Genomic DNA, 56,037 nt, shown 5'->3' on the forward strand with positions numbered 1-56,037 from the left:
GAATGTATCTTCTGGTAATAGAAAAATAGATGCTAACCGATTAGCTTCATCTTCCATGATTTTATACTCCTCTTTATCCAATTCCTGCGGGTTTATATTTTGATGCAAAACCCAATGTGCCATTTCATGCGCAATGCTGAATTGCTGCCTGTAAAACGAACTTGATTCCCCTGTCCCCGTGACAATTACGAAATAAGGGGTAACCTCTCCGAGACTATTTTCTATAGTATTCATACTACTAAAAGCATCCACTTTACTTTCGTTATAATCCATACTAATTACGGTAAAACCCATTAGTTCGGCTACCTCAATAATATCTGGTATTGGTCTGCTATCTAGTCCGACAAAATTGCGCATTCTTTTTGCAATTGCATTATAATCCTCAAGATGTTCATAGCTTTCTCTTTCTTCTAGTTGGGGAAAATCAATATACTGTTCTAAAAAATCCCGGACAATTACCGAGTATTTTAAAGCGATTGAAGCAGGATTTTTTGCTTTTTGGGTAGCTGTAAGTCTTGAACGGAAAAAGGTCCCTTCATTTTGGATATTAAATTTGTCGTTTGTATAAAAAAATTCTCTAGGGTAGCCCAAAATTGTTGCTATTTGTAGTGACTTTTCAAAACTAGGTTCTATATTTTGATTTTCGTACTTTGAAATCATTTGCTTCGTGACATTTAATTCGGCGCCTAATTCGGTAATCGTTAACTTATTATAAAGTCTCGCTTCCTTTAGCCGTTGTCCATTAAATATCTTATTCATAATAAAATCTCCAAACTATTTAATCTTTTTTAATTGAACGATCTGTTTCTTTTTATTTACAGTAGTAGTGCTTTCTTTCTTTTCCGTTTTAATCTCATCTGATTTTAAGGCGAATGTATAATTTCTTTCGATTAGGGCCGTGAAATCTTGATGCCAAATTGCTTCATGTTTACTGTTAAAAATGTATGCATTAACTGTACTAGTAAAAGATTTATCGAACGCAAACACTACAACGCCTGAAGGGTCTTGTTCTAACATTTTTATGATGTCACGGGCTTGGCTTTCTAAGGCATCATCTGAAAATAGTTCCTCCACTTCTTCTATATCCAATTTTAGTTGTTCATTAATTGGTTTATGATCATCCAAATGTCTATTAAAGAAATTAAGTAATTTTAAATAGTGATTACTTTTCCCTTGTTTTATTATGCTTTTTAAGTTTTTATGGCTAAAGAAAACGTATATAGAATTATCTTTTCCAACAATAAAAATGGCCTTCCATAGGTTTCCTCGTTTTATAATACCGAATCTCAAATCATACTTTTTTGCTACTTTTACTAAAGAGTTATAGCGATGATCCCATTGGGCGGTTGCAGAACTGTTTTCTACTCCATCACCGTCAACATTGTTAATAGCTTCTCTTAATAAAGGCTTTAATTCAGGGTCATCATGTATGAGAGTATTGACAAAATCCTTCAAAATGTCATCATCTAGATTGATCAATAGAAAATGCACCTCTTTATATGTATTTTGTTAGAAAAAAACTTATATTTGTCTACTTGTATTGATTATACATCCAAATAAGTATAATAGCAATTAAAATAATAGTTAAAGAGGTTATTGCAAATTGGTCGCCTACACTACCCCTTCATCAAAAGCAAACTCCCCTGTTGTTAAGGAATACGTGTTGCTTTGGTATTAAACGCTTTGATAATTACTAAAGCAGGTAGTGCCGGTACAGGTGAAATAGCTTCTTTAGCGTCTGCCTATCTACTGAATGCAGGATTTATCTGCAGCAACGATTATTCAATTGAAGAAGTGATTCAAGAAGTACCGTTACATATTTTCGCAGATGGAGATGATTCGTAAGAACCGGTATTAATTATGCATCACAAACTATTGGATTTCTGTAAGCTAGTTGTAAATGGTAGAGTATTGCCACGCAAAGCTGTCAGGAAGTTTTTTCAAATTGCGCATAGCGAATTGAAAACAAAAAATAGGAAACTGTTCGATGAGCGGATGGAAGAATTTGATCAATTGATACCGGTGACATAGCATTTAAATATTCAATCAAGGATTTTGAATATAGATTTGTCAGAGAATCTTATTAAGATTAAAACGCATTACACCATCCCGAATAGGGATGGTGTCTGACACTCGCACAAACGCAGAAAAAATCCTTACAAAACAACTCCCACAGTCAACACAAGAACACAACAAAAGAAAAAACGCACGGAAAGCCTCTGCTTCCGCGCGCATTACATATTTGAGTAAACTTAAAACCTCACAAGCTTCAATACCCCTGCGGAAGCATCCACCAGCACCTCTCCGCCAATCGGGAAGGTGAACATGGGCTGGGTATGTCCGAAATCCACGTCATATAAAACAGGAATTTCCTTTAATATCGGATGTTTATCAAGAATGAACAGCAGTTGCTCCTCGGACATGTTCGATGCTCGTTGAAATCTCCCGATTACAAGGGCTTTGAGGGATTTTACAGTTTGCAATAAAGATGTTAAATCCCTTGCAAAGGTCTCGGGGATGGTCATCTCATCGTCCTCGACAAAGAGAACGGCATTCTCAAGCTTTGGCATGTAGGCCGTTCCTTGCAGCAAATTCAGTGTACATAGATTGCCGCCCCACAGTGTGCCGGCAGCCGTCCCTGCCTGATATGTTTTCCAAGCAGTTTCTTCGAAGTTCCGTTTTTCCTGATCCAAATACCAAGCATCGTCACTCCACTGACTGGACGGTTTCAGTTCAAAAGGGGCGTCCTGCATAAGGCATTGCTTAAAGAAATTGGTTTGGTATTCCTGTCCTTTCACCATTTGAAAACTGGAGAAATGAGGTCCCGAGTACGTAACCATTCCCGTTTTAGCCGTAATTGCATTTGCGATGGCCGTAATATCGCTGAAACCACAAAATATTTTCGGGTTCTTTTTGATTAATTCATAATCAATATAAAGCAGGAGTTCATTGGAATTAAAGCCGCCGATGACGGATAGAATCCCTTTTACCTCCTTGTCGCTAAACGCTTCATGCAAGTCTTCCACTCTATGTGCAATGCTCGTGGAATTTTGAAGGTCCTTTTCAAAGACGTGGCGCCCGAAAGAGACGGTAAACCCTAGCTGCTCGAGCCTTTCCTTCGCCATTTGTATGCCTTCCTCGGATAAAATGCACGCACTGCGGCTCGGCGCGACAATCCGTATTTCATCACCGCTTTTTAATTTCCCCGGTATTTGCACCATGTTTCTCTCTCCCTTTTGATCCTAATTCAATCTCAAAAAAAATTAAGAATCCAGCAGCTTTCCAGAGATGATATGCCAATGAAGATGTTTGGAATCTTGATAATTTCCGAGGTTAGTAATCACCCGGCAGGCTCCATGTTCTTCTGTCACCGTTGCTGCCACTGTTTTCACTACATGCATTAGCTCAAGCAAAAGTTCGTTATCGCCTTCCTCCAATGTTAGGAGTGAAGGGATATGTTTTTTGGGAATCGCCACAATGTGGACAGGATAAGATGGTTTTGTATGATAAAACGCCAGGGCGTTTTCGGTTTCTAACACCCTAGTTACTTCTGTTTTGCCACTCAACACTTCATCACAATAAAAATCAGAGCTCATAAAAATCCTCCTCACTATCTACTTTTTAGCTGATATGCAAGTCTGGATGTATAAAAATCAAGCATTACTCGCCTTCAATCGCTTCTTCCCCGCAACGGCCGTCTGATAGCTATGAAGCGCCATTCCAATTATAATGACCCCAATCCCGGCAAGCGAGAGAGCGCCAGGCAAGGCGATATGTAAAATAATGATTTCACCGATCATCGCAAAGATCAATTCCGTCGATTGGGTCGCTTCAACGGCTGCTAGTTTTCCCTGGTCGCCTTGCACCAAGTCCGTCGCCATGAAGAACAGGGAAGTGGCGATGACACCCGAGCTGACGGCGACAATCAATGACTGAACGACTTGACTCATCGATGGAAGTCCAACGGTCATGATCGCATAGACGGCAAACAATGCCCAGACGGGTAGTGTCATAAGTGTCATGGCGAGAACCCGTTGAAATGTATCCAACCGGCCTTGCAATAAATCCATCATCTTCCGATTACCGAGCGGGTAGGCGAAAGCCGCGATGATGACCGGTAAAATGCCGAGCAGCAGGGTTTGTAGCTCTACACTTTTCGCATTCGGAATCTGAATCAAGACGACTCCTGCAAAGATAATCAGCGAGATCCCGAGTGAAATCAAAGGAATTTGCTGTCTCACCTTTTTATCGCCAGCCGACGTTTTCACGACAATGACAAAGAATGGAGCGAGCAGTACGCCTGCGACAATCGTCAATTGCCATGTGCCGGCCAGCAGCCAGCCTGGACTGTACGCTGCAGAGAAAGTAAGCGGGGCATAAAACAGGACGAATGCCACAACGCTCCATATAAAAAAAGGCGCAGGACGCGCTGTCATGGCGTCTTTCATATCACGAAGCCCGCCGCGCCAAGCGACGATCGCAATCAAAAAAGGCACCATGAAAAAATAACGGAGGGAAGCGCTCCAAAGCCAACTTCCCCCTGACATTTCCATTGATCGATTCAAAACGAACGTCACCGCAAAAAAGAGGGATGAGAGGATTCCAAGCCAAATCGCTTTCATCGAAACCCCTCCTTATGCCCGTTGTTCGTAAAGTTTCACTGCCGCGATGATGACTTCCGTTGCTTTCACCATGTTATCGACAGAGATGTATTCATACTTGCCATGGTAGTTTTCGCCGCCTGTGAAAATGTTTGGAGTCGGCATCCCCATGTAAGATAACTGCGAGCCGTCCGTTCCACCACGTACTGGAACGATATTAGGCTCAATATTCAGTACCTTAAATGCATCTCCGATAATATCGACGATTTCCATGACCGGTTCGATCTTTTCACGCATGTTGTAGTATTGATCTTCCAGATCCAACATGACCGCTTCTTCGCCATGCTTCTCTCTCAACTTCGCAGCCGTATCGACCATCAATTGCTTCCGCGCTTCGAATTTCTCGCGGTCGAAATACCGGATGATATAGCTTAACGTCGTCTTTTCGACGGATCCTTCGACATCCATCAGGTGAATAAACCCTTCGTAGCCGTCCGTTTTTTGAGGAATTTCATCTGCTGGCATCGCTGCTTGGAATTCATTCGCAATCAAAATGGAGTTGATCATTTTATCCTTTGCGGAACCTGGATGGACGTTTGTTCCATGGAACGTCACTTTTGCTCCCGCTGCGTTGAAGCTTTCATATTGAAGTTCACCGATTGGGCCGCCGTCCATCGTATAGGCATATTTTGCGCCAAATGCTTCCACGTCAAATTTATGTGGGCCGCGGCCGATTTCCTCGTCCGGTGTGAACGCGACGCGGAGCTTGCCGTGTTTAATCTCCGGATTGGCAATCAAATATTCCATAGCCGTCATGATTTCCGCAATCCCGGCTTTATTGTCAGCCCCGAGCAACGTCGTTCCGTCTGTTGTCATGAGCGTGTGCCCTACGTAATTTTTCAATTCAGGGAACGTCTCAACCCGCATTACAGTATTGCTGTTCAGTTGAATGTCGTTGCCGTCATAATCATGGACAAGCTGTGGATTGACATTTTTTCCTGTGTAATCAGTCGCTGTGTCGACGTGCGCCAAAAATCCGATGACCGGAATGTCTTTATCGGTATTGGCAGGAAGTGTGGCGAATAAATAGCCATTGTCGTCCAGTGTAATGTCTTCCATCCCGATGGCAGCCAACTCTTTTTCAAGCTCATGAAGCAAGTCCCATTGCCCTGGCGTAGAAGGCGTCGTTGCGCTATTTGAATCCGATTGTGTATCTATTTTCGCATAACGGGTTAACCGTTCGATCAATTTATCTTTCATTCCAAAAACCTCCTCAAAATAGTGGTACGATTCTTTCATCTTATCAGATTGTTTGGATTTACGGAATACTTCACGAAGCGGTTTCCGATGCTCGAGACGATGAGGACCTGTGCGGCATAATAGGTGACCATGACCAACGCATCACGATACGGGAGCGTTGTTACGAAACGGTCGATCGCCAAAAAGGAATCCGAACAGATGAAGAGGAGCGCCCCAAAAATGGCGTAGGGCAAACGTGTTCGTATGGCCATCCAGCCCATGACTAATATGACGGCGATATAAGCGATGATTGCTGTGCCTAAGATTGTTTGACCTGCGGAATATTGAGAACCCGCAATCCAAGCAGCCATAAACAGTCCGTAAGCTACAAGGGGGATGGCTGCCCAAAGAGGCACCGGCTTCCGGCTTGCTTGGCGGAATGCCGCGATGTAAAAAAGATGTCCGAAGAAAAAGGTCACAAGCCCAGCCATAAACCAATAAATCACTCCATCCGCGACCATGCAGACAAATAAACCTGCCAAGATAGTCCGCTTGTATGAAGTGGATACGAGCGAAGGTGTGGCAAATCCGTAAAGGAGGATGAGAGCCATGGGCAGAAGTTTCATAGCAATCTTCACATCCACGATTTCGTCAGGGCCAAAAAAGAGATAGATAAGTCCGGTTAAAATGATAGAGGCAAGCAAAAATTTCCGCATTGATGTCCAGCTCCTTCCATTCCCATACCCTTCAATAGAAAGGGAGGGAATTCCTTCTCTTTTTAATATTCAATGGACAAATTTTCTTGAGTCTTACGAAATATTGTGAAATATATGGAACTCCGGCATAATGTATTCGTCTTGATTAGAACGTAAAGATGGAAGGGGAAGGGTGTATGGGTAACGAGAAGCAAGTAAAGGATTGGGGAGAGCTGAAATTGGTCGGCTACAGAATTTTATGCGAAGGGGATCAATACATAACCGAAATACCGAAAGCATCCCTTCGTTTGCAGGGTAAGCAGGAAGATATCCCGCATGTCGTCAATCCGTCACAGCAGATCGGGGCATTTGTAGTGGAGGGCGTGCCGGAAAATGACGGCTACTGGATTTGTATGGAAGTGAGGGAATTCGGGGATTTGCCAGATGATCTCGTCCAGCTGACGATTCCTCCGCAATCATACGCCGTCGTGAGATACAACGGTCCAAACGACAAGATCAGGGAAGCCTATTCCGATTTGCATGCCTGGATGGAAGAAAACCAGTATTCGAGACGTCTGGATGCTTGGCATTTGGAGAAGTTTCATAGCTGGGCAGATCGTGAAAACGTTGATGTAGAGCTGTTTGATACGATTGCTGGCAGATAGGGAGGAAGCAAGATGATATGATGTCCTTCTCAATTTTATTCATGCTCGTTATGCTAATCCTCTTCCTTCTTACTGTTGGCTTGGGCATGACGTTATTTTTCCGGCATCGTGAGGCCCAAAGAAAGCCTTCAATAACAGCGTGGATCGCTTTTTTGCTTCAAGTCGGCATGTTCATTGCATTTGTCATGGGCAGTTTCGCCAATAGTTCGGATCTCCTCCTGGATATTCTTTGGTGGAGCATTGTGACCTTGGGTTTGATTTCTGGAATCAGGGAGTTTCGAAACAATGTGCTTGCAGCCATGCTACTTATTTTAATCAGTATGTTTATGGCAGCATTTATGCTTCTTGTATTATTCATTACTTCTATGTAACTAGCTGCAAACCATGTGGAATGACGAATTCACAGTAAGTGGAGGCGGTTTGTAATGAAAAAATGGCAATGGATGGTTGTGCTCGGTGTGCTCATGACGGGTGTGTGGATTACTATCGTTTTTAGCAAATCAAAAATTCACCCGGAAGCAAGGCAAGAGAGTGAGTCTAATTTCGGAGCGGCCGAGCAGATAGAGAAGCTTTTTTCGATTAAGTACGGCATGGAAGATGGGCAAATCGGGAAGCCCCAGCGGAAACTAGAGGGAACTGACCTTGCGACCATGAGTTTCTTCGTGAAAGAAAATGTCTTTTATATTTTGGATAATGCCGCTAAGAAAGTGGTTGTTACTGATGGAACTGAAACGATTCTAGATTTAAAGCTGGATCACGATGCCTGGTTAAAAGATATTTTTGTCGATGCCGCAGGAACAATCTATGTATTGGATGAAAGACAAGGCGTCTTAACGTATGACAACGAAGGCGTATTAATAAATAAGTTTCCGTTGCAGCATGACAACTTCATTCCCACAAGCCTTACGGTGAATTCGAAGGGAGACATCTTCGTTCACCAAGGGGGAAGTCGAACTCTTTCTCTAGCTGAGAATCAAATTGAGCCATTCCTCATGACCTTTGGTGATTTGACAATAGCACCAAGGCGAGTGGACGAAAAGAACGGGCAACTCATTGTAACTGAATCAGGGCAAGAATCGGTTATCGACATACCATTTGAAGAAACGTATGGGGCCCTCAACATTCACGATTTACAGGCAAACCAAATCATCTATGAAAAGTTGGAAGTAAAGGATGAAAGCCCAATCTCCACCGTTTCACGCATCTATGTAATAGATACGAAGGGGAAGGAAATAGGCAGCGTCCAGGTTCCTTACGAACAATCCATTTATTTCGCAGAACATCCCATCCGGGTGGACAATCAAAGAATTTATTTCATGTCACCGCAGGAAGATGGCGTTTCTTTTTATGAATTGAAGCCTGGAATAGGGCGGTAAAGGTTTGCAAAATAATAAAGGGGTTGGATACCGTGTCGATCCAACCCCATGTACAATAAACCTTTAGATTTTAAATTGTTGTACCAATCCATTCAATTCTTCCGAAAGTGTTGCAAGCTGTTCGGAGCTTGCTGCAACTTCATCCATTGAGCTGGAGGCTTGCTGGACAGAGGCAGAAGTCTGCTCCACTCCGGCTGCCGCTTCTTCAGAAACGGAGGCAATATCATCAATCGTATTATTAATGCGTTTTGTACTTTCCACAATATCAAGTAGATTATTGGCCACGTGTTTAATGTTCTGATCCATTTGAGATACCGTTGTAGTGATTTTTTCGAAAGTTTCTCCAGTGGTACGGATCTGATTCGTACCGAGCTCCACTTCCTTATAACCGGCAACTAAGGATTGACTGACTACTTTTGTTTCATCTTGGATTCCTTCTACGATGCTTGAAATATCAGAGACAGAGTTGGTTACTTGTTCTGCGAGTTTCCTCACTTCATCCGCTACAACCGCAAAACCTCTACCTTGCTCTCCTGCTCTTGCCGCTTCGATTGCTGCATTTAAGGCGAGCAAATTCGTTTGAGCCGCGATGTCATTGATGACGGTAACAAGTTTAGAGATTTCTTGGGATTGGATGGCAAGTCCTTCTACTTTTTGCACGGAATCTTGAACAAGTGAATGGATTCTAGCCATCTGTTCTGTTGAAGAAGCCATTAATTGTCGGCCATCCGCGGTCATTTCCAATACTGCATTGGAATCTCTTTGAACAATTTCCCCATTTTCATTTGATTCGTCTACCTTTAATGCAAAGTCACCCATTATGGAAGCAAGATCGCTCGCGCTGTTCGCTTGTGTCTCGGAACCAACAGCTAATTCTTGCATTGTCATTGCGACTTGGGATGTTCCTGCTTTCACTTCTGAAGCAGACTGTGTCAATTCTTCACTATGCGCGGCTACAGTACCGGCCACTGTATTAATCTGCTTAAGCAATTCATTCAGACGAGCAGACATATGATTTGTCGCTTTTGTCAATTGACCTACTTCATCTTCTGTCGTGATAGGGAGGGGGTCCTGACTGACATCCCCGTCAGCAATGTCATCCATTCGGCCGACTAAGCATTTGATTGGTTTGGAAATGGATTGAGCTGTCAATAACGCAATCGTAATGGAAAGCAAGCTAATGCTAATGGAAAGTATGACGCTGATCACCATGTTTTTTCGGGTCATGGCAATCATATTGGCTCCAATTTCTTCGATTTCAGTCCGACTGTCCTTCGCGAACTGTTCATATGCAAGTCGAATATCGGTCGATTCTTGGTTCATCGTAGTCATATTAGCAATCGCCTGATCTTTATCACCTTTCGCGTATACATCAAATACATTTTCGGAAATATAAGTGCGCCATGCGACAGTCCGTTGAATCAAAGCATCGAATTCCTCACTATCTTGCAGTTCGCGGATAATCTTCTCGTTTTCTATACCGAAGTCGATGTATTCCTGGAACGCATCCAGCAGCCTTTGTTCGCCTGAAAGGAGATACCCACGAGCCGCAGAGACTCGAACGGACATAGAAGTAGACATATTTTGATAAGCATCAAGAAGTGCAACTTGTTTAGTCACAATTTGTTCAGTTCGTTGAATAGACTCCTTGTTTACAAAATAAATATACCCGCTATACATGCTGGTGAGCAAAAAGACAACCGCAAATCCGGATAATATCCGCATTCGCAGTGTTTTGAAACGAATTATTTTTTTCACAGTAGACACCTCGAATAAAATAGTAAAATAGTAATAACTTCTAGTTAGTTTAGCCCTTAAATACATGAATGTAAATTATACTATTAACTTTAATGTGTCAAATAGGTGAAGGAGAATTTATGAAAAAAAGTACGTTATTTCAATATAATGTGTTTAATGAGATGAAGGAAAAAGTAATATTCTTTGCAAGATAGAGTTTGAAGTGAGATAAAAGTTGGGATTTGAATAGTAAACTGAACAGCTAGCTGAGGAAGAAGTAAATAAAATACAAAGCTGAAAAGAATGGAATAGACATCATTGTATGATAGGTAAATTAACTATTGAAATAAAATATTATACAGCTTTTGCGTTCATTTAAGAGAAGTGTTTGGGGAAAGGAAGGAGCCAAATGAGCAATAAAAAATTTGATGAGTTTATTAGCATTGCAAGAAAACTAAATGATTTTGCTATAGTTCCCTTATTAATGGGCTCAGTCGGCATGGAAATTGTCACGGGGACGAGTTGGGATGCGCAAGATATAGATATTCACGTTCCTGGAGATAAACGAGGTTGGGAAGTCCCTCCCGAATTATCTATTTATAACTGGGACAAAATAATGAAAATCATGGAATCAATGGGATATGACTTAATTAATTTGCATGAACATGAGTTTTCTAAAGATGGCTTATCCGTTGCATTTGGTATTATAGATACCCTTCCAGACTTTGCAGGAATACAAATGGATGATTTAGAGTTGCATCAATCGGGAGAGGTAGCCTATTATTTGCTAAATCCTGAGCAATATCTTGCTGTTTACGAGGCTTCATCGAAAGATAGCTATCGGGCAGATAAAAATAATAATAAAGATAGTAGCAAAATTGATTTTTTAAAAAGTATGGTATACGATGACTAATTCATTGCATTAAATAGAGTCTACCTATACGAAGAAGCCAAGAAAGAAGAGGAGCTAAGTTACTTCTTCTTTCTTGGCTTCGGTTGTCTTTTAATTATGCGAACAGTCCTTCTTGGGGTCTACTTGCTCAAATTCATGTTGCTCCCCACCAAACGGAGCTAACAGCTTACTCTCCCGCAACAAATCGATAAATACTTCAAGCGCTTTTGTCTGAAAGGGGGTGCCGGTTACAGCAGAGAAAGTTCTAACGTACGGCAGTCCTTTCACATTGAGTACGCATAATTCCCCATGCTTTAATTCCTTCTGAATGGACCAATAGGAGAGCAGGCTGATACCGAGCCCGGCCTCGACAGATTCTTTGATCGGCTGGGTGCTGCTGAAGTGCATGACGGAAGCGGGGCTTAATCCATGCTTCCCAAATACGGTATCCATGGCTTCGCGCGTCCCAGAGCCAGCTTCCCGGATGATCCACGTTTCATTCTCCAAGCATTTCAAGTCGATCGGTTCTGTTTCCTTCCGTAACTCGGCAAGTGGGCTCGAAGGGGAACAGACAACGACCATCGTATCTTCTGCCAACTCTTCTGCAATCAATTTGGATTCCTGAAACTGACCTTCCACGATGCCGACGTCGAGTTTATGTCTTGCGACAAGCTGGGCGATGGTGGATGTATTGCCGATTGTCACGGTGGGTATGATAGCAGGATAGCGCGTCTTCAAATCCGCAAGAATATGGGGCAGGACATACTCGCCGAATGTATAGCTCGCACCGATTGACAACGCACCGCTCGCTTTATTCGTAAGATCGTCGACTAGATGCTGCATCTTTCCGTAGAGTGCCATGATTTCCTTTGCATGATGATAGACGATGTCTCCCGCTGTATTGAGACGTACATATTTATTTGTTCGTTCGAGCAACCGGACGCCGATTTCTTCTTCTAATGAGCGGATATATTGGCTCACGGCAGGCTGCGTCATATGGTGGATTTCTGCGGCACGGGAGAAGCTTTGTTTCTCGGCCACCGTAATGAAAATCTGTAATTGCGTATCCATTTCAATCCCTCCGATGTACTATCATAACCTTTTACTTATCATAATAATTATTATAATTTATTTTACTTATATAAATACGGGTATTATCCTAAGACTAGGAGGTGTACCAATGAACGGACAATCAAAAAACAAGGCGGGTCTTTGGATTGCAGGGATCGCTTTTACATTCTTTATTGCATTTTTAGGATTTTTATTAGCAAAGGTACCGGGGTTCGATCATATTGGCCAATTAGCGAGCGCCATTATTATCGCTGTCGCCTACAGGCAGTTTTTCGGTTATCCGGATATTTTGCGGCCGGGCATTACTTTTTCTTCAAAAAAGCTGTTGCGGCTCGCGATCATTTTGTATGGACTGAAATTAAACATTGATGTCGTTTTTCGTGACGGGCTTGGCTTGCTCGTGCGTGACGCGTTTATCATTGCATTTGCCATTGGAATGACGGTGCTTCTGGCCAAATGGTTGAAGGCAGATCAAAATATTTCCCTCCTATTAGGGGTAGGTACCGGGGTATGCGGAGCAGCTGCCATTGCTGCAGTGGCGCCCATTTTGAAGACGAAAGATGAGGATACGGCTATTGGCGTAGGAATCATCGCCATGATGGGAACCGTATTTGCGATTGGCTATACAATTTTACGGCCGGTTTTGCCGCTCATTCCAACAGACTATGGAATTTGGTCTGGCATGAGCCTGCACGAGCTTGCCCATGTTGCCATCGCAGCTGCGCCAGCTGGAGAAGATGCGCTTGCCATTGCATTGCTGGCGAAACTCGGCAGGGTATTCCTGCTCGTTCCTCTCTGCTTCATCTTCATCTACTTCATGAAGCGTAAAAGCAAAGGGAATCCCGAGGAAGAACAAAGTAAGATCGAATTCCCGTGGTTTCTCGTTGGTTTCATTTTGCTCAGCTTGTTCGGAAGCTATGTACTCGGCCATTCCATTCCGGTATCGGACAGCGTGATGGCTGGAATCAGTACAATTACCACTTGGTTATTGACGGCTGCCATGGTCGGCCTCGGACTTAATGTCAGCTTGCGGGATCTTCGAGAACGTGCAATGAAACCGCTGCTCGCCATGACCATTACATCCATCGCTTTATCGATATTAGCTTATCTGATCATTTAATAAAAAGAAGGACTGCCTCCGTTGCCATTTCGGCTAACGGGACAGTCCTTTTCAATCGCCTGCCTTAGCAGACAGAGTAGTTCTTATGTGAAACAACCGTAAGATCGGAGGCAGCGCCAATCCGTTCTGCATCCTCTTCGGAAATCTTCACGATGACAGAGTTCTCGAGAATCTTGTGAATCGTTCCGTTCACCTCGTAATCATTACGGACAAATGAAATCTCTTCGTCAATATGACGAGCTGCGACAAAATCTGAAATGTCTTTTTCCTTGCGTGGAAATGCCAATCGAAACCCTCCCATTGTGATTTTCATCTTTCTAGCAGGCTGAGTAGTCTTTGGCAGACTGTCATACAGCAGTAGAAGATGGAAAAACAACTAGTCGAAGTCGATCTATTTCGAGTTGTCTAGTACTAGTATACCATAATTTGTCGAAGTTTGCAGAAGCGGAGATTTTATTAAAATTGATGTGTTGACAAAATACCTTACGGGGTATAATATAAGCGTAGAGCTGAACAGAAAGGAGGTTACGACGTGGAGTATGATGATAAAATCAAAAACAGATTACGACGGATTGAAGGCCAGATTAAAGGCATTCTGCGGATGATGGAAGAAGAGAAGAACTGTAAAGATGTCATTACCCAGTTGTCGGCTTCCCGGACGGCTATTGATCGGACAATCGGTGTCATTGTCAGTTCCAATCTCATCGAATGTATACAAAACAAAGATGAAAACGATCACCGGACACAAGAAGAGATTGTGAAAGAAGCAGTCGATCTGCTAGTGAAGAGTCGGTAAGATGGACTCTTTTCTTTTAACAACATATAATACCCCATAGGGTAGGGGTAATTAAAAAGAGGAAGGAAGATGAATTTGTCAGAAACAAAAAAGACGACCATTGTGTTATTCAGTGGCGATTACGATAAAGCGATGGCCGCCTATATTATCGCGAATGGAGCGGCCGCTTATGACCACGAAGTGACGATATTCCATACGTTTTGGGGCTTGAACGCACTTCGGAAAGAGGAGCAGGTACCTGTCAAAAAAGGTTTTCTTGAGGGCATGTTCTCCAAAATGATGCCGCGCGGCGCGGATAAAATGGGCCTTTCCAAAATGAACTTTGCCGGCATGGGACCGAAGATGATTAAACAAGTAATGTCAAAGCATAATGCGATGACATTGCCCCAATTAATTGAATTGGCTCAAGAACAGGATATTAAACTTGTCGCCTGTACAATGACGATGGATTTGCTTGGACTGAGCCAGCAAGAACTGCTGGATGGTATCGAATATGCGGGCGTTGCGGCGTACTTGGCAGATGCCCAAGAAGGAAACGTCAATCTATTTATTTAAGAGAAGGAGAGAGTGGAATGAAGGAAATCACGGCGGCAGAAGTAAAAGAAACATTGTCGGCAAAACATATTATTGACGTACGGGAAGTAGATGAAGTGGCAGAAGGCAAAATTCCAGGAGCGATTCATATTCCGCTCGGCTTGTTGGAATTCCGGATGCATGAGTTAGATAAGAACGAAGTATACACAATGGTTTGCCGTTCTGGCGGGCGCAGCGGGAGAGCGGCGCAACTATTGGAGAGCCACGGATACAAAGTGGTGAATATGGCCGGAGGTATGCTTGCGTGGGATGGTCCACTTGAATAAAAATTTTTATTGAAAAGTATACCCCCATAGGCATAAAGGAGAGATGAAATGATACAAACAGATATGAGATTGGATGCGAAAGGACTCGCTTGCCCGATGCCTGTCGTGAAGACCAAAAAGATCATGCAGGAGCTGGCTCCGGGGAAAGTGCTGGAAGTGGAAGCGACGGATAAAGGATCGATAGCAGATATTAAGGCTTGGGCAGAGAGTGTAGGGCATCAATATATTGGGGTTCACGAAGAAGATGGTGTCATTACGCACTATTTGCGAAAAACAACTGGTGAAGAAGCGGAGGAGAAGCGTTTCCCGCATGTCGTATCAAACGAGGAACTGCAGGAAGTTTTGGCGGCAGACGAAGATGTTCAAATCATTGACGTCCGTGAAAGTGCAGAATACGCATTTGGCCATATCCCCGGCGCGATATCGGCTCCGTTTGGTGAGTTGGAAGCTGTCCTGAACAGCTTAGATAAAGCAGCTAGCCTCTATGTCATTTGCCGTACAGGAAACCGCAGTGACATGGCCGCGCAAAAACTAGCCGATGCGGGTTTCCCCAATGTAAAAAATGTTGTTCCAGGTATGAGCGGATGGAATGGATCTATTCAAAAATCTATGAATTAAATTAGGAGGTAGAAAAGAAATGGCAGTAACTCCATTGACAGCTGGCGATATCGCTAAAAAAGTGATTAGAAAAGAACAGCTCTTCATTCTGGATGTCAGGAATGAAGATGCGTTTAAAGATTGGAAGATTGAAGGAGTATCAGTGCAGCATTTGAATATTCCTTACTTTGATCTGTTAGATGGTGTGGAACATATTCTCGAGAAATTGCCGACAGACCGTCCAGTTGTCGTCGTTTGTGCAAAGGAAGGTTCTTCAATACTAGTAGCGGATATGCTTTCAGAAGAAGGACGCGATGTACATTATTTGAAAGGCGGCATGAAGGCTTGGAGTGAACATCTTGAGCCTGTTAAGGTCGGTGATTTGAAAGAAGGCGGCGCTATTTATCAATTCGTGCGGATCGGCAAAGGATGCTTGTCCTATATGATCGTCTCGGAAGGTGAAGCTGCCATTGTCGATGCAACGCGCATGACCGATGTGTTTACTTCATTCGCAGACGAACTGGGTGTCAAGATTACGAACGTGTTGGATACGCATCTGCACGCGGACCATATTTCCGGTGGACGCCAAATTGCCGAGCAGGTGGGAGGCACGTATTGGTTGCCGCCAAAGGATGCAGCGGAAGTGACGTTTGCATACGAGCCGCTTGAGGAAGGACGCGTCATCACAGTCGGTAAATCGAAAATTGATATCCAGCCGATCTACTCGCCTGGACATACGATCGGATCGACTTCATTCATCGTGGACGGTGCTTATCTGTTATCTGGAGATATCCTTTTTATCGACTCCATCGGAAGACCGGATTTAGCGGGACTTGCAGAGGACTGGGTCGGTGACCTGCGGGTGACGCTTTATGAAAGATACCGGGCATTCGCTGAAGAATTGATCGTTCTGCCAGCTCACTTCATGATTATTGAGGAATTAAATGAGGATGGCAGCGTGTCTGAAAAACTAGGCACATTGTTTGCGAAAAACCATGGATTGAACATTGCAGATGAGAAGGAATTCAGGAAATTGGTGACGGATAATCTTCCGCCACAACCGAATGCCTACCAAGAGATCCGTCAAACGAACATGGGGAAAATCACCCCGGATATCGATGCGCAACGTGAAATGGAAATTGGACCGAACCGCTGTGCGGTACGTTAATCAAAATAAAAAATAGATAGGAGATAGACAAATGAACATTGCAAAAGTATTGGACGCGAAAGGGTTTGCCTGCCCGATGCCAGTTGTACGGGCAAGAAAAACGATTAAAGAATTGGAAACAGGTGAAATCCTGGAAATCCAAACGACTGATAAAGGATCCGTGGCTGATTTGTCCGCATGGGCAAAGTCTGGCGGCCACGAAATGATTGATCAGAAAGAAGAGGCAGGCGTCTTTACATTTTGGATTAAAAAAGGCTAATCAAACCGAAAGGGTATCTTTATAAAAGATGCCCTTTCTTTAGATAAAAGGAGGAATTATCGTGGATATTGGATTTATTATCACTCTTTTCCTAATCGGGTTCGTCGGGTCATTCCTATCGGGCATGGTTGGGATTGGAGGTTCCATTATCAAGTACCCAATGTTGCTATATATACCACCCCTTCTCGGTTTTGCCGCATTAACTGCACATGAGGTATCGGGAATAAGTGCAGTCCAAGTATTTTTTGCGACTATATCGGGCGTATGGGCATACCGGAAGAGCGGATTGTTGAACAAAACGCTAATTATCTACATGGGCACCGCCATTTTGATCGGTAGCTTTATCGGCGGTTATGGGTCGAATTTAATATCAGAGGGCGCTATTAATGTTGTATACGGAGTACTGGCATCAATCGCTGCCATTATGATGTTTGTCCCGAAAAAAGGCTTGGATGATATACCAGCAGACCAAGTAACTTTCAATAAATGGCTGGCCGCCGTTTTGGCTTTCATTGTTGGGGTTGCAGCCGGCATAGTAGGGGCAGCGGGTGCCTTTATTCTCGTGCCGATCATGCTCGTGGTCTTGAAAATTCCTACACGCATGACCATCGCAACGTCACTTGCCATCACGTTTATCTCTTCCATCGGATCCACAATAGGAAAAGTGATGACGGACCAAGTACTATACGGACCTGCCGCTATTATGATTGTGGCAAGTATTATCGCAGCGCCTATAGGAGCAAAAGCTGGGCAAAAAATGAACACAAAAGCGCTACAAGCCATTCTTGCGGTATTAATACTGGCAACTGCGATTAAAGTTTGGTTAGAATTTTAAATAGATCGGCCACTTGAACCCATTCTCTTTTTTAAAAGGATGGGTTTTTTCTGACCCTCTACCTTGTAAATCATTCCAAATACTCTACTCTATACCAAGATTTTGCGGTATAGTGAAGGAAATATAAGGAATAGTTCTTACTACATTCTGACGAGGTGAGAGGTGGTCGACTTGTTGAAAAAGGTGTTCGCCGAAGAGGAAAAAACGACGCCTGAAGTAGAGAAAATTATTTTCGAAAAGTATTATGACCGTGTTTATCATACAGCTTATTTTATTGTAAAAGATCCTGAATTGGCCCAGGACATTCTACAGGAGAGCTATTTGAAGGCTTTCCGCAATATCCATCTCATCCATGAAATCGAGAAAATCGGTGCCTGGCTGACAACCATTACAACCCGGACGGCCATCGATTATTTGCGGAAAATGAAAAGATGGAATGATTTTGCTGCAGACGACGTCTTTATTAACAAAGAGCTCCTGCAAGTAGAGCAGAATCCGATCTCGTCTGTTGAGACGGCGGCGGAGCGAAAACTAATTCGTTCCCTTTTGCAGGAAGAGATCGATAAATTGAAAGCGAATCACCGAATTGTCCTTTTTCTTTATTACTTCGATGACTTGACATATGAAGAGATTTCGGAAGCTTTGGATGTCAACATTGCAACTGTTAAGACAAGGGTGCACCGTGCGAAACTGAAACTGAGAGCGGCGATCGAAAAGAAAGAAGAATTGATGGAGGCGATTCTGGATGTCGGAAAATGAAGATCGGGATTTCGATGACCTCATTCGGGAAGCACTGCAAGAGCAAATCCATCGACAGCCCCTTTCCGAGGTAACCATCGAGGAGGCTTGGAAGCGGCTTGAAGCTGGAAGAAATACGAGCCCTCCTCGCCGGAAAATGAAAGGCTGGGGCATGCTTCTGTCCTTAGCGGCCGCTTGTATGTTGCTTTTCTTCATTTGGTCGCCTGGAAACGGAATTGCTTATGGAAACTTAGTTGTATGGTTTCAGCAGATTCAAGGTTCGGTCATTCAACTGATGGGCGGAAATCCGGAGGGAGCGGAAACTGTGGTTACGGACATGCCGGATGCAACTGCTTTTCAAGTCATTGAGACCTCGGAATATGAAACAGATCAGCTGAGTGTAGAGGAAGCCCAGTCTGTAACGGACTTCCCAATCATCCTCCCTGTGGTTCCTGTTGACTTCGAATTATCACATGTGGATGTGATAAGAAAACAGAATGAGAAAAGCAAAGAAATCTATCTGAATTATACCGGTGGGGACAGGGAGTTCACCATCGCACAATTTAGCAGCACAGAATCTTTCAGCTTTGGCATTGTGGCGGACCGAGATGATGCCAAAGTTGAAGAATGGATCATCGGGACACATAAAGGGAGTTTAATCACATATAAAAACAATCTCCGCCAATTAATCTGGATGACAGAAAGCCATTATTTCAGCATTGAGGGCAACTTAACGGAGGAAGAAATCGTCAAGATTGCAAGATCTATGTAAATTAGTTGAAAGGCGGTTGCTGATTTGGAGGCAAGTAATATCTTTGGAAACATCTATTACTATATATTTGTTCTTATTGTAATCAACTCAGTCGTCATCTTTTTCCTGAAGGAGAGAATGAAAACGGTGCTGTATCTATTGTTCATCTCCTTATTTCTGCTGTTCATTTTCTCGCAAATGCTATTACAAGAAGGAATTTTGGTTGACCGATATAATGCCTCGGGTGATCCGACGTCCGTGACATTATTCATCGTGATTTCGATTGTTTTCATGGCAAGCGCGATTTTTTATTTTGTTCGATTTTCGAGAAAGAAAATAACTAAGGATCAGTAAGGGGATAGGAGAAATGGCAGTAGCAAGCAAAGGGGTTATCAATGAAGTCACCATCCAAGCGCCTGTGGAGTTGGTGTGGTTGGCTTGGACTATTTCGGATCGTGTATCGCAGTGGTTCGCACCGGAGGCGGTAGTAGAAGCGGAAGTTGGCGGGTCATATGAATTGTATTTCATTCCTGGCAACCGTGAAGGCATGAATACGATGGGATGTAAAATTGTATCTCTTGTGCCACAAAAAGAATTGGCCTTCACTTGGAAAGGCCCGGATCAATTCCAAGAGATTATGAACAAGGAAGATGAACTAACAACAGTTTGCGTGCGTTTTGAACCGATGGACGAAGAAACAAAAGTAACAGTGGAACATACTGGCTTCCAGGATGAAAGTGAATGGAAGGAAGCGGTTGATTGGCATCAAATGGCGTGGAGCGGTGTTCTTTCCAGTTTGAAGGCGGCACTCCAAAAAGGAGAAGGGAATTTATGCTGCCAGCCGGCGAATGATTGAGTGAAAAGGAGTTTTTTGATTAGAAGGGAAACGAGGTGCCAATTCCTATATGAACTGACATTCCTGTTTTCTGAGACTGGGGGGCAGTTCATGGAGGATCAGGACCATCTGAACAAACAGGACTACTTGAACAGAAAAAAAGAGGCCGATTCGCTGCGATCTATATTGGGCGAGATTGGCTTTGTCGCCATAGTCATCGGATTTTTTGTTGTGTACTTCCGGATACTTGCATACGTCTTTAAGTGATCTGATATGAGAAAAGGGTGTAAGAAAATGGACTACGAGTCAATAAGAGAAAGAATAGCTACCATCTCTGCTAGAATTCAACAAATAGGTGGAGATGTTCAGGAAGTTGTAATAGATGACCCGGTCTCACCAGAACAAATACTTCAGACGGAAGAACATCTTGGGGTTGAGTTGCCTAAAAGTTTTAAAAAGGTGCTCCAAGAGTTTTCTGGGAATTTCAGTTTACGTTGGTTTTTACCTGATAACAGCGAGCAGCCTGATGAATTTAGAGAAATTTTTTGCGGTACACCACATTGGAGTTTGAAACTCCTTCCTCAATTCGAGGAAGCCCGAATAGGTTGGATTGACAATGTGTTCCCGAACCCAGAAAATGAGTATGATGTTGTCTGGCATAACAAATTAGTGTTTTGTGAAGTTGGAAATGGTGACTACTTAGCTTTTGATATGAAAGACGATACAGACGCTGCAATCGTTTACCTTAGCCACGATGATGGAAAAGGTCATGGATATAAGCTCGCAAATAACTTCAATGAATTCATTGAGAATTGGTCCAGAATAGGTTTTGTAGGGTGTGAGGATTGGCAGTGGCTTCCTTTTACGACAAGTTCTATCAGTGGAATAAATCCCGATGGCGGGACGGCAAAAAGATTTAGAACATGGTTGGGATTAGAAATATAATAATTATAAGAGTATCAATTATCATCTAACATGTTCGGTTGATGAGGGAAAAACATACAGCATTTGAGGGCACAATTCGCATATGAATAGGTGTCCCTGTTTTGTTTTAATACAGTTAAAATGATTTATATAAATGATCTGGAATCGCAGCATAGGCATAAAATAATGAGATTTTACTAATTCACTTGTTAGAACCCATGCTAATTGGATATTGGAAAGAAAATATAAAAAAGAGTAGTATTCGACGTAATGTCTCGTAATTTTAAATGGAATTTCGATTTATTAAGGTTTATTTGCATTTGCTGATTCCGCTTTTCAAAAGTTGAATTATACATATTAAAAAGTCATAACTATATTTGGAAGGTGAGATTGCTTTGCTAGAATTAAGAAAAATTAATAGTGACAATTATGAAGAATGTTTAAACTTGCGTACAACTGATACAAGTATGGAATTTGTAGATTCTGTGGCGTATTCATTAGCCGAAGCGTGGGTATTTTATGAGGAGTCACGCCCTTTTGCAATCTGTGCTGATAATGTGATGGTAGGCTTTGTTTCAATGTCTATTGCTGATAATAACCCACAAATCATAAATTTTATGATAGATAGCCGTTTTCAAAAAAGAGGCTATGGAACATTAGCCGCTAGGCTTTGTATTGAATATCTGTGTAAAGAATTCAATGCACGTAGGATTTCCTTACCAGTTAATTTAGAAAATAAAACCGCACTAAAATTTTGGAGTAGCTTAGGCTTTGAGCAATCCGACAATATAGAAAATGGTTATCTTTATATGCGGTTGTACATAGCAGAAAAATCTGTCTGAGCATATGTTATGTTGAAAAAATGTTGTAACTAAACTGTCTCGATTGTTCTTTAAAAAGTGCTTTAGTTCAATTGGAGTTATAGAATATTATGCTAAAAAAGCGCCCACTTCTGAGCGCTTTTACTTGTTTTATATAGCTATTTCACTGTTGAAATACATGCTGATTAACCTGTTATTTTCGTTTTTAAGTTGTTAATTGCACTTCTCTCGCCATCCCCTAAACTGGTTAGATCAAGAGGACTTCTCCTTTTTCTTACTGAATGATGCACGGATGCGTGTTTCAGTTCCCGCACGAATTCGTTTTATATTTTCAGTATGCTTCCAAACAGCCATGATGAAAAGCAAGGCGGCAATCAGGATCGGCCAGTAGCCATCCAGCCAAATGGCCATTGCCATCAAGGTGACGTACAACATGAAGACACCAATGACGAGAATGTCCGTCAATAGTGCGACCGCAATGAAAAGGACAAGGCCTGCCAAACCGAATCGCCAATCGATGGCAAATAAAACCCCGATGACCGTTGCCGTCCCTTTTCCGCCGTTAAATTTCATGTAAAACGGAAAGTTATGCCCGAAAATGACAGCAGCTCCCACAGTGAAAAGAAGCAATGTGCTATATTCTGGATCTAGATTAAACTGGTTGGAAAGAAGGCGGACTGCTATGACAGCCAGAATTCCTTTTCCGATATCAATTATGGCAACGAGCGCCCCATATCGTTTTCCGAGAACGATGAGCGCGTTCGAAGCACCCGCATTTTTCACGCCGGTCTCTTTCAAGTTCACTCCAGAAATCCATTGCGCTACGACTGAACCATGCAAACAGCCGATGGCATATCCGATTATGGCAATACCGATGATCCAAAAGATCATAAAATTCCCCCATATTCAATATGGTTTTATCATACGATGTCTGAATGGACCGTTCAATGAATTTCTCAAAGATAGCCGAATGGTAGGGGAAAGAGTCGTTTCTTCAAATTTAATGTAAAAATAATTTATTGATGAAATAAAGAAAAGTCCCCGATGATACGAAACGTTCAGAACAATTTTTAATTTACCCCTTGACTTTGAAAATAGGAGTCTCTATACTGTTCAACAAGATGAAAAACTGAATCACCCATACTCTTATCAAGAGCGGCGGAGGGACTAGGCCCTGCGATGCCCGGCAACCGGCAAGTGACGAACTTGCAAAGGTGCTACTTCCTACAGAACGTGCGAACGGTCTGAAAGATAAGGGGAGGAATAAGCGAAAGCGTAACCCTCTTCTTAGCGAAAGGGGTTATTTTTTTATTCCTAAAAACCCCCAACGCCTCCGCACTGCATCACTCTGTTGCATTTTCGTCTTACACTACAACCACTGGAGGTAATTCTAATGACAAACAACCAACTTCAACCTGAAACTCTACTTTTGCATGGTGGCCAAAAGCCCGATCCTGTTACAGGGTCCTGCGCAGTGCCGATCCATCGCACCACTTCTTTTGTTTTCCGTGATACAGAACATGCCCAAAACCTATTTGCCCTTCAAGAGGCAGGGAATATTTATACACGCATTACGAACCCGACTGTTGCAGTTTTTGAAGAAAGAATTGCTTTGTTGGAAGGCGGAACGGCAGCAGTTGCCCTTTCTTCCGGTATGGCAGCAATTGCTTTCTCCATATTGAACATTGCAGGTGCCGGTGATGAAATCGTGGCAGCCAGCAACTTATACGGCGGTACGTATAACTTATTCGCAACAACTCTTCCTCGCTACGGAATTACAGTAAAATTCGTAGATGCTACCGATCCGGAGAATTTCCGTGCGGCGATCACTGACAAGACAAAAGCGCTGTTTGCTGAGACGATCGGCAATCCAAGCTTGCACGTTCTCGATATCGCGGCAGTGGCGAAGGTAGCTCATGAGAATGATATTCCATTATTGATCGATAGCACATTCGCTTCTCCGTATGGCGCAAACCCGATCGAACATGGAGCAGACGTGGTCATTCATTCGGCAACGAAATGGATTGGCGGACATGGCACAACAATCGGCGGAGTGGTCGTCGATGGTGGTAAATTCGACTGGACGAAAGGAAAGTTTCCTGGATTCACTGAGCCGGATGAAACATACCACGGCTTGCGCTACGGCATCGATACAGCGGGCGCGGCATTTGCTACAAAACTACGTGTCCAATTGCTACGTGACTTCGGTCCTTGCCTGGATCCAGACAGTGCCTTCAACTTCTTGCAAGGTTTAGAAACGCTTCACCTGCGCGTGACACGCCATAACGAAAATGCACGCAAAGTAGCGGAATTCTTGAAAAATCATCCTTCTGTTGAGTGGGTAACTTATGCAGGATCGGAAGACCATCCATCGCATGCCAACGCGAAAGTGTACTTAAAGAATGGATTCGGCTCTATCCTTGTATTCGGTATCAAAGGCGGACGTGAAGCAGGACGGAAGGTAATTGATGGTGTAAAGATCTGGTCGCACGTCGCTAATGTCGGGGATGCCAAATCATTGATCATCCATCCGGCATCGACAACACATCAGCAACTGTCTGCTGAAGATCTGAAGAATTCAGGTGTTACAGAAGAATTGATCCGTTTGTCTGTCGGCTTGGAATCCGCGGAAGATATTATCGCAGACCTCGCCCAAGCGATCGAAAAAGCAGTTCCTGTCGCTGTAGAAAAATGAAATAAAGTAATTGAAAGATAGATTTTTGATAGTAAATGGCAGAAAGACGACCTCATTTGGTGACTGCCGATTTGAAGTTAACACAGGGAGTATCTCATTTGAAACTTGCCGGTGTGTATATGCGGTTTAGGGGCCTCATTTGGCACTAGCCGGTGTGTATTTAGCGTAAGGAGTGTCCCATTTGTCACTTGCCGGTGTTGATTTGGTGTAAGGAGTGTCTCATTTGGCACTCGACGGAGAGGGTTTGGAATAAACAGTGTCTCATTTGGCACTCGACGTAATGGATTTAGCTCAAAGCGTGTGTTATTTGGCGCCCGCCGGTGAGGATTTGGCGCAAAGGCTGTGTTATTTGGCGCTAACCGGAATGAATTTGGCGTATGAGGTGTCTTATTTGGCGCCAACCGGAATGAATTTGGCATAAGGAGTGTCCCATTTGGCACTCGCCATAATGAATGTAGGGTAACGGAACGTCCCATTCGACGCCCGGTCGCATGAATGGGAGAAAAGGGTGTCTCATTTGACGGCCTTCGATAGGTTTGGAGAAATTGGCACCTCATTTGGTGCGAATTTTTCATTTTGTAGAGTCGTGTGAAAGGAAGTGGTCTTGTGCCATCCATTAAAGCGGCCATTCTTGGCTTTGGAACGGTAGGGGAAGGCATCTATCGTATATTGAAGGAGAAAAGGGAACAGATTCAAGAGCAGACGGGTTATACAATCGACATTGTCGCCATTTTGGTAAAGGACGCGACGAAAAAGCGTCTGGCGACACCAGGTGTTGTGATAACGGATGATATTCGCGATATTTGGTCAGGTCCTGCGATTGATGTTGTCTTTGAAGCGATTGTCGGTGAGGAACCGGCCTATACTTATCTGTCCGAGGCGATTGAAAAGGGAACTCATATTATTACAGCGAATAAGAAGATGTTTGCTAAGCATGGTCCGGCTTTGGTTAAGCATGCCGAGTTTCGCGGCGTCCAAGTTGGTTTTGAAGCGACGACGGCAGGAGGGGTCCCCATCATCCGAACGGTGAGCAATCTAATCAAAGGCGATCGGGTTCGGCGCGTCCAAGGGATCTTAAATGGGACTTCGAACTACATCTTAACGAAGATGAGGGAAGAACGTATTCCATTCCAGCAGGTCTTGCAGCAAGCGCAAGCTCTTGGCTACGCCGAAGCAGATCCAACTGATGACGTAAGCGGCGGTGATGCCTTCCGCAAATTGATGATTCTTAGCTCCTTGGCTTTTGACCGGCAGCCGGATTGGGATCACGTTCCTGTTGTGGGAGTGGATCATATCGAGCTTCCCCACGTGCAAGAGGCTTCAGAAAACAATCTACGCTATCGGCATGTGGCCGATGTTTGGCTCGATGAACAAGGTGGCTTGCAGGCAACAGTCGGCCCGGTGCTAGTCGGATCCGATCATCCCCTTCACAGCATAGACGGGGTAGACAACGCTGTCATCGTCGACACGGAATACCTTGGCCAGCTCACTCTTGTCGGGCCGGGCGCAGGCATGTATCCGACCGGCAGTGCAATGGTCAGCGATTTGCTTCATATACTAGGTCAGCCGAGCAAAGTGTTAGTGAGTCAATAAAGAGCGTGTTTATAAATAGTAATAAAAAAGAATTGCTTTATTTCCTAACGGGTTCGGTTGATGGGGAGAAAACAATAAAAACATAGCATTTGGGGACACTATTCGCATATGAATTGGTGTCCCTGTTTTTGTTGTTATATCAACTTTACATTTTAATCAAAATAGCAAACGAAGATGAATTTATTAAAATTCCTCCTTGGATTAGCTATTTAGCTTTAGTACAATCATTAGGTTTATTATCAACTTCAAAGAGTATTTTCATATTGAAGAAGATGTCCCTAAGTTTTGGTCGAATTCTACGAACAAAGTTGTCGGCACGATGCAGCAGGAATCAACCTTCATTTCTTTTGAAAATGCAGGATCAGTTTTGTCAGTTGGAACGATTTGTTCAGTGGTGGCAACTCATCTGAAGGAAATTGATAATGAATATTAATACTAGGACTAGAAAGATCTCTTTTTTATGATGAAGACTAAATGTATTCTACAGAGGTAGCATTTCTTCTTGAACTAACGGGACAGGTTAGTGCAATAAAGTGATGATGTTTTATGGTAATATCAAGGGAATAATTGATTCTTTGATTGGGGGAATCTTTGTGTCAAATGAGATTATTGAAAAAGTGAAAAGAGGACTCGAGGGAATCGAAATCGGCTATTTTGATACAGGTCAAAGCTTTGAAAAAGAAGCGTATTACAATTATTTTGGTGCTTCAGATAAGGAAACACGTCGCTATGCGATTGCTGTATTTACAGTGTATTTAGGAAATTGGTATAGCCTTTGTAGTTTTCCGTTTTTAGATAGAGAATCTTATTTGGAAGAGTTTATTAAGGCATTCATAGAGCATCACCAGCAAATTGAAAGTGATTTCCCTAGTATGTATGAATATATCATTTCATTTTTAATTCGCATTGAAGAAGAAAATAGCGGGAAAAATGCTTATTCAACTTTTGAAATTGACAAGGAACTACACGAACGTTTAAAAAGAGAAGTGTTAATACCTAAACGAGAATACTTAGATAAGCATACATCAATAAAATACTTTTTGAGGGAAATTAGAGTTGATCCTTTTTTTAAATCTGATTACTTTGAAGAACTGTAATAATAACATCCGCTTATTAACCTGTTATTTATTTCCAGTAGTTCTTTTTTTCTTGTATGTTAATGCGCTTTTTACTTCATATGAAAGGACGTGAAAAAATGAATTTCTATATTGCATCCAGCTTCTCGAATATCGAAACGGTTCGATATGTGAGCGGAAGGCTCAAAAATTTGGGATTCCGCCATACCTATGATTGGACGCAAAATGAAAGGGGTGCAACCATTGATCAGTTAAGAGAGATCGGCCAAAAAGAGAAAGATGCCATCATGGAAGCTGATTTCATCGTCGTTTTATTGCCTGCTGGAAAAGGGAGTCATATTGAATTTGGAATTGCGTTAGGTCAGGGTAAGACGATTTATCTTCATTCCCCCAATGGCGAAGTGGATGACTTTAACACGACCAGTACTTTTTATCATCTGCCGGGAGTAGAAAAATGTACGGGCACCATTGATGAGTTAATTAATACCATTTATGAGGCGGAAAGTGTAGTCTCCACTTAATAAAAAGCAGTACTCCCATGATCAGAGGGAATACTGCTTTTTTGATTTTTATCGACTGTTCTTCTTCCGCTGCATGCCCTTCATTTCTTTATTCAGCGCCTTGATCAGCGAGATGATCATCAGGAGCATGATAAAGGAGAACGGCAAAGCCGCGATAATAATCGTGTTTTGCAAGGCAGTCAGTCCGTTGACGGACAGCAAGATGAGCGCGATGGCCGATTGGATGACGCCCCATATGATTTTAATGTTATTTGGCGGTGTTAGGGAACCGTATGTTGATTGCATCCCGAGAACAAACGTAGCCGAATCGGCGGATGTAATGAAGAAGGATGCGATCAGCAATACGGCGATGATGGAGATGACGAAAGACCAAGGCATGTTATGGAACATTTCAAAGATGACCAGTTCCGTTGATTCCTTTGCCAAATCTCCAATTCCTTCCCGCTGGATATTGATGGCAGTCGTGCCGAACGCCGAGAACCAAAAGGCGCTTAACAGTGTTGGCGCCAATAGCACGCCGACCATGAATTCCCGGATGGTTCTTCCTTTGGAAACACGCGCGATAAACATGCTGACGAATGGTGCCCAGGAAATCCACCAAGCCCAGTAGAAGATTGTCCAGCCATCCAGCCACTCCCGATTTTCTGCGTTAAGCGGTGCAGTCCGGAAACTCATTTGCACTAAATTCGCCAAATAGCCGCCGATTGAATCGGTGAACATATTTAAGATGAGAAGTGTCGGTCCCAGTATGACGACGAATGCCAATAGTGCCAGTGCTAGGACCAGGTTCGTGTTCGAAAGATATTTAATTCCTTTGCTGAGTCCCGTCCAAGCGGACATGATGAAAAGGACGGTGACAATGGCAATGATGATAAATTGCACTTCAATGCCGATGGTTACGCCGAATAGATAGTTTAGCCCTGCATTAATTTGAACAGCGCCGAAGCCGAGCGAGGTGGCTACCCCAAATGCGGTTGCGAAGACGGCGAGGACATCGACGAGAATTCCCCAAGGGCCTTCCATCTTCTTGCCGAAAATCGGCTTCAATGTTGCTGAAATTAATCCCGGTTCGTTTTTACGGAACTGGAAGAAGGCTAACGACAGCGCGACAACTCCGTACATCGCCCATACATGGAGACCCCAATGGAAGAACGATTGACGCAAGGATTCCTTAAAAGCGGCATCCGTGTTTGGTTCAGCGGTCGCCGGGCTAATAGCGTAATGTGACAATGGTTCAGCTGCCCCGTAAAAGACTAGTCCGATTCCCATTCCTGCGGAGAACAGCATGGCAATCCACGTGATGGTTGAAAACTGCGGCCGATCTTCATCCTTACCCAATCTAATTTTGCCAAATGGACTGAAGATGAAGAAGATGCTGAGGACGAGCAGAACGGACAGCAGCATCATGTAATACCAGCCAAATGATGAAGAGACAAAGCTCTTGATGTTCGTAGTGACGGTTTCGAAGCTATCGGAAGCGAAAACGCCGTATCCGACAGCTAAGACGATCAATCCGATCGTTATATAAAAGACGTTTGATATTTTTTTCATGTTGCCCCCTATGAAGTTTGGTATTTTTACAACGACTATCAACTATACCAACCCTAGAGGAGGAATGCAAAAGAGGAGCAGGTGGATGAAATTAGAAGAAATTAAATTTTATCTTTTTATAAAACGGGCAAAAGGCAACCGCCTTCTGGCTTGAGGAACGTATTTTATTAAGTTTGTTTTGCTGAAATTAAGGAGTGCGAAATAAATAAATTGAGTCCATCTACCTATTATCCTTTAGTCTTCATCTTTAATATCTCGATCAGGCGGAAGGGGTTCATTCCAATAGTCCTCAATTAGCCGTTTTGCTGTTTCCAGTTGAGAAAAATAGAGCGAGAATTGATCTTGATTCACCAAAAATTGTTCTCCGTCATGGACGGCCCGAATTCTTCCAGTAAGGACATATTGCCGCACTTGCTCCACCGGCATGCCTATATAATCGGCAGTTTGTTCAATTGTCATATACATAAGGACTGCTCCTTCAAAGTGTAGTTATGGAGATCATCCTCCCTGCTAGAGGAGGAAGCTAGACTTTTATTGTACCAAAAACGTGCTTTGAATGAACATGAAACGGGAGGTCCGAGAATGGAAGTAAACGAGTGGAAGGAAATGATGCTTATCAAAGTTACGAATAAAGGGGAAAGGCCAATGCTCTCGCCGTTGCATAATTTTTTTATCTGACAACAAATGAAAAGGCAAAGCTGGCAGTGCCTTTCACTTCACCGTCCTAGCGAATCAGAGCGGAATAGGTGTATCTTCCGGGCTCGGTAGGTGCAGTGGGGTTGTGATTGGATGGTAAAAGAAAAGAAAGCGCCTCATCCCGTTCGAAGATGAGGCGCCGCCTAGAAGTGATCTTATATTAAATAAGCCGGTCCAAATTCAATCGCTTATTCAAAGCGTCCATAACAGGTATGCCTACCAACATGACAACGAACTCGCCAACAGCGACAAACCCCCACGTGATGAGGAAAGGCAGGCCAAGGACGATATTCAATTCCCATGCAATGAGGAACATGGTGAAGGTAAATACAAGGGTATTGAACAACATCCGCTTGTATAATCCTCGAATGAATTTAGCCGAGAAAATGGTGATTGATAAGGCAAGAATCGATTGCCCGACGCCGAACACTAAATCAATCGGACCCAGTTCGGAGAAGAGTAAGTTGGAGACAAAAACCCCAAGCACAACCCCGATCATGTACTTTTTGTTGAAAATGACAAGATGATTAAACATCTCAGACAAGCGGAACTGGATGTTTGTGAAGCCGAACGGGGCAATCAAAAACGTCACAGCCACATACAACGCAGCGATAATCCCGCTCGTTGCCATAGTTTTGACTTTCATATTCATTTCTCCTTAGTTTTTTATCGTGGGATGGTTACGAACCACGAGGCAAAAAGCCTATCTTCCAGTCTAACATAGTAGAATTCGTCCGTAAATATGTAATAGGCTTCCAACCTTTCTGACAGGCAGCATCAGCATTCTGATGTTCGTTTCGATATATTGGCGTTCACCCGGAGTTATTGGCGTTCGTTTCGTTTTATTGGCGTTCACCCGGAGTTATTGGCGTTCACCCGTATTTACTGATGATCACCCGGGATAAATAGCGTTCTGCCCCCCGAGTATATTCATTTAACAAAGCAATCCTCTTCCAACTAAACAATGTTGTATACTTACCAAGAGGTTTCTACGGATTGCTGGGGAGAGATCATTTGAAGAAATCCGGCGCCGTTGGGTAATGATGAAAATAGGAAGGAGATGCAAAATAATGAATGATATTCGAAAAGAGGTTGTCATTGAGGCGCCGATTGAGAAGGTATGGAAGTTTGTCGGAACAGCGGAGGGGCTGGCTGCTTGGTTCATGCCGAATGATATGAAACCGGTGGAGGGCGAGTCGTTTGAGCTGCAGGCTGGACCGTGGGGTACTTCGGTTTGCCGTGTGACTCGTGTGCAGGCGCCTTCTGCGTTTGCTTTTGATTGGGGAAAGGATTGGCATCTTTCATTTGAATTGGAGGAGCGGGGAGGGCAAACCCACCTGACTTTCATTCACGGCGGTTGGCAGGAAGGCATGGCGACGGAGTTTGGCGAGCCGCATGACGTCGTGCAGCCGAGAATGGATGGGGGCTGGACGGGCCTTGTCCAGAAGTTGAAGCAAGTGGCAGAAGCGGGCGAGTGATTTTTCTGTCGATTCTGTTTTGTGTTCTATACCAATTCCTTCCCTCGTGATATATTCAATAGAGAGGGAGGGTTCGGGATGTCACAACGGATCGCATTTATCATCGTTTTGCTGGGTGCTATGTTATGGGGCACGACCGGCACAGCGCAGACCTTCATGCCCCAGACGGTCCATCCATTGGCGGTGGGTGCTTCGCGGCTTGCGGTCGGCGGTTTTTCATTGCTTATTGTCATGGTCGTTATGGGGAAAATCAATTTCCGTACATGGCCTTGGAAGGCGACATTGCTCGCTGCACTCGCCATGGCCATTTTCCAATATTGCTTTTTCACGTCCATCCGGCTGACGGGCATCGCCATCGGAACGGTTGTTGCGATCGGGAGTGCACCGATGTTTTCGGGTATTGTCGAATGGCTTTTTCTGAAGCGGCGTCCGACGAAGGTCTGGCTGATGGCCACGTCTCTGGCGATTGTCGGCTGCGTCCTTTTATTTTCAAATAAAGAAGGGATGGTCGTTAATCCCATTGGTGTTTCGCTGTCCCTGTGCGCCGGTTTGCTTTTCGCTTTCTACACATTATTTAATAAAAGCGTGTTGGAGAGAGCAGATGCGATTCCTTCCGTGGCCGTCATTTTCTCCGTGAGTGCAGTCATGCTTATGCCGTTTTTATTTATATTTGAAACGGAGGGGCTGCTAACGGCATCAGGCATTTCAACGGTCCTCTATTTAGGACTGGCGACAACCAGTGTGGCGTATATTTTATTCTCCGCCGGATTGCGACACATTCCTTCCTCGTCTGCCGTTACGCTTTCATTAGGAGAACCGCTGACTGCGGCCATTTTAAGCGTGGTAGTCGTCGGCGAACGACTGGATATTATTTCTTGGGGCGGGATCGTTTTGTTGGTCGGAGGCATTCTTGTCTTGACGGTCAGTGGCAGGGGTAAAGAGAAGGTTATAGAAAGTGTGACATAAGAAAGGCGCAGCTGCAAAAAGCTGCGCCGTTTTTAATTTTTCCGTCGTGCGTACAGGCGAGTGGCGAAAAAGCCGAGGATGATCAGCAATGTCGCAAGCAATCCGCCCTCCAGTCCGAATGCACCGCCGGTCAACCAATCATTTCCGGTAGATACGGACACATTATAGAGACCATGCGGGGTTGTACCGCTCACTGCAAATCCAAAAACATTTCCTTGAAAATAGTTCCATGTCATATGATAGCCGATCGGCAGCCACAAACTTTTCGTCACGTCGAACATGTAAGCGAAAAGCAAGCCGACCAACAGAATATTGAGCAGTCCGAGCAGACTGACATTCGGGTTCATTCCGTGCGCAATGCTGAAGATGACAGCAGAAACGACATAAATGGCCCACTTGGGGTTGTTTCGACTGGCCATCGTTGACATGACATAGCCGCGGAAAAACATTTCTTCGGACAAGCCGACGAGAATGAAAAGAATAAGAAAGGCGACAGTATAAGTTGAAAATTCAGGGCTCCCAAATGAATTCAGTAAGGTGACGTTTCCGGTTGACAGTAAGAGAATGAAAATCATACTGATAGAAACCGCCCCAAGAAAAAGGCCATAGAGAAAATCGGCGATTGAAAACTTGAAACCTAGTGTTCGTAACGTGCCTTTATTAATAAAGCGCCAAAAAATGTAGGTGATCAAGATACTACCTAGAACGCCTCCGCCTTGCATCGCCAAGAAAAACCATGGATGGCTGTCGAGCATCTCCATAACATTCACTTCAACTGAACTTCCAAATTGGGGCATCTCATTAGTTAATAGCAAGAACAGTCCTGGCAGGGCGAAAACTTGTTGTGCCACCACCATGGCAATAAATGCGAATACAATAAGCCACCCGGCGCGAACTTGCCCCTTGTCGTTTTTAAACAAAATACATCCTCCTTTATACGGTGATATCCGACGTCGGCATTGGTTTCAAATTCCGAATTTGATTCAGCAGGACAAGGAAGCCGAGATCCATTACTAATAACGCAAGACTGGCTACTCCCATTAGCCAAGCCACTTCATTGCTGAGCAAGTTAGGCGTGAGCGTCATGATGAAAAGGGCCGCGAGGTGAATGAAAACATAGTACCGGCTCCGCAACTCTGTCCGGCGGGTCCATTCGCTTTGGTTGAACTTGGCCGTAATAGCTTTCAATAGGCTGAACAAATAGAAGGCGACCACTAATTTGACGAGAAGCAGCAAACTATAGTAATTGCCCGTCAAAACGCCAGACGGTAGAAAGCTTATGAAGACGGAGGGAAGCGATAGGATAACACCAGTTGCAGCGAACCGGCTTGCTTTTGAAGAGATGGAATACTCGGTGCTCAGCTTCGATGCCCCGAGGTAGATCAGGAAATAACCAAGGGGATCGGGTAGCCAGTCGATGACGATATCGATACGGAACCAAACGAAGAAATAACCGATGAAAATCCATTTGACGGCCTGGCTCATTGTCCATCTCTCCTTTTCCTCTTGATGATTTCCTGTATATCCTCCTGCTTCAAATAGGGTTGACTCGATATAGTTCCGATGGTTTGGAAGGTTTCTCCGCTATCAGTTCTTCCTGATACAGCATAGCTGCTTTCCAAGTAGTCCGTCGAGTCGCCGAAATAGGTCGTGACGTTGAACTGCTGGCCTGGTTTCAGCTGGATTGGGAACTGAAGTTCCTTTAGCGGCAACCCTTTACCGTCCTTTGCCTGCCGGGCAGGATCTCCGCCGGATAATTTGAAAGTGAGCCGATCATTCAACTGAGGGATCGCCAGCGTCATCGCTTCTACTTGTAACGGTTCATATACATTAAAGCCAGTAAAGCTATCTCCTTCAGTGCTACCACCCCAAGAAACGGGTTTTATTGGGTCGTCGCTTTCCAAAGAGTACGGCTGCTGTAGAATGACTTCCCCAATATCTGCTTTCACATCTCTGTAATCCGAAAAAAAGACTTCCATCTCGTTGAATTTGAAATCCCCGTCGCCTGCATGATATTCAAGTGCTGCTTCATTCACCAGCACAGTTATCTTACGCAATACATAATGGCGGAATGACTGGATATCAGTTGGCATTCCCGTGGAAAAACCCATATCTCTCTCCACATATCCCATCACCTTGTTTATATGAACATAATTCACCTGGGACAAATCATCTTTATTGGTCAGATAATAGAACGTCAAATAATTTTCGTCGTTCATGGTCGTTTCAACAAAATGATCGAGGAAAACAGGCTCCTCCAGCCGCTTGGCATCAGCATATAAATAATTTGCAATCCAACTTATCCCGATGATGCAGAGGAAGATCCAAAAGACTCGCTCTTTCATTCGCACTATCCTTTCCCAAACATTTCCTTGTAACTAATTGTCTCAAAGAATGGAAGGAATTGCACGGGTTCTTTTGGCTCGAATTAAAGCGCATTTTGATGCAGCTGTGACACTTCTTCATCTATTCTCTCAATGGCAATCCGTTCAAAAAGCGGTGAGATGGACTCCAATTTTCCAAACTGCGGATTCACGGCTTCCCAAGATAAGGACGGCAGATTCAGCATTTGTTTTACGGCTTCGCTTGAGAACGGCAGGAATGGAGAGAGCAACTGAGATAAGTTCGCAATGATATAGACACAAGTAGCCATAGTGCGATCACATGCTTCTGGTGTGTCCTTTATTTGTTTCCAAGGCTGTTCGTCATCAAAGTATTTATTCGCCTGGCGCACGAAACGGAAGATCGCCTCGAGTGCTTCCTTGCAGCTCCCTTTTTCAATGAGTGAGCCGACAATTGGATAGAGATCGGTTACAGCCTGTTGGATTGCTGGATTTATTTCAGCGGTGGGAACAATGCTTGCATATGACTTCTCAATAAACTTTAACGTCCGGTTTACAAAATTCCCATACGCACCAAGCAACTCTGCATTGTGGCTGTAAATAAATTCCCGCCAAGAAAAATCGGCGTCTCTGTTTTCAGGCGCATTGGCCGTCAAAAAATAGCGAAGCGAATCAGGATGATATCGTTCCAGTACATCAGGCACCCAAACGGCCCAATTCCGGCTCGTCGATAATTTCTGTTTCTCCAGTGTCAAATACTCATTCGAGATGATATGTGTCGGCAGGGCGTCCTCTTTACCGATTCCGGCTAAGATGGCAGGCCAGATAATCGTATGGAAGGGGATATTGTCCTTGCCGTGCACATAATAAGAAACCGTCTCACTGCTCCAAAAATCACCGTCGGACAAGCCACATTGCTTCGCCCACTCATGACTCGCCGACAAATAACCCGTCACCGCCTCGATCCAAACGTACACCTTCTTTTCTTCATAGCCGGCTACGGGAATGCTCACCCCGTTCGGCAAATCACGAGAAGCCGCCCGGTCGTGCAGACCTTCCTGCAAATAGCGCTCGGATTGGTGAATGGCGTTTTCTCGCCAACTCTTGGATTCTTTTGCTTCCGCTACATAGGAAGAAAGAAGCTCCTGAAAAGCACTTAATTTAAAATAAAAATGTTCCGTCTTGCGAACAACGGGTTCATTGCCGCAAAGCTTGCAAGTCGGATGGATCAAGTCGAGCGGATCCAAAATCGCTCCGCAGGCATCACACTGGTCACCGCGGGCCCGGCTGCCGCAATTCGGACAAGTGCCTTCGACAAAACGATCGGGGAGGAATCGCTCATCCGTCTCACAATAGGCTTGCTCGACTTCTTGTTTAAAAATATAGCCATTCTCCAGCAGCGTAAGAAATACATTTTGCACCACTTGATGGTGAAATGTCCCGTCCGTCCGGGTGTAGAGGTCATACGTAAATCCAAGCTTTGAAAAGCAGTCAACAAACTCGGTGTGATACCGGTCCGCAATGTCCTGCACTGGCACTCCTTCTGTATTCGCGCGTATGGAAATGGGCGTGCCATTGCAATCGCTGCCCGACACATACAAAACCTTTTCTCCCTTCAAACGGTAATACCTCGCCAACACATCCCCCGGCAAAAGCGCCGCAATATGTCCCAAATGCAAAGACCCATTCGCATACGGCCAAGCCCCTCCGATAAAAATACTCATTTGTCTTCCTCCTATGGATTGTAGATTTGATAAAATCTCCTAGTTTGCATGATTGTTTACCTTGAATTGTAGTCAAGCGGTAATCAATTCAAATTAGCCGGTGATAGAAAGCGTTCACCCGGTGATAGACTCGAATTAGGCGGTGATAGGCATGAATTACCCGGTGATAGGATAGCCGACTCCTTCGAAATAAAGCCGACCATAACAGAATACCTCTGCCCAAAATACCTCCCTTCATTTGCCTGCAAAATAAAAAACCCCGCCCCTATCGTTAAAAAACGATAAGGACGGGGTTTGAATGCCCGTGGTACCACCTTAGTTTGCAGCCGGCTTGCGCCTGCCACCTCAAGACGTACAAGCCGAAAAAAGCGTATACGCTGACGTGGATAACGAGCGCCAACCCTCGTCGCATCCTACTAATCCGTAGATGTTCAGTGCGCGGCTCCAGGATCATGTTCAAAAGATTCGTCCGCTTCATTCCCACCAACAGAAGCTCTCTAGGCGACAATCCTCTTTTTACTTTTCCCTCTCACAGCCTATAAAAAATATAATTTTGATGATTGTAAATCATTTGCTTGATTTCGTCAATCCTATGGATGTCACGGGGCGCCGGGAGTCAGCCGCAGCATGATGAAAATAGAGGACAGGAGAATCATTAAAATCATGGACCATAGCAAACCAAGCAGCAGCCAAAGATACCACCTTTTTGGCTGGCGAATTAAGAAAGGAAGTAACGTGAGTGTGCCAACGATGGGGGCGAGGATATACAAGTTGGAGCGGTTGTAGATTTCCCTTCCTTGTGAATTATAGAAATCGTGGTAACCGATGAGGCTTAACAGCCAGGGGATGAAATCGAACACACATACAATACTGACGCAGAGCAGCGTAATGGCCATCAAAAATTTAGTGATGGAAAACTCCTCCTCTCCTTGCAAATCCAATCTAACACATTTGGATAATAATTCAAATTAAAAACCCCGGAATTGCCAAAACGGCAATTCGGAGTTTACGGTTTCACTATATAATCCCGTCAACCATTTACTGGAGGACGTTGTGGATCAGTGTTCTCTTTTTGTTGCTTCTTCTGCTTCTTTGTCTGATCATTTTTCCCGATTACGTCCATATCGTCAGGGCTGATGTCAAATCCATAGCCGAACTCTTCACGGTCCAAGGTGTTGCCCTTTTTTATCTTCTTTTCTTTCGCCAATGGAATCACCTCCTCTTCGGAAGGGTGTTCCAGTACGGAAAGGTTATGCAAGGGAATTACGCTTTTTTCGTGTCCGCTTCCAAAAAAATGTTTCGTTGCTTAGGCATCCACATGAAGGCGATCAACCATAATACGCTGAGCAGACTGAGCGCGGCCAGGATAATGATGGTGAGCCGCAAGGACACAATATCCGCCATCCAGCCCATGCCGAGGACAAATATGATCTGGAATACACTTAGGATGACTCCGTACAAGCTGGTCACGCGACCCATCAGTTCGAGCGGCACCTGGTATTGATACCATGTTGTGTACCCAGTGTTCGCGAACGCATTAAAGAAGCCGAGGATAATAAACCCTGTCGATATCATGGCGAACGACTGGCTGAACGCATACATCAAATAGCCGATCGATACAAGGAGAAGTCCGCCTCCGAACAACATTCGGATGGACAGCTTCTCAGCCAGTAACGCTACAGCACCCGCTCCGAGGAGCGCCCCGATGCCCGTTATGCTAATGAGCAAGCTATATTCCATTTCGCTCAATCCGACAACCCGCTGAGTAAAGACGACTTCTTGCGCATCCATCGCAAAGGTCATTAATGTGAACAACAGGTAGATGCCAAGGATTACGATGAACAATATTTTCGATTTGCCGAAGTCAATGACAACCTTGAAATCCTCTGCAATGGCTCTGACAGATAACGGATTGAGCCCTGCCGTTTTCTCCGCATCGACATTCGGCAGCCAGCCTAAAATGAGGGCAGAGACGAAGAAGGAGGCGGCATTGATCCAAATGGCAATGTCCACGGATCCAACGATGACGAGTGCTCCAGCAATGGCAGGTCCGATAATGAACGCGCCTGATGTCGTCAATGAATAGAACGCGTTAAATCGTTTTCGTTTTTCTTCTGGAACGAGTGTTGTTGTGTAGGTAAGAGATGCCGGAGCGAAGAATGATTTCGCCATACTTATGAACCAAAGTAATATGTATACGCCCCATACCGAAGTCATGAAAGGGACGAGCGCGACCAGGATGCCTCGAATGATATCCGTCCAAATCATCATGCGGCGTTTATTCGCACGGTCGATTACGCTGCCTGCCCAAAAACGGGTTAGTATAGCAGCTGCTGGTCCTACGACCCAAAGACCCGCCACTGCCGCAGCCGAATCGGTCATATTGTAGACAAGCAAGTTAATGGCGACCAAGTAGACGAAGTCGCCGATCGTTGATAATCCCATAGCACTTAACAAAAGTATGGGAAAACGCCAGCCGGTCCATTCTTTTTTACTAAGTTCCATTGTATTCTCTCCCATACCCGTTACTCTTTCTATACTATTCGCCGACAGGCACCTCAATCCTATTAGTGAATTCGAAAAAATGTGTCAAAAAATCAAACAAAAAAAGAATTATGCAGGAAGCAGACCTAGCATAATTCCATACCCTCCTATTTAACGGAAAGAAGAAATGCATATATCGCTTCTCCGTTCACTTCTCCTTCCCATATTGCTTTGACGGACATATTATATTTCCCGGTAGGCAGGGTCTCTTTTAATGTGTCGTAATTCATGTCAACCGGAATCATTTCTCCGTCCTTATGGATAGCCACTTCATAGGAACTCGGCTGTGGAAAATCCTTGTGCTCGAGGGAACGAATAAATGAAAAACTGAACCTGTCATTGGCATCCAATTTGTGTGCTGGTTCATATCTCAAAAGTTCCTGAGCAGGTGTTGGGGTAAGATCACAGGATGTTTCTGCGTCTTCCCAGCAATGCTTATCATAAATCGTGTTTAAGGCTGCATCTCCAATCGTCAGATAGATCTCTGGCTTTAGGCGTATAGTTTCAGAAATTCCGGGTGTCTCTTTATCTGGCGTTTCAACTCTATCATCTTCTGTACAAGCGCTTAACAGAAAACAAAAGAGCAGAATGGGGAAAAAGCATATCTTTTTTATTGAAATCAATCCTTTCCTAAGATTATTACATGTAAAATTTACCCAATGACATTAGTTTAGCACTCGCAGTATTGATTCACCATCAGAAAATCTTAGTGAGTATATACTGGCTTACTATCTATTTGCCCCAATCTATACACCATCTTAAGAATTTCTTCATAATTCCCCTCCTGGAATGTTAAGATTTAGGCATTAGAATTGGTATCATAAGAAGAAGGCAGGTGGGGCGGATGGCAAAATTTAAAGTTCTCGTGGCGGATGACGATAAAGAGATCCGCGATGGGATTGAAATTTATTTGAAGAATGAAGGGTATGACGTGTTAAAGGCGGCGGATGGGCAGGAGGCACTTGATTTATTGCGTTCCAATGAAGTCCATCTGCTCATCCTCGATATTATGATGCCGAATATGGACGGAATCGCGGCGACGTTTAAAATTCGGGAGGCACAAAATGTGCCGATTATTATGCTGAGTGCGAAGGCGGAGGACTCGGATAAGATCCATGGCCTTTCCGTTGGGGCGGATGATTATGTGACGAAACCATTCCATCCGCTGGAGCTGATGGCGCGGGTGAAGTCGCAGCTTCGGCGCTATGTTCAGCTGGGAACGTATGACGGGCAGAAGAAAATCGAAGTGGACGGCTTGTCATTGGATGAAGAGGCGAAGGAATTGACGGTGGATGGGAACCCAGTCAAATTGACGCCGATCGAGTACAAAATTACGGAATTGCTTATGAAAAATGCAGGACGGGTCTTTTCTATTAATGAAATTTATGAGCGTGTGTGGAATGAAGAAGCGTACAATGCGGAAAACATCGTAGCTGTCCACATCCGGAAAATCCGCGAAAAAATCGAGGCGGATCCGAAAAATCCGAGGTATTTGAAGGTGGTGTGGGGCATTGGCTACAAAATCGAAAAATAAGTGGGGATTAATTGGCTCGCTTCTATCCATCGTTTTGGCTTTTATTAGTATCGGATACTGCTTTCCTTCCATCCTTGAAATGATCGGCAATGGCTGGGAACGGTCGACACGCACCGTGGCATTCTTTGCCAGAATCATTACTGGGGGGAATGTTTGATGAAGAAGAAGGGATTATTATTCATATGGTCAGCTCTCGTAGTGTTGCTGCTGATTGCACTCCCATCCATTATTCGTCTTAGCCCGCAGTTGTTTGGCAAGGACTTTACGAATTCGCTGGACTTTGAGCAGCGAATGGAAGAAGTGTATAACTCACTTGGGTCTGTGCTGAATCCGATTAATCCACAAGAGGCGGTAGAACATATTACCGTATCACCGGAGGAAATCGAGGAGCATCGCAATCGATATGGAACATTATCAGAACAACTTGCTAATATTCATGCTCAATATGAAGATCGAATTGCGGAAGCGAAAGAAGCTGGAAATGAAAAAGTGCTTACCGCTCTTGTGAAAGAACGAGATGCCAAAATGGAAGACATTCAGCAGAACTTTGAGAGTGATGCACATGTGGAAGAGAAGATACGGAACGAAAAGACCAAGTACTTGAAACGCTATTTAGAGGAAATGAAAAATGATGTTACGCTACCATTCCCGATTGTGTATGAATTAAAGGATGTTGCAACGGGAGAAGAATTCTCTTCAGGTGATATCCACGTGCTTGCGGGATATGAGAAGGAGTTCAACTCCTCGGAAGGGTATTTAAGGGCTTATTCCTTGCCGACTGATCTTCACACGTTAACCTTTCCTCGAAACGGAGATAGTGCAGTTGAGGTATCCGATGATGATTTGATGAGTATGCACAACCCAGTCCGTAAATTCGAAGGGACTGTCATCGTGCCGAAATCAGTTTTTGCCGAGGGGGGATTGCTGCATCAGGAATACACGCATTTTAATAAATCGAAGTATGCGGCGTATCTATTCTGGGCAATCGGTCTAGTATCCATTATTTTATTGTGCACCGTTCTGAAGTTCAAAAAGGAATGGGTCATGGAGTCGAAGTTAGTCGACCGATATGATCGGTTGAAAATAGATGGAAAGGTCGCTTTATTCGTTATTGCCGGCTTCATCTTAACCTCCTACAGTGAAAGTATGTCGTACACTCTCTTGAATTTCTTTACTTATCCTAGGCTGGAAAGATGGGTCATGGAAGCTTTCTCGTTTGCGATAGGCGGTATTCTTATGGTCGTCATCCTTGCCTTCCAGCTTGTGAACGCAAATGACCGATGGAAACAACCTGGAGTGTTTATGAAAGATTTGCAAGAAAGTTATTCAGTGCGATTTTTAAAGGCCCTGCCCGAGCTATTCTTAAAGAAATCAATTGGTGTTCAGACATTCATTCTACTGGTCGGATTTTTTCTTGCCGGAATTGGATTAGTAGTTGTAGGCTTGGAGCCAACCCTAGTTATTATCTATTTCCCATGTGTCCTTTTCCTGGGGATTCCGGCGCTTTATATTTTTGTTCGCAGGATGGCTTATTTAAATAAAATCATTATTGCGACTGATGCTATGGCGGCTGGCCGGCTACAGCAGGATATCGCTATACAAGGGAAATCGCCACTTGCCGAGCATGCGCGTAATCTCAACAATCTTCGCGAAGGCGTGCGCAATTCGATGAGCGAGCAGGCGAAAAGTGAACGGCTGAAGACGGAATTGATCACCAATGTGAGTCATGATCTCCGTACGCCATTGACGTCCATCATTACGTATACCGATCTGTTGAAGAAGGAAGGTTTGACTCCAGAAGAAAGGGCGCAGTACGTCGATATTCTGGATAAAAAATCGCAGCGCCTGAAGACGCTGATTGAGGATTTATTCGAAGTGTCCAAGATGGCGAGCGGCAATTTGGAGCTGCACAAGCAACGTGTCGATTTGACCCAGCTATTGCAGCAGGCTCTCGCGGAACATGCGGAGGACATCGCGAAATCGGGACTAGATTTCCGGACGGATATGCCTGAGGAGCCGCTCATTTCCTATGTGGATGGGCAGCGCTGGTGGCGAGTGCTGGATAATTTAATTGTCAATGCCATTAAGTATTCATTGCCAGGCACACGGGTGTACATCACCCTTCGCAAAATGGGAGATACTGCGGAGTTCGTTGTAAAAAATATTACGAAATATGAGCTGGGTGCAAATGTCGAGGAGCTGTTTGAACGGTTCAAGCGTGCAGATACGGCAAGGCATACCGATGGATCGGGTCTCGGTCTAGCGATTGCCCAATCGATAGTCGACATGCATCAAGGCACGATGAAAATTGAATTAGACGGGGATCTATTTAAAGTGACGGTCGTCGTACCTGCGGGTTATTGAGATATAGGGCTGCATGTATGCTGAAAAGCATGCGTGCGGCTTTTTTAGGTTTTGTTTATTGGCGTTCATCTGAAGTTAATGGCGTTCGTTTCGATTTATTGGCGTTCATCTGAAGTTAATGGCGTTCGTTTAGATTATCTGGCGTTCGCTTCGAAGTATTGGCGTTCATCTCCCTAATTTAGTGTTCAAACTGTTGTATCAAAAGGTTTGCGGCTTCTTGCTTACAGGGAATACATATCTACTATTGATTTTGTCCAGGAGGCGCCATATGCTGAAACGTTGGCTTGATATACAACTTCGTTATCGAAGATTGTTCATTATTATTGGAATGACTGCCATGCTTCTGATCATTTCAACGGTAGGCTTTGTCTACATTGAGGATATCTCGCCATTCAATGCTTTTTGGATGACCATTGTTTCCATTATGACGATTGGCTATGGCGATATATATCCGACCACGCAGGAGGGTCGTTGGTTTGCCCTGCTTCTTATTCCGTTGGGAGTCGGAATTATCACCTATGCACTGGGAGTCGGCTTTTCCTTTTTAATTGAAAATCAATTATCGAAGAAAGTGTGGAATCGGAGAATGCAACAGGAAATCAGCAAGTTGGATGGACATATTATCGTGTGCGGCTTCGGCCGTGTCGCCCAGCAAGTATACCGGCAATTGAAGGAAGAGGAGCGGGATGTCCCCGTTTTATATATTTGTGATGATGAGGATGCGCTGTTGGCTGTTGTGGAGCAGGGTACGTTACGGTTGATCGGTGATCCGACCGACAAGGAGATGCTCGTGAAGGCGCGAGTGGATAAAGCGCGTGCACTGATTGCAGCTCTTCCGAACGATGCGGATAATGTTTTTATTACACTGACGGCAAAGAGCCTTAACGAGGATCTGGAAATTGCCGCACGGTCGGAGCGTGAGGATTCCGAAGAGGTGTTGAAACGGGCGGGTGCCTCACGGGTTATCAATCCGACCGTAATTGGTGGACGGGAGCTCGCCATGTCGGTCATCAAGCCGAAAGGGACGGATTACATTAACGACTTGATTCGCTCGGAAAAAAAGGAACTGATGGTAGAGGAAGTCATCTTGGAAGAGGGCTCTCCTCTCATCGGAAAAACCGTGGAGCAAGTCAATATCCGCAAAACGTTTGGCATTACCCTCGTCGCCATCATGCGTAACAGCAAACTGATTAGCAATCCTGATTTTGAGGAAGTCTTCCGCCATAACGACACGCTCATTGCGATTGGCGATCCAGAAGGCGTCGAAAAGCTGCGCAAGGAATTAGGCGTTGAGGTGGATCAATAAAAATACAACAGGTAGACGCCAATCAATAGGATGCCCAAATCCGCACTCATATGTATGATCCATGAGGGCAGGATTGTGCCGGATTTTTCATTGGCAAGCTGAAAAATAAACCCGCCAGTCCAAAGTCCGGCAATGGCGAGTAGCAGGATGGGCGCAGTAAACCAAGGCAAAAAAATGGCGACATGATAGATCGCAAAGAAAAATGGCGGCAGCAGCAGGCGCAGTTTGGATTGTCCAAATAGATCCGGCAGCAGTCCGCGGAAAAAGAACTCCTCCAGCAGGGAATTTCCGAGGAGGATATAAAGGGCGATGGCAGGGAAGACTAACGGTGTAATACCCGAATCCGCAAGGTCCATTTTTAATGCATTCAGATCAATGTAGGTGCGAAGCAATAGGAAAGCTCCGATGATGGATCCCATTACTGCAAGGCCGGCGAAGATTGCTCTCTTAATGCTCGTACGATCGGTTTGGCGCAAGCGCAAAAAAGGAAAACGGGCCGCACGGAAAAGGATGAGTGGGATGAGCAAAAACAACATGACTTTTGCGGCGGTTTTCCAAATATAAGTCATCCCGATGCCTTGCTCGATCCAAAGCAAAAGGAACATGCTCAACAACGGAAACAGAATGCCAAATCCTTTTTTCATAAAACACCTCGCAGTCTTTATGAATTCAGACGTAAAAAAAAGCAACAAGTTTCAGAAAAAGGGTTTAGCGGAAGTCGAAAGAGGGAAAAGAAGAAAACTACTGCTTGAGGGGAAAAGGAGGAATCCGTAATGACAATCAAAGATGGTACGTACCCAAATAAAAAAGATATCGAACCAAAGATTTTATATCATGGAAAAAAACCTATAACCTACGATGAACTGCCATTATCTGATCCGGCCGACTCCAACTGGACAAAGGAATTCCGAAAAAATGCTGAAGATAAAACCGGTAAAAACAGTCCCTCCGCTTACAGTGAAAATAAAAAAGGCGGAAACCCAAATTACCATGTACTAAAGCCAGGGGAAAGCTTTCCCTATGGAGATCAGGAAGAATACAATCGAGAATTTAATCATAAAGCCCATGAAAAATGGAATGAACATAAAAAGAAACCAGCTGACCAAAACGCATGAACGGCATCCTCAATAGGGATTGCCGTTTTTTGGTGGATTCGATTAAAATAAAGAGGAAGGGAGATGAGGGGAAATGAGCACACTGTCACAATTTGAATTTGCCCGCAACTATACGTTGGGGCGTTTGGAGCGAGCGGAAGCAGCAACATGGGACGAGCAGCCGGAAGGATTCAACAATACCATTCGTTGGAATGCAGGGCATATCTATTCGACCATGGAGTATTTCATCAATTTAGTCTGCCCCGAATATACAGCTCACCATCCGGAATGGGGTGCTTTTTTCGGCACCGGAACACGGCCGGGCGAGTGGAGCGGGAATCCGCCCAGCCATGAGGAACTGCTCCTTGCATTGAAGGAACAGCCTGGCAGAATTCGTGCTGTCCTGGAGGGGAAAATGGACGTTGCATTGGCAAAACCGATGACGATTGGTGCACTTTCCATGGAAACGGTCAAAGATACGGTTGAATTTCTCGTGTGGCATGAAGGCGTACACACGGGAAGTATCGATGCATTAAGCCGATTCACAAAATAATAATTTTCACTGTTGTCCGGTACGCAGATTCTGCTGCCGGGCATTTTTCAGTTCCTCTTTATTTTCCTTTTCGTCACCGAACCTGTGATGAGTACTGAGAATAAAATAATGAAGAACGTGCCTAAAAAAGTTACGATTCGATTGTTTGTTACACTAATCAAGATTGAAACGAATAGCATGGCTAAAAGTGATGCGATAAGTATACGTTTAAATTGGCTCATTTTCTACCTCGTCTTAATTTTTCATTCCTCACTACTTTTCCTCTCGGAAGTGGTAAACGCAGTCATCATAACGATAAAGACAGGCAGTAAACTCCATAAAAAGAATCCCCAGTGTTTCATTGTAAGTGATAATGTTAAAAAGAAAACAAGTGTAACAATCGAAATGTAAACAGTACGTTTTTTATATTTACTCACCTCGTACCCTCCTTCCTCAACGTTCATTATATGGTCAGTTCACTGAATTGAAAGATATTTTTAGTCATGTAATTATATTATATGAGAACCCTCAAATTTATTCCACTGAAAACCAATATTTGGTTTCTTTTTGTATAAAACAAGTCAGGAAAACAAATTCCCTATTACTAGCTTCCAGTTTCCAAGTTAAATAGGTTTAGTCGTCTCCATTTATAGGAATAGTCCAAGTAGATTATTCAAAGGAATGGAGGACAATCGATTGAATGATATGTACAGGGATTTTTATTTTACTAGCATGATGAGATGGCTTCCTGAATTAATGATGGGACTCATTGTACTTCTTGTTGGCTTTTTCATTGCAAAAGCGGTAGAAAACGCAGTTTATAAGCGAATGAAGAAGTCCCGTCTGAACGAGAGGCTAGATGTCAAGGATTCCAAGTGGAACATGGAAAAGATCATTAGCAAGGTCATCTTTTTCATCATTTTGCTGCTCGCCTTCCTTCTGTTCTTCAATATTATGAATGCATCCATGATTGCTACTCCGTTCATGACGATGTATTCAGGAATTGGTGGCGCGATTTTAAGCATTTTGAAAGCAGGTTTGATCCTGTTATTGGCATGGGTTCTTGCACTAGTCGTCAAGAAAGTCATCCTGGCTGCAGGGACAAAGCTGAATTTGAACAAGTATGTGAGTAAAGCAGGCGGTTCACCGGAAGATGTCAACAAGACCAAATGGGTAGAGACGGCTGCCAATATTGCCTTCTATCTCATCCTGCTCATGTTTATCCCGGCGGTGCTACATGCACTTGGATTAAGCGGTATTAGTGGACCATTTGAGGGCATGCTGACGAGCATTATGAACTTCCTGCCGAAGCTAGTCGGAGCTACACTTATATTCCTAGTCGGATGGGTCGTAGCCAAAATTGTCCGCACGCTTGTGACAAAGTTGCTTGAGTCTGTCGGTATTGACAGAGCCGCACACAAACTGAACCTGTCTTCTTATGTAAAAGGGACAAGTGTTTCGGGTGTAATTGGAACCATCGTGTTTATTCTCATTATGATTCCAGTGACGATCTCTGCGCTGGAAGTGCTTGATCTGGAAGGAATCTCTCAACCGGCTATTGCGATGTTGAATGATATTTTAACAATGATTCCGAAAATCGCGGTCGCCGTGTTCCTTGTACTTGTCGGAATTATGCTGGCCAAATGGGTTAAAGGCGTTGTCGTCGCCCTATTGGACAACCTCGGCATCAATTCACTCTTTGGCAAGATGGGCGTCCGGACGACGGGCACGACCGTTCCGTCTCTCTCTCGAATTATCGGAACAATTGTCCAAATCGTTGTCATTCTGCTGTTTGTAGTTGAAGCATTGCAAATTCTGAAGTTGAAATTCATGGTGACACTGGCGACTGGCATTTTTGCTTACTTGCCGATGGTTATCGCCGCACTTGTTATTTTGGCAGTCGGCTTTTGGCTTGCGAATCTTGCTGAGAAATTCGTCGGCAGCATTATGACGACAAAGGCAGGTACACCTCATGTCCTACGTTATGTCGCAAAGTATGCTATTCTGGCTTTCGCGTTCTTTATGGCACTCAGCCAATTGGGCATTGCGCCAGCCATTATTAATGCAGCGTTCATCCTCATTTTGGGCGGTGTTGCCTTGGCATTCGGTCTCGCGTTTGGCCTAGGAGGAAGAGAACATGCCTCTCGTTATTTATCGAAAATGGAAACAAGCCTGCAACAAGCCGATGTTTCCAAAGAGAAGTGGGAGCAGGAGAAACGTGAGATGAAGAGCCAGGCAAAGCAAAACGTCGACCGTGCACAACAAGCGGTGGATGAAACAGCGCAACAAAGCCGCAGTCGCATGGCGCGCAATCACGGCTCTCATGACTATCCGAATGCGCAGGATTTTGAACCGAATCATGGCATCACCGGATCGGATGAACTTCCATTATCCGACCCAGCGGATGCTGATAGAACGAATCCGATCAATCCTGCCGATCCGACTCAGTTCAATCAAACCAATCCGGACGGTTTTAATACGACGGATCCAGGTGAAGAATATCCTTTTGATCCAAATCGCGGGGAAGATCCGGAAAATCCTCCGTATCGACCATAAACGAAAAACCTGCACTCATGCCAAGCGAGGCGTGAGTGCAGGTTCTTTTATTTTACAAGTTCATGTTTGAATGCGTAAATGACCGCCTGGGTCCGGTCTTGCACTTCCAGTTTGGAGAGCAGGTTGCTGACATGGGTTTTCACGGTTTTCAAAGCGATGAACAGTTCATCGGCAATGTCCTGATTCGTTTTGCCTTGCGCGAGAAGAAGCAGGATCTCCATTTCACGCTCTGTCAGCTCGTCATGCAGCCGTCTTTCGTTTCCTGAGCGCATTTTTTGCATCATTTTTGTTGTCACTTCTGGCTCCAGAACGGTTTGGCCTTTTAACGTGTCGCGGATGGCTTCGGCGATCCGTTTGGCGTTGGATGTCTTCAATATGTAGCTGATGGCGCCGGCCTCCAGGGCAGGGTAGACTTTATCATCATCTAAAAAGCTCGTGACGATTACTATTTTCGCTTCCGGCCATTGCTTGATGATAGCAGCTGTAGCTTCGGCGCCATTCATTTCGGGCATGACCATGTCCATTAAGATAATATCCGGACGTAATTCCAATGCTTTTTCGGCGGCTTCCCGGCCATTTGCCGCTTCTCCGACGACTTCCATGTCGGGTTGCGTCTGTAAATACGCAGAAACGCCGATGCGCACCATTTCGTGGTCATCCGCTAATAGAATCCGTATCATTCAGTTCTTCTCCTTTCCGAGCTGGCAGTTTCACTTCAACGATCGTACCTTGGGAAGGGACCGATACGATTTTACACGTGCCCCCAACTTCGATGGCACGCTCCTTCACATTTTGCAGTCCGTAGGAGCCGCCTTTTCCATCTTCGTTCTCCTTGAAGCCGACGCCATTGTCCTGCACCCGGAAGATGACGAGGCCATCCCGCTGGACGAAAAGCACATCCACTTCTGTCGCCTGGGCATGCCGGAGCGTATTGGACAGCGTTTCTTGGGCGATTCGGAACAGATGGTCTTCCGCCCCTTTGGAAAGGGAAACTTCCTCCAGGCGAAAACGGATATCGAAGGTGACTTTCTCTTTTAATTCCAGCAATAAATCCTCTAATCCTTCTTTCAATGATTTATTGTTTAATGCCGCTGGGCGCAAGTGAAGCAGAAGGGCCCGCATTTCCAGTTGAGCCTGCTGCACCATCCGTTCGACTTGCAGAAGCGGCTTCTGCTTTGGGTCTTCTGGGTCTCCTTGCTCCGTAATCGCAGAGAGTAGCATGGAGGCGGCAAATAGTTGCTGTGAAACGGAATCATGAAGCTCGCGAGCCAATCGCTGTCGTTCCTGGACAATCCGCTCTTGAATCAGTTTATCTTGCGCTTCTGCCCGTTCATCTGTGATGCGTTGTAAGCTTTTCCGCTGCGTTACGAGGACGTTGGAAATATCCTCGAGCGTCCGGTCGATCCGCGGGGAGAACCGTTTTTTTGCTTTGACGATGTCTTCGCTGTCCACGACAGTTCGCAACCGCTTTTCAATTGCCTTCTCTTTGGCTCTGGCAATGGAGCCCATCCAAAAGGAAAGATAACCGCTGAGCAATATACAGCTTGCCAAAATCCATATGCCGAGGGGCACTTCTGAATAGGTCGCTTCCACAAAAATTCGCCAGCCATCCTTTAAAGGTAAGCCGAGGAATAGATAAAAATAGGCGACCGTGATGGTAATGAACAGCAGGATAAGATACAAACTGCGTCCGATAAAAGCTGTCATTTGCGTATCACCTCGATATCACCAATCCAAGTCGTGACGGAAATGATCAGTTCAGCCGCATCGACGCGTTCCATTTCATATCCATCCTGGAAATGCAGCGTTTCGTTAATCATCCGTTTCGGGCTAATGTCCAAAATTCGTGCTTCCCCAAAAAGTGTCGTGTAATGGATGCGGACCGGTATTTCATAAGGCAACTCGACCTTTACCCGGCCAAGTCCTTGTCTAATGGCGATGAATGACGTCCTCTTCGGCAGAACAGTGTCTGTTACATCCACATTAATATCGCCAAAGAAACCTTGGATATGGACATCTTCCCATTCATATGATGAGAAGGGTGAGGTTTGCACTGAAAATAATTTATTCTTCCAAATGCCGTTAGGCGTTACGTTCTGCAGCTCTTTCAATGGCCGCATAATTGTTTCGGCGGGAACACCCTTCCATAACTTATAGAGAATATATGCTAGGCTAGCGAAAATGAGCAGGCGTAAACTCCATAAATTAAGAAGTGCCAATACGACAAAGAAGATGCCGGTGAAAGAGATCCACTTGGAACGCTTCTTCACACCGAAATAAAGCAATCCGGCTCCAAGAAGGAGGAAGATGATATTTCCGTTTCCGAGAAAAGCGGCCTCCACAAATACGAGAAGACCAAAAGCGGCAATCCAAAATGTCATCTTATTTGTATCGAATGCTCTCAATTGTGATGCCCCCTTCTTGTTGTCGGATGGTCCTTATGGGCAAGGACGGGTTGATAACGGCCAATTGAAAAACGGCGGTCTGCGTTAGATGCTAGGAATTTCGTGGAAATTTCTCCGTAATTCCTAGCAGAAAGACACTGAATCGGAACAGGATGACCCCATTAAGGGTCATCCTTCCTCATCTTCTATAGTTTACACAATTTCCTCGCGTTTTGGAGCATTTTTCTCGAGTAATTCGAGCCTGCGCTCCATGGACGATGATTCGTAGTCCTTCTGAATTTTACCGCCGAGGTTATCAATGTACGCTTTCATTTCATCCATATTGGACATGTCTTTGTTTTCTGGCGAAATGATCTGGTCCATACGGCGATGAGCGCGTGTGACATTTTCCTTGCCCATCAGTTGAAGCTGGCGGACTTTCATATCCTTCACTTTATGTTTCATTTCTTCAAATTTCCGTTCTAAAGACATCAATTCGTAGGCAGCTTCCGTTACGCTGCCGGAAAGCTCGGCTGCCCGTTTTTCGTAGGAGCCGACTTCTTGCTCGGCAAAGGCAACCAGGTCTTCTTCGCCTGTCGCGTTAGCAAGTTCAAGCTGCCCGCGCCGCTTTTCAGCCATTGCTTCCGCTGCTGCCAGTTCTTTTTCCAGCTCTTCTTTCAACTTTGCTTGACGCTCCAGCAATTTTCCGACGGAGTCGGTTTGCTTTTCCGCTTCGCGAATGTATTGGTTCAACATCGCAATCGGGTTTTTGTTTTCCTTTTTATCGAGCAATGTGTGCAAATCGGCTTGGACTGTGTATTTGAATCGGTTCCATAATGAGTTCATCTGTAGTTCCTCCTTATTTTGTAATTTCGTTCCATTGACGTTCAAAGTTGACGAATGGATCGTCGCTCTGTGTGATAATGTCGTCTTTTTTCTTACCATCCCATTGGCGCCATACCCAGTACACGGCAAGCATTGCAATGATGGCAATAAAAGCCGGAATATTGGAGATTGCTGTCAATAAACCAATGACAAGGACGAATCCCCAAAATAGCTTCAGGAATGTTGAATCAGTCTTCCTATAATAATGGACACCGGCGAATGCAATAGCGGCCGAGACGGCAAGTCCGATTAGCGATCCTACATTTGCGAGGACAACGATCGCTGCCGTAATGCCAAGTAACGCGAGACCAAATTTCTTCATGTTGTTGTTCCTCCCTTCGTTATATTCATATCGTACTCTGATTCGAAAGAGATCCATACGGGCGTGAAACGGATTTGCGCCTACGACTTGAGACCGATTCGTTCTAGGTCAGATTGGCAAAAGAAAGCCCTTTCATGTAAACTTAAACTATATGAAAAGTTGTTTAATTCAGAGAAATGGGGGATGAGCATGCGTGAAGTAGTCATTGTAGAAGGGGTGCGCACAGCTGTCGGCCGAAGAAAAGGCGGTTTTTCACACTACCGTCCGGATGAACTGGCAGCCAAAGTGCTCGATGAATTGGTGTATCGGGCAGGTATCGACAAAGGGCTTGTCGATGACGTCATTTTAGGATGTGTGACGCAATCTGGCGAACAAGGGGGAAATATCGCGAGGACGGCTGCGCTAATTGCGGATTTTCCGATCCATGTGCCCGGTGTGACCATTGACCGGCAATGTGGTTCGAGTCAGCAAGCTGTTCATTTCGCATCTCAGGCAATTGCGTCTGGAGATATGGATATCGTCATTGCTGGTGGAGTGGAAAGCATGACGCGGGTCCCGATGTTTTCAAATATAGGGGAAGCGAAGCCGAGTGCGATGCTGACAAGCAAACATGAAATTATCAACCAAGGGCTTTCAGCTGAGCGGATTGCGAAAAAATGGGGATTATCCCGTGAAGTACTGGACGCTTATGCACTAGAGAGCCATCAAAAAGCATTGGATGCCATCATGGAAGGGAAGTATTCTGCTGAGATCGTCCCTGTGGAAGTGGAGCAGGAAGATGGTTCGAAGGCTCTCCTTCTCCAAGATGAAGGGCCACGACCTGACTCGACGATGGAATCGCTTGCCGGATTGAAAACCGTATTCGATGAGCAGGGAGTCATCACGGCAGGGAATGCCAGCCAAATGAGTGATGGCGCTTCAGCCGTATTGCTCATGTCGAAGGAGAAAGCGGAAGAACTTGGCGTGAAGCCGCTTGCTCGAATTATAGCAAGATCTGTTGTCGGCTCGGATCCGACGTTGATGCTGACTGGTCCAATCGAAGCGACTCGAAAAGTGTTGGAGAAAGCCGGATTGTCGATTGATGATATGGATACGTATGAGGTGAATGAAGCGTTTGCCCCCGTTCCGCTTGCCTGGTTGATCGAGACCGGAGCTGATCCGGACAAATTGAATCCGAACGGCGGCGCCATTGCATTAGGCCATCCACTTGGCGCAACGGGAACTAAATTGCTCATCTCCATGATGAATGAATTAAAGCGGACGGGCGGAAGGTATGGGCTACTCGCAATTTGTGAAGGGATGGGCATGGCGAACGCGACGATTATCGAACGGTTGGGATAAGGGGGAGTTAAACATGGATATGAAGTCGATATGTGCCGTTGTTACGGGCGGCGCCTCGGGGCTGGGTGAGGCGACAGTCCGTCGAATTGTGGAAGGTGGCGGAAAAGCGGTCATTTTTGATGTGAATGAAGAGTTGGGACAAAAACTCGTTCAGGAGCTCGGGGAAGACCGGGTTTTATTCAGAAAAACGGATGTGGCAAGTCCCCATGAGGTGGAAGCAAATGTTGCGGAAGCAGTCAAAGCGTTCGGGGCGATCAATGCAGCCGTAAACTGTGCGGGTATCGCAACGCCGGGGAAGGTCGTTTCAAAAGGCGGCCCGATGGCATTGGACCGTTTTGAAAAAGTGATTCAAGTCAATCTCATCGGTACGTTCAATGTGCTGCGTGTCGCAGCTGCTGCGATGCAATCCAATGAACCAAATGAGCACGGTGAGCGTGGCGTCATCATTAACACGGCTTCCGTTGCGGCTTTTGAGGGGCAAATTGGGCAGGCGGCCTATAGTGCATCCAAAGGGGGCGTCGTTTCCATGACATTGCCGATTGCGAGGGAGCTGGCGGCAAGCGGCATCCGAGTCATGACGATCGCGCCAGGACTCGTTGAAACGCCTTTATTTGCAGGATTGCCCGAACCTGCGCGCAAATCACTTGAGGAGCTGACGCTGTTTCCAAAACGGCTCGGCCGCCCTGCGGAATATGCGATGCTTGTTGAAAGCATATTAAGTAACCCGTTATTGAATGGAGAAGTGATTCGGTTAGATGGCGCAATTCGAATGCAGGCGAAGTGAGGGGGATGGGAATGGCAAGATACCGTTTCGAGACGAATGAACATGTGATGTTTCGGGAGACGCTCCGTAAATTTCTTGCAAAGGAGGCGGTTCCTCATTTTGAGGAATGGGAAAGGAATCGGCTTATACCGACCGCCTTTTGGAAGAAGCTCGGCGAAATGGGGTTCCTCTGTCCGCAAGTAGAGGAAGCTTATGGCGGACTCGGTCTTGATTTCAGCTATGGCGTCATCATCGGCGAAGAAATGGAGCGGGTGGGAGCGGGTCTGACGGGTGTCGGTCTGCATAATGATATTGTAGTCCCTTATATAGAAGCATACGGTACCGAAGAGCAAAAGCAACGGTGGCTTCCGGGCTGTATTAGCGGCGACTATATCACGGGGGTCGCCATGACAGAGCCGGGAACTGGCTCGGACCTGGCGAATATTCGAACGACGGCAATTCGGGATGGGGAACATTTTGTAGTAAATGGGCAGAAGACCTTTATTACAAATGGCATTAACGGCAACCTTTTTCTTGTCGTTGTGAAAACTGATCCGCAAGCCCAGCCGAAACACCGTGGTATCAGTTTGCTTATGATCGAGGAAGGGATGCCCGGTTTCTCAAAGGGGCGGAAGTTGGATAAAGTCGGCATGCACTCGCAGGACACAGCAGAGCTTTACTTTGAGGACTGCCGGGTTCCGGCCGGCAATTTGATCGGAGCAGAAGGGAAAGGCTTTACGTATTTAATGGAAAAACTGCAACAGGAACGCCTTATTGTGGCGATTGCTGCGCAGACCGCTTCGGAAGATATGTTGGAAATGACGCTCAACTACGTAAAGTCACGGCAGGCATTTGGCCAATCGATAGGCTCTTTCCAAAATACGCAGTTCAAACTCGCCGAGGTGGCGACGAAAATTGAACTGGGAAAAGCGTTCCTTGAATCGCTCATCGAAGATCATATGGCTGGCAAGGATGTCGTCACGAAAGTATCGATGGCAAAGTATTGGATTACCGAGACGGCGCGAGACATTGCGACAGAATGCATGCAGTTGCACGGCGGATACGGCTATATGGAAGAATATAAAATTGCACGCAGATTCCGAGATATCCCGGTCGCCTCCATCTACGCGGGGACGAATGAAATTATGAAGATGATCATCGCCAAAAATCTCGGCTTGAAATGAATACAGAGAGCGCTGGGCACATAACGTACTGTGGGGTGTACTGTGCCCGGCCAGGATCAGGTTGTACAAGCATCAAAAAATATGGAATGGAAAAGGGGAGCGTTTCACATGATGCAAACACCATTATTACTATCGTCATTTATTAAAAGGGCGGAGCAGTTTTTTCCGGACAAGCTGATCATTTCACGCACAGGACCGGATACAATTCACCGGATTCCGTATCGGGATTTTGCAAAGCGTACAAGGAAATTATCCAATGCACTCGAAAAACTAGGGATGACAAGAGGAACGAAAGTGGGGACGTTCGGCTGGAACCATCATCGACACCTCGAAGCCTATTTTGGCGTGCCGAGCACTGGGGCGATCCTGCATATGGTGAATATCCGGCTGGCGCCGGAACATATCGCCTATGTCATTAATCATGCCGAGGATGAAATTCTCCTCGTCGATGACAATCTATTTCCACATCTAGCGCAACTGGCACCATTGCTAAAAACGGTTAAGCATTACATTATCATGGGGGACAGCAAAGACGTACCGGAAACGTCGCTTGAGAATGTCCATTCCTACGAAGCCCTACTCGAGGAAGCTTCCGATCAATACGAT

Annotated in this window: 66 protein-coding genes, 2 riboswitches and 1 other annotated feature (2 of these 69 only partly in view); of the genes, 37 read left to right on the forward strand and 29 right to left on the reverse strand. The window is 44.8% G+C overall.

What is annotated here, in order from left to right; genetic code table 11:
- Both ACSW3C_RS14710 and ACSW3C_RS14715 read right to left on the reverse strand, forming a co-directional pair.
- On the reverse strand, positions 1 to 759 hold the 5' portion of the coding sequence (locus ACSW3C_RS14710) for an XRE family transcriptional regulator (protein WP_238078924.1). The gene continues 426 nt to the left of window position 1, outside the view; the window shows 759 of its 1,185 coding nt (coding positions 1-759); its start codon is at positions 757 to 759; its stop codon lies beyond the left edge, outside the window.
- 15 nt (positions 760 to 774) lie between these two features.
- On the reverse strand, positions 775 to 1,479 hold the full coding sequence (locus tag ACSW3C_RS14715; protein WP_486563562.1) for a DUF5986 family protein: 705 nt from the start codon (positions 1,477 to 1,479) through the stop codon (positions 775 to 777).
- A 189-nt stretch (positions 1,480 to 1,668) separates the two neighbouring features.
- Here ACSW3C_RS14715 and ACSW3C_RS14720 point away from each other — a divergent pair, with 189 nt between their 5' ends.
- Entirely contained in the window at positions 1,669 to 1,845 is a 177-nt protein-coding gene (locus ACSW3C_RS14720) for a hypothetical protein (protein ID WP_486563563.1), read from the forward strand.
- Positions 1,846 to 2,252: 407 nt separating this feature from the next.
- Here the strand turns inward: ACSW3C_RS14720 and ACSW3C_RS14725 are convergent, their stop codons facing one another.
- The 5 genes from ACSW3C_RS14725 to ACSW3C_RS14745 are packed head-to-tail and all read right to left on the reverse strand — an operon-like array spanning position 2,253 to position 6,556.
- Positions 2,253 to 3,218 (reverse strand): S66 family peptidase, encoded by a 966-nt coding sequence (locus ACSW3C_RS14725; protein ID WP_486563661.1) that lies wholly within the window; start codon positions 3,216 to 3,218, stop codon positions 2,253 to 2,255.
- Positions 3,219 to 3,263: 45 nt separating this feature from the next.
- A complete protein-coding gene (locus ACSW3C_RS14730) occupies positions 3,264 to 3,596 on the reverse strand; it encodes an HIT domain-containing protein (protein WP_486563564.1) in 333 nt (110 codons plus the stop codon).
- Positions 3,597 to 3,653: 57 nt separating this feature from the next.
- Positions 3,654 to 4,622 (reverse strand): DMT family transporter, encoded by a 969-nt coding sequence (locus ACSW3C_RS14735; protein ID WP_486563565.1) that lies wholly within the window; start codon positions 4,620 to 4,622, stop codon positions 3,654 to 3,656.
- 12 nt (positions 4,623 to 4,634) lie between these two features.
- Positions 4,635 to 5,861 carry a peptidase T gene (pepT, locus tag ACSW3C_RS14740; protein ID WP_486563566.1) on the reverse strand — a complete coding sequence of 409 codons (1,227 nt, stop codon included), beginning with the start codon at positions 5,859 to 5,861 and terminating at the stop codon, positions 4,635 to 4,637.
- 35 nt (positions 5,862 to 5,896) lie between these two features.
- On the reverse strand, positions 5,897 to 6,556 hold the full coding sequence (locus ACSW3C_RS14745) for a lysoplasmalogenase (protein ID WP_486563567.1): 660 nt from the start codon (positions 6,554 to 6,556) through the stop codon (positions 5,897 to 5,899).
- A gap of 176 nt (positions 6,557 to 6,732) precedes the next feature.
- Here ACSW3C_RS14745 and ACSW3C_RS14750 point away from each other — a divergent pair, with 176 nt between their 5' ends.
- From ACSW3C_RS14750 to ACSW3C_RS14760, 3 genes are read left to right on the forward strand one after another with little or no spacing between them, the layout of a single operon-like run.
- Positions 6,733 to 7,200 carry a GyrI-like domain-containing protein gene (locus ACSW3C_RS14750; protein ID WP_486563568.1) on the forward strand — a complete coding sequence of 156 codons (468 nt, stop codon included), beginning with the start codon at positions 6,733 to 6,735 and terminating at the stop codon, positions 7,198 to 7,200.
- A 17-nt stretch (positions 7,201 to 7,217) separates the two neighbouring features.
- Entirely contained in the window at positions 7,218 to 7,571 is a 354-nt protein-coding gene (locus ACSW3C_RS14755) for a hypothetical protein (protein WP_486563569.1), read from the forward strand.
- A 54-nt stretch (positions 7,572 to 7,625) separates the two neighbouring features.
- The gene (locus ACSW3C_RS14760; RefSeq protein WP_486563570.1) at positions 7,626 to 8,576 is read left to right on the forward strand and encodes a hypothetical protein; all 951 of its coding nucleotides are present in this window, start codon (positions 7,626 to 7,628) and stop codon (positions 8,574 to 8,576) included.
- Positions 8,577 to 8,639: 63 nt separating this feature from the next.
- On the opposite strand, the gene ACSW3C_RS14765 is transcribed toward ACSW3C_RS14760, so the two are convergent.
- Positions 8,640 to 10,334: a methyl-accepting chemotaxis protein gene (locus ACSW3C_RS14765; protein WP_486563571.1), complete on the reverse strand. Its 1,695-nt coding sequence runs from the start codon at positions 10,332 to 10,334 to the stop codon at positions 8,640 to 8,642.
- Between the two features lie 388 nt (positions 10,335 to 10,722).
- Here ACSW3C_RS14765 and ACSW3C_RS14770 point away from each other — a divergent pair, with 388 nt between their 5' ends.
- A complete protein-coding gene (locus ACSW3C_RS14770) occupies positions 10,723 to 11,226 on the forward strand; it encodes a phosphoribosylanthranilate isomerase (RefSeq protein ID WP_486563572.1) in 504 nt (167 codons plus the stop codon).
- A 90-nt stretch (positions 11,227 to 11,316) separates the two neighbouring features.
- Here the strand turns inward: ACSW3C_RS14770 and ACSW3C_RS14775 are convergent, their stop codons facing one another.
- Entirely contained in the window at positions 11,317 to 12,276 is a 960-nt protein-coding gene (locus tag ACSW3C_RS14775) for a LysR family transcriptional regulator (RefSeq protein WP_486563573.1), read from the reverse strand.
- Between the two features lie 109 nt (positions 12,277 to 12,385).
- Here ACSW3C_RS14775 and ACSW3C_RS14780 point away from each other — a divergent pair, with 109 nt between their 5' ends.
- Entirely contained in the window at positions 12,386 to 13,396 is a 1,011-nt protein-coding gene (locus tag ACSW3C_RS14780; RefSeq protein WP_486563574.1) for a YeiH family protein, read from the forward strand.
- Between the two features lie 64 nt (positions 13,397 to 13,460).
- Here the strand turns inward: ACSW3C_RS14780 and ACSW3C_RS14785 are convergent, their stop codons facing one another.
- The gene (locus tag ACSW3C_RS14785; RefSeq protein ID WP_238078912.1) at positions 13,461 to 13,682 is read right to left on the reverse strand and encodes a DUF2187 family protein; all 222 of its coding nucleotides are present in this window, start codon (positions 13,680 to 13,682) and stop codon (positions 13,461 to 13,463) included.
- A gap of 246 nt (positions 13,683 to 13,928) precedes the next feature.
- On the opposite strand from ACSW3C_RS14785, the gene ACSW3C_RS14790 reads away from it, so the two are divergent.
- From ACSW3C_RS14790 to ACSW3C_RS14855, 14 genes are all read left to right on the forward strand, one after another.
- Complete coding sequence (locus ACSW3C_RS14790) at positions 13,929 to 14,192, forward strand: metal-sensitive transcriptional regulator (RefSeq protein ID WP_486563575.1); 264 nt, start codon at positions 13,929 to 13,931, stop codon at positions 14,190 to 14,192.
- 69 nt (positions 14,193 to 14,261) lie between these two features.
- Entirely contained in the window at positions 14,262 to 14,747 is a 486-nt protein-coding gene (locus tag ACSW3C_RS14795; RefSeq protein ID WP_238078910.1) for a DsrE/DsrF/DrsH-like family protein, read from the forward strand.
- Positions 14,748 to 14,764: 17 nt separating this feature from the next.
- Positions 14,765 to 15,052, forward strand: a complete 288-nt coding sequence (locus ACSW3C_RS14800; RefSeq protein ID WP_486563576.1) for a rhodanese-like domain-containing protein — start codon at positions 14,765 to 14,767, stop codon at positions 15,050 to 15,052.
- A gap of 48 nt (positions 15,053 to 15,100) precedes the next feature.
- Positions 15,101 to 15,670, forward strand: coding sequence for a sulfurtransferase TusA family protein (locus tag ACSW3C_RS14805; protein WP_486563577.1), 570 nt, complete (start codon positions 15,101 to 15,103; stop codon positions 15,668 to 15,670).
- 19 nt (positions 15,671 to 15,689) lie between these two features.
- Positions 15,690 to 16,817, forward strand: coding sequence for an MBL fold metallo-hydrolase (locus tag ACSW3C_RS14810; protein WP_486563578.1), 1,128 nt, complete (start codon positions 15,690 to 15,692; stop codon positions 16,815 to 16,817).
- A gap of 31 nt (positions 16,818 to 16,848) precedes the next feature.
- Entirely contained in the window at positions 16,849 to 17,076 is a 228-nt protein-coding gene (locus tag ACSW3C_RS14815; RefSeq protein WP_238078906.1) for a sulfurtransferase TusA family protein, read from the forward strand.
- A 61-nt stretch (positions 17,077 to 17,137) separates the two neighbouring features.
- The gene (locus ACSW3C_RS14820; RefSeq protein WP_486563579.1) at positions 17,138 to 17,911 is read left to right on the forward strand and encodes a sulfite exporter TauE/SafE family protein; all 774 of its coding nucleotides are present in this window, start codon (positions 17,138 to 17,140) and stop codon (positions 17,909 to 17,911) included.
- 183 nt (positions 17,912 to 18,094) lie between these two features.
- Positions 18,095 to 18,670 (forward strand): RNA polymerase sigma factor, encoded by a 576-nt coding sequence (locus tag ACSW3C_RS14825; RefSeq protein ID WP_238079090.1) that lies wholly within the window; start codon positions 18,095 to 18,097, stop codon positions 18,668 to 18,670.
- Positions 18,657 to 19,421 (forward strand): DUF4367 domain-containing protein, encoded by a 765-nt coding sequence (locus ACSW3C_RS14830; protein ID WP_486563580.1) that lies wholly within the window; start codon positions 18,657 to 18,659, stop codon positions 19,419 to 19,421. The genes ACSW3C_RS14825 and ACSW3C_RS14830 overlap by 14 nt, the downstream gene beginning before the upstream one ends.
- A gap of 24 nt (positions 19,422 to 19,445) precedes the next feature.
- The gene (locus tag ACSW3C_RS14835) at positions 19,446 to 19,754 is read left to right on the forward strand and encodes a hypothetical protein (RefSeq protein ID WP_486563581.1); all 309 of its coding nucleotides are present in this window, start codon (positions 19,446 to 19,448) and stop codon (positions 19,752 to 19,754) included.
- 13 nt (positions 19,755 to 19,767) lie between these two features.
- Positions 19,768 to 20,256, forward strand: a complete 489-nt coding sequence (locus ACSW3C_RS14840) for an SRPBCC family protein (RefSeq protein ID WP_486563582.1) — start codon at positions 19,768 to 19,770, stop codon at positions 20,254 to 20,256.
- Between the two features lie 90 nt (positions 20,257 to 20,346).
- Positions 20,347 to 20,502 carry a hypothetical protein gene (locus ACSW3C_RS14845; protein WP_486563583.1) on the forward strand — a complete coding sequence of 52 codons (156 nt, stop codon included), beginning with the start codon at positions 20,347 to 20,349 and terminating at the stop codon, positions 20,500 to 20,502.
- A gap of 27 nt (positions 20,503 to 20,529) precedes the next feature.
- Complete coding sequence (locus ACSW3C_RS14850) at positions 20,530 to 21,180, forward strand: SMI1/KNR4 family protein (RefSeq protein WP_486563584.1); 651 nt, start codon at positions 20,530 to 20,532, stop codon at positions 21,178 to 21,180.
- Between the two features lie 374 nt (positions 21,181 to 21,554).
- Positions 21,555 to 22,001 carry a GNAT family N-acetyltransferase gene (locus tag ACSW3C_RS14855; RefSeq protein WP_486563585.1) on the forward strand — a complete coding sequence of 149 codons (447 nt, stop codon included), beginning with the start codon at positions 21,555 to 21,557 and terminating at the stop codon, positions 21,999 to 22,001.
- A gap of 231 nt (positions 22,002 to 22,232) precedes the next feature.
- Here the strand turns inward: ACSW3C_RS14855 and ACSW3C_RS14860 are convergent, their stop codons facing one another.
- Positions 22,233 to 22,871 (reverse strand): glycerol-3-phosphate acyltransferase, encoded by a 639-nt coding sequence (locus ACSW3C_RS14860; RefSeq protein ID WP_486563586.1) that lies wholly within the window; start codon positions 22,869 to 22,871, stop codon positions 22,233 to 22,235.
- A gap of 252 nt (positions 22,872 to 23,123) precedes the next feature.
- Positions 23,124 to 23,238: riboswitch (SAM riboswitch) on the forward strand.
- A 135-nt stretch (positions 23,239 to 23,373) separates the two neighbouring features.
- On the opposite strand from ACSW3C_RS14860, the gene ACSW3C_RS14865 reads away from it, so the two are divergent.
- From ACSW3C_RS14865 to ACSW3C_RS14880, 4 genes are all read left to right on the forward strand, one after another.
- A complete protein-coding gene (locus tag ACSW3C_RS14865; protein WP_486563587.1) occupies positions 23,374 to 24,675 on the forward strand; it encodes an O-acetylhomoserine aminocarboxypropyltransferase/cysteine synthase family protein in 1,302 nt (433 codons plus the stop codon).
- A gap of 606 nt (positions 24,676 to 25,281) precedes the next feature.
- A complete protein-coding gene (locus ACSW3C_RS14870) occupies positions 25,282 to 26,268 on the forward strand; it encodes a homoserine dehydrogenase (protein WP_486563588.1) in 987 nt (328 codons plus the stop codon).
- Between the two features lie 593 nt (positions 26,269 to 26,861).
- Positions 26,862 to 27,365 (forward strand): hypothetical protein, encoded by a 504-nt coding sequence (locus ACSW3C_RS14875; protein ID WP_486563589.1) that lies wholly within the window; start codon positions 26,862 to 26,864, stop codon positions 27,363 to 27,365.
- A 98-nt stretch (positions 27,366 to 27,463) separates the two neighbouring features.
- Complete coding sequence (locus ACSW3C_RS14880; protein ID WP_486563590.1) at positions 27,464 to 27,865, forward strand: group-specific protein; 402 nt, start codon at positions 27,464 to 27,466, stop codon at positions 27,863 to 27,865.
- A 48-nt stretch (positions 27,866 to 27,913) separates the two neighbouring features.
- On the opposite strand, the gene ACSW3C_RS14885 is transcribed toward ACSW3C_RS14880, so the two are convergent.
- The 3 genes from ACSW3C_RS14885 to ACSW3C_RS14895 all read right to left on the reverse strand — a co-directional run bounded on the left by ACSW3C_RS14885 (position 27,914) and on the right by ACSW3C_RS14895 (position 30,758).
- The gene (locus tag ACSW3C_RS14885; protein ID WP_486563591.1) at positions 27,914 to 29,416 is read right to left on the reverse strand and encodes a glycine betaine uptake BCCT transporter; all 1,503 of its coding nucleotides are present in this window, start codon (positions 29,414 to 29,416) and stop codon (positions 27,914 to 27,916) included.
- 234 nt (positions 29,417 to 29,650) lie between these two features.
- Entirely contained in the window at positions 29,651 to 29,881 is a 231-nt protein-coding gene (locus ACSW3C_RS14890; RefSeq protein ID WP_238078892.1) for an excisionase family DNA-binding protein, read from the reverse strand.
- A 391-nt stretch (positions 29,882 to 30,272) separates the two neighbouring features.
- The gene (locus ACSW3C_RS14895) at positions 30,273 to 30,758 is read right to left on the reverse strand and encodes a QueT transporter family protein (protein ID WP_486563592.1); all 486 of its coding nucleotides are present in this window, start codon (positions 30,756 to 30,758) and stop codon (positions 30,273 to 30,275) included.
- 6 nt (positions 30,759 to 30,764) lie between these two features.
- Positions 30,765 to 30,809, reverse strand: a riboswitch (PreQ1 riboswitch).
- A 373-nt stretch (positions 30,810 to 31,182) separates the two neighbouring features.
- Here ACSW3C_RS14895 and ACSW3C_RS14900 point away from each other — a divergent pair.
- Positions 31,183 to 31,590, forward strand: coding sequence for an SRPBCC family protein (locus ACSW3C_RS14900; RefSeq protein WP_486563593.1), 408 nt, complete (start codon positions 31,183 to 31,185; stop codon positions 31,588 to 31,590).
- A 78-nt stretch (positions 31,591 to 31,668) separates the two neighbouring features.
- A complete protein-coding gene (locus tag ACSW3C_RS14905) occupies positions 31,669 to 32,556 on the forward strand; it encodes a DMT family transporter (protein WP_486563594.1) in 888 nt (295 codons plus the stop codon).
- 32 nt (positions 32,557 to 32,588) lie between these two features.
- Here ACSW3C_RS14905 and ACSW3C_RS14910 read toward each other — a convergent pair whose 3' ends face one another.
- From ACSW3C_RS14910 to ACSW3C_RS14945, 8 genes are all read right to left on the reverse strand, one after another.
- Positions 32,589 to 33,476: a CPBP family intramembrane glutamic endopeptidase gene (locus ACSW3C_RS14910; RefSeq protein ID WP_486563595.1), complete on the reverse strand. Its 888-nt coding sequence runs from the start codon at positions 33,474 to 33,476 to the stop codon at positions 32,589 to 32,591.
- A gap of 13 nt (positions 33,477 to 33,489) precedes the next feature.
- The gene (locus tag ACSW3C_RS14915; RefSeq protein ID WP_486563596.1) at positions 33,490 to 34,041 is read right to left on the reverse strand and encodes a hypothetical protein; all 552 of its coding nucleotides are present in this window, start codon (positions 34,039 to 34,041) and stop codon (positions 33,490 to 33,492) included.
- The gene (locus ACSW3C_RS14920) at positions 34,038 to 34,901 is read right to left on the reverse strand and encodes a hypothetical protein (RefSeq protein WP_486563597.1); all 864 of its coding nucleotides are present in this window, start codon (positions 34,899 to 34,901) and stop codon (positions 34,038 to 34,040) included. Before ACSW3C_RS14920 ends, ACSW3C_RS14915 begins: the two co-directional genes overlap by 4 nt.
- A gap of 83 nt (positions 34,902 to 34,984) precedes the next feature.
- Positions 34,985 to 36,622, reverse strand: a complete 1,638-nt coding sequence (gene metG / locus ACSW3C_RS14925; RefSeq protein ID WP_486563598.1) for a methionine--tRNA ligase — start codon at positions 36,620 to 36,622, stop codon at positions 34,985 to 34,987.
- Between the two features lie 280 nt (positions 36,623 to 36,902).
- Positions 36,903 to 37,164: a binding site (T-box leader), on the reverse strand.
- A gap of 57 nt (positions 37,165 to 37,221) precedes the next feature.
- Positions 37,222 to 37,563, reverse strand: a complete 342-nt coding sequence (locus ACSW3C_RS14930; RefSeq protein ID WP_486563599.1) for a hypothetical protein — start codon at positions 37,561 to 37,563, stop codon at positions 37,222 to 37,224.
- 89 nt (positions 37,564 to 37,652) lie between these two features.
- On the reverse strand, positions 37,653 to 37,838 hold the full coding sequence (locus ACSW3C_RS14935) for a hypothetical protein (protein ID WP_486563600.1): 186 nt from the start codon (positions 37,836 to 37,838) through the stop codon (positions 37,653 to 37,655).
- A 47-nt stretch (positions 37,839 to 37,885) separates the two neighbouring features.
- A complete protein-coding gene (locus tag ACSW3C_RS14940; protein ID WP_486563601.1) occupies positions 37,886 to 39,127 on the reverse strand; it encodes an MFS transporter in 1,242 nt (413 codons plus the stop codon).
- Positions 39,128 to 39,273: 146 nt separating this feature from the next.
- Positions 39,274 to 39,789, reverse strand: coding sequence for a hypothetical protein (locus ACSW3C_RS14945; RefSeq protein ID WP_486563602.1), 516 nt, complete (start codon positions 39,787 to 39,789; stop codon positions 39,274 to 39,276).
- A 221-nt stretch (positions 39,790 to 40,010) separates the two neighbouring features.
- Between ACSW3C_RS14945 and ACSW3C_RS14950 the strand changes: the two genes are divergently transcribed.
- The 4 genes from ACSW3C_RS14950 to ACSW3C_RS14965 all read left to right on the forward strand — a co-directional run bounded on the left by ACSW3C_RS14950 (position 40,011) and on the right by ACSW3C_RS14965 (position 44,370).
- Positions 40,011 to 40,700: a response regulator transcription factor gene (locus ACSW3C_RS14950; protein ID WP_486563603.1), complete on the forward strand. Its 690-nt coding sequence runs from the start codon at positions 40,011 to 40,013 to the stop codon at positions 40,698 to 40,700.
- A complete protein-coding gene (locus ACSW3C_RS14955) occupies positions 40,678 to 40,857 on the forward strand; it encodes a hypothetical protein (protein ID WP_248512303.1) in 180 nt (59 codons plus the stop codon). The genes ACSW3C_RS14950 and ACSW3C_RS14955 overlap by 23 nt, the downstream gene beginning before the upstream one ends.
- A complete protein-coding gene (locus ACSW3C_RS14960; protein WP_486563604.1) occupies positions 40,857 to 43,064 on the forward strand; it encodes a sensor histidine kinase in 2,208 nt (735 codons plus the stop codon). Before ACSW3C_RS14955 ends, ACSW3C_RS14960 begins: the two co-directional genes overlap by 1 nt.
- A 268-nt stretch (positions 43,065 to 43,332) precedes the next feature.
- On the forward strand, positions 43,333 to 44,370 hold the full coding sequence (locus ACSW3C_RS14965; protein ID WP_486563605.1) for a potassium channel family protein: 1,038 nt from the start codon (positions 43,333 to 43,335) through the stop codon (positions 44,368 to 44,370).
- On the opposite strand, the gene ACSW3C_RS14970 is transcribed toward ACSW3C_RS14965, so the two are convergent.
- Positions 44,364 to 45,014, reverse strand: a complete 651-nt coding sequence (locus tag ACSW3C_RS14970) for a CPBP family intramembrane glutamic endopeptidase (RefSeq protein ID WP_486563606.1) — start codon at positions 45,012 to 45,014, stop codon at positions 44,364 to 44,366. The genes ACSW3C_RS14965 and ACSW3C_RS14970 overlap by 7 nt on opposite strands.
- Before the next feature lie 129 nt (positions 45,015 to 45,143).
- Between ACSW3C_RS14970 and ACSW3C_RS14975 the strand changes: the two genes are divergently transcribed.
- The gene (locus ACSW3C_RS14975; RefSeq protein WP_486563607.1) at positions 45,144 to 45,485 is read left to right on the forward strand and encodes a hypothetical protein; all 342 of its coding nucleotides are present in this window, start codon (positions 45,144 to 45,146) and stop codon (positions 45,483 to 45,485) included.
- 73 nt (positions 45,486 to 45,558) lie between these two features.
- On the forward strand, positions 45,559 to 46,017 hold the full coding sequence (locus tag ACSW3C_RS14980) for a DinB family protein (protein WP_486563608.1): 459 nt from the start codon (positions 45,559 to 45,561) through the stop codon (positions 46,015 to 46,017).
- Between the two features lie 242 nt (positions 46,018 to 46,259).
- Here the strand turns inward: ACSW3C_RS14980 and ACSW3C_RS14985 are convergent, their stop codons facing one another.
- Positions 46,260 to 46,433: a hypothetical protein gene (locus tag ACSW3C_RS14985; RefSeq protein ID WP_238079107.1), complete on the reverse strand. Its 174-nt coding sequence runs from the start codon at positions 46,431 to 46,433 to the stop codon at positions 46,260 to 46,262.
- Positions 46,434 to 46,701: 268 nt separating this feature from the next.
- Here ACSW3C_RS14985 and ACSW3C_RS14990 point away from each other — a divergent pair, with 268 nt between their 5' ends.
- Positions 46,702 to 48,552 (forward strand): mechanosensitive ion channel, encoded by a 1,851-nt coding sequence (locus ACSW3C_RS14990; protein ID WP_486563662.1) that lies wholly within the window; start codon positions 46,702 to 46,704, stop codon positions 48,550 to 48,552.
- Between the two features lie 47 nt (positions 48,553 to 48,599).
- Here ACSW3C_RS14990 and ACSW3C_RS14995 read toward each other — a convergent pair whose 3' ends face one another.
- The 5 genes from ACSW3C_RS14995 to ACSW3C_RS15015 form a co-directional block, all read right to left on the reverse strand.
- On the reverse strand, positions 48,600 to 49,232 hold the full coding sequence (locus tag ACSW3C_RS14995) for a response regulator (protein WP_238079106.1): 633 nt from the start codon (positions 49,230 to 49,232) through the stop codon (positions 48,600 to 48,602).
- A complete protein-coding gene (locus ACSW3C_RS15000) occupies positions 49,207 to 50,259 on the reverse strand; it encodes a sensor histidine kinase (RefSeq protein ID WP_486563609.1) in 1,053 nt (350 codons plus the stop codon). The genes ACSW3C_RS14995 and ACSW3C_RS15000 overlap by 26 nt, the downstream gene beginning before the upstream one ends.
- Positions 50,256 to 50,957 (reverse strand): cell wall-active antibiotics response protein LiaF, encoded by a 702-nt coding sequence (liaF, locus tag ACSW3C_RS15005; protein WP_238079104.1) that lies wholly within the window; start codon positions 50,955 to 50,957, stop codon positions 50,256 to 50,258. Before liaF ends, ACSW3C_RS15000 begins: the two co-directional genes overlap by 4 nt.
- Before the next feature lie 192 nt (positions 50,958 to 51,149).
- Positions 51,150 to 51,782, reverse strand: a complete 633-nt coding sequence (locus ACSW3C_RS15010; protein ID WP_486563610.1) for a PspA/IM30 family protein — start codon at positions 51,780 to 51,782, stop codon at positions 51,150 to 51,152.
- A 13-nt stretch (positions 51,783 to 51,795) separates the two neighbouring features.
- Entirely contained in the window at positions 51,796 to 52,143 is a 348-nt protein-coding gene (locus ACSW3C_RS15015) for a lmo0954 family membrane protein (RefSeq protein ID WP_238079102.1), read from the reverse strand.
- A 189-nt stretch (positions 52,144 to 52,332) separates the two neighbouring features.
- Here ACSW3C_RS15015 and ACSW3C_RS15020 point away from each other — a divergent pair, with 189 nt between their 5' ends.
- The 4 genes from ACSW3C_RS15020 to ACSW3C_RS15035 form a co-directional block, all read left to right on the forward strand.
- Entirely contained in the window at positions 52,333 to 53,484 is a 1,152-nt protein-coding gene (locus ACSW3C_RS15020; RefSeq protein WP_486563611.1) for a thiolase family protein, read from the forward strand.
- Between the two features lie 13 nt (positions 53,485 to 53,497).
- On the forward strand, positions 53,498 to 54,268 hold the full coding sequence (locus tag ACSW3C_RS15025; RefSeq protein WP_486563612.1) for a 3-hydroxyacyl-CoA dehydrogenase: 771 nt from the start codon (positions 53,498 to 53,500) through the stop codon (positions 54,266 to 54,268).
- Between the two features lie 11 nt (positions 54,269 to 54,279).
- A complete protein-coding gene (locus tag ACSW3C_RS15030) occupies positions 54,280 to 55,431 on the forward strand; it encodes an acyl-CoA dehydrogenase family protein (RefSeq protein WP_486563613.1) in 1,152 nt (383 codons plus the stop codon).
- Positions 55,432 to 55,539: 108 nt separating this feature from the next.
- Positions 55,540 to 56,037, forward strand: the start of a protein-coding gene (locus ACSW3C_RS15035; protein WP_486563614.1) for a long-chain fatty acid--CoA ligase. The gene runs 1,125 nt beyond the window's last position; 498 of the gene's 1,623 nt are visible here — the first part of the coding sequence; it begins with the start codon at positions 55,540 to 55,542; its stop codon lies beyond the right edge, outside the window.

The organism is Sporosarcina sp. AD_1 (assembly GCF_057373025.1).

Bases quoted from the DNA above. Each gene is read 5' to 3' on its own strand.
- ACSW3C_RS14730 (WP_486563564.1), bottom strand. From the start codon at position 3,596: ATGAGCTCTGATTTTTATTGTGATGAAGTGTTGAGTGGCAAAACAGAA.
- ACSW3C_RS14735 (WP_486563565.1), bottom strand. From the start codon at position 4,622: ATGAAAGCGATTTGGCTTGGAATCCTCTCATCCCTCTTTTTTGCGGTG.
- pepT (WP_486563566.1), bottom strand. From the start codon at position 5,861: ATGAAAGATAAATTGATCGAACGGTTAACCCGTTATGCGAAAATAGAT.
- ACSW3C_RS14745 (WP_486563567.1), bottom strand. From the start codon at position 6,556: ATGCGGAAATTTTTGCTTGCCTCTATCATTTTAACCGGACTTATCTAT.
- ACSW3C_RS14750 (WP_486563568.1), top strand. From the start codon at position 6,733: ATGGGTAACGAGAAGCAAGTAAAGGATTGGGGAGAGCTGAAATTGGTC.
- ACSW3C_RS14755 (WP_486563569.1), top strand. From the start codon at position 7,218: ATGATGTCCTTCTCAATTTTATTCATGCTCGTTATGCTAATCCTCTTC.
- ACSW3C_RS14760 (WP_486563570.1), top strand. From the start codon at position 7,626: ATGAAAAAATGGCAATGGATGGTTGTGCTCGGTGTGCTCATGACGGGT.
- ACSW3C_RS14770 (WP_486563572.1), top strand. From the start codon at position 10,723: ATGAGCAATAAAAAATTTGATGAGTTTATTAGCATTGCAAGAAAACTA.
- ACSW3C_RS14775 (WP_486563573.1), bottom strand. From the start codon at position 12,276: ATGGATACGCAATTACAGATTTTCATTACGGTGGCCGAGAAACAAAGC.
- ACSW3C_RS14780 (WP_486563574.1), top strand. From the start codon at position 12,386: ATGAACGGACAATCAAAAAACAAGGCGGGTCTTTGGATTGCAGGGATC.
- ACSW3C_RS14795 (WP_238078910.1), top strand. From the start codon at position 14,262: ATGAATTTGTCAGAAACAAAAAAGACGACCATTGTGTTATTCAGTGGC.
- ACSW3C_RS14800 (WP_486563576.1), top strand. From the start codon at position 14,765: ATGAAGGAAATCACGGCGGCAGAAGTAAAAGAAACATTGTCGGCAAAA.
- ACSW3C_RS14805 (WP_486563577.1), top strand. From the start codon at position 15,101: ATGATACAAACAGATATGAGATTGGATGCGAAAGGACTCGCTTGCCCG.
- ACSW3C_RS14810 (WP_486563578.1), top strand. From the start codon at position 15,690: ATGGCAGTAACTCCATTGACAGCTGGCGATATCGCTAAAAAAGTGATT.
- ACSW3C_RS14815 (WP_238078906.1), top strand. From the start codon at position 16,849: ATGAACATTGCAAAAGTATTGGACGCGAAAGGGTTTGCCTGCCCGATG.
- ACSW3C_RS14830 (WP_486563580.1), top strand. From the start codon at position 18,657: ATGTCGGAAAATGAAGATCGGGATTTCGATGACCTCATTCGGGAAGCA.
- ACSW3C_RS14840 (WP_486563582.1), top strand. From the start codon at position 19,768: ATGGCAGTAGCAAGCAAAGGGGTTATCAATGAAGTCACCATCCAAGCG.
- ACSW3C_RS14845 (WP_486563583.1), top strand. From the start codon at position 20,347: ATGGAGGATCAGGACCATCTGAACAAACAGGACTACTTGAACAGAAAA.
- ACSW3C_RS14850 (WP_486563584.1), top strand. From the start codon at position 20,530: ATGGACTACGAGTCAATAAGAGAAAGAATAGCTACCATCTCTGCTAGA.
- ACSW3C_RS14860 (WP_486563586.1), bottom strand. From the start codon at position 22,871: ATGATCTTTTGGATCATCGGTATTGCCATAATCGGATATGCCATCGGC.
- ACSW3C_RS14865 (WP_486563587.1), top strand. From the start codon at position 23,374: ATGACAAACAACCAACTTCAACCTGAAACTCTACTTTTGCATGGTGGC.
- ACSW3C_RS14880 (WP_486563590.1), top strand. From the start codon at position 27,464: ATGAATTTCTATATTGCATCCAGCTTCTCGAATATCGAAACGGTTCGA.
- ACSW3C_RS14885 (WP_486563591.1), bottom strand. From the start codon at position 29,416: ATGAAAAAAATATCAAACGTCTTTTATATAACGATCGGATTGATCGTC.
- ACSW3C_RS14890 (WP_238078892.1), bottom strand. From the start codon at position 29,881: ATGTATATGACAATTGAACAAACTGCCGATTATATAGGCATGCCGGTG.
- ACSW3C_RS14895 (WP_486563592.1), bottom strand. From the start codon at position 30,758: ATGAAAGTCAAAACTATGGCAACGAGCGGGATTATCGCTGCGTTGTAT.
- ACSW3C_RS14900 (WP_486563593.1), top strand. From the start codon at position 31,183: ATGAATGATATTCGAAAAGAGGTTGTCATTGAGGCGCCGATTGAGAAG.
- ACSW3C_RS14905 (WP_486563594.1), top strand. From the start codon at position 31,669: ATGTCACAACGGATCGCATTTATCATCGTTTTGCTGGGTGCTATGTTA.
- ACSW3C_RS14915 (WP_486563596.1), bottom strand. From the start codon at position 34,041: ATGAGCCAGGCCGTCAAATGGATTTTCATCGGTTATTTCTTCGTTTGG.
- ACSW3C_RS14920 (WP_486563597.1), bottom strand. From the start codon at position 34,901: ATGAAAGAGCGAGTCTTTTGGATCTTCCTCTGCATCATCGGGATAAGT.
- metG (WP_486563598.1), bottom strand. From the start codon at position 36,622: ATGAGTATTTTTATCGGAGGGGCTTGGCCGTATGCGAATGGGTCTTTG.
- ACSW3C_RS14940 (WP_486563601.1), bottom strand. From the start codon at position 39,127: ATGGAACTTAGTAAAAAAGAATGGACCGGCTGGCGTTTTCCCATACTT.
- ACSW3C_RS14950 (WP_486563603.1), top strand. From the start codon at position 40,011: ATGGCAAAATTTAAAGTTCTCGTGGCGGATGACGATAAAGAGATCCGC.
- ACSW3C_RS14960 (WP_486563604.1), top strand. From the start codon at position 40,857: ATGAAGAAGAAGGGATTATTATTCATATGGTCAGCTCTCGTAGTGTTG.
- ACSW3C_RS14965 (WP_486563605.1), top strand. From the start codon at position 43,333: ATGCTGAAACGTTGGCTTGATATACAACTTCGTTATCGAAGATTGTTC.
- ACSW3C_RS14970 (WP_486563606.1), bottom strand. From the start codon at position 45,014: ATGAAAAAAGGATTTGGCATTCTGTTTCCGTTGTTGAGCATGTTCCTT.
- ACSW3C_RS14975 (WP_486563607.1), top strand. From the start codon at position 45,144: ATGACAATCAAAGATGGTACGTACCCAAATAAAAAAGATATCGAACCA.
- ACSW3C_RS14980 (WP_486563608.1), top strand. From the start codon at position 45,559: ATGAGCACACTGTCACAATTTGAATTTGCCCGCAACTATACGTTGGGG.
- ACSW3C_RS14990 (WP_486563662.1), top strand. From the start codon at position 46,702: ATGTACAGGGATTTTTATTTTACTAGCATGATGAGATGGCTTCCTGAA.
- ACSW3C_RS14995 (WP_238079106.1), bottom strand. From the start codon at position 49,232: ATGATACGGATTCTATTAGCGGATGACCACGAAATGGTGCGCATCGGC.
- ACSW3C_RS15000 (WP_486563609.1), bottom strand. From the start codon at position 50,259: ATGACAGCTTTTATCGGACGCAGTTTGTATCTTATCCTGCTGTTCATT.
- ACSW3C_RS15010 (WP_486563610.1), bottom strand. From the start codon at position 51,782: ATGAACTCATTATGGAACCGATTCAAATACACAGTCCAAGCCGATTTG.
- ACSW3C_RS15015 (WP_238079102.1), bottom strand. From the start codon at position 52,143: ATGAAGAAATTTGGTCTCGCGTTACTTGGCATTACGGCAGCGATCGTT.
- ACSW3C_RS15020 (WP_486563611.1), top strand. From the start codon at position 52,333: ATGCGTGAAGTAGTCATTGTAGAAGGGGTGCGCACAGCTGTCGGCCGA.
- ACSW3C_RS15025 (WP_486563612.1), top strand. From the start codon at position 53,498: ATGGATATGAAGTCGATATGTGCCGTTGTTACGGGCGGCGCCTCGGGG.
- ACSW3C_RS15030 (WP_486563613.1), top strand. From the start codon at position 54,280: ATGGCAAGATACCGTTTCGAGACGAATGAACATGTGATGTTTCGGGAG.